Annotated in this window: 48 protein-coding genes (1 of these 48 cut by a window edge); 28 read left to right on the top strand and 20 right to left on the bottom strand. The window is 69.6% G+C overall.

Going from position 1 to position 57,671, the window contains the following annotated elements; translation table 11 throughout:
• Positions 1–54 precede the first annotated feature (54 nt).
• Positions 55–1,443, bottom strand: coding sequence for a serine hydrolase domain-containing protein (locus ACK1X7_RS26315; protein WP_413115711.1), 1,389 nt, complete (start codon positions 1,441–1,443; stop codon positions 55–57).
• A 156-nt stretch (positions 1,444–1,599) separates the two neighbouring features.
• Between ACK1X7_RS26315 and ACK1X7_RS26310 the strand changes: the two genes are divergently transcribed.
• The 3 genes from ACK1X7_RS26310 (at position 1,600) to def (ending at position 3,184) form a co-directional block, all read left to right on the top strand.
• Entirely contained in the window at positions 1,600–2,031 is a 432-nt protein-coding gene (locus ACK1X7_RS26310) for a MerR family transcriptional regulator (protein ID WP_385140190.1), read from the top strand.
• Positions 2,032–2,107: 76 nt separating this feature from the next.
• The gene (gene trxA / locus ACK1X7_RS26305; protein ID WP_014061943.1) at positions 2,108–2,446 is read left to right on the top strand and encodes a thioredoxin; all 339 of its coding nucleotides are present in this window, start codon (positions 2,108–2,110) and stop codon (positions 2,444–2,446) included.
• A 99-nt stretch (positions 2,447–2,545) separates the two neighbouring features.
• Positions 2,546–3,184, top strand: a complete 639-nt coding sequence (gene def / locus ACK1X7_RS26300) for a peptide deformylase (protein ID WP_385140193.1) — start codon at positions 2,546–2,548, stop codon at positions 3,182–3,184.
• Positions 3,185–3,268: 84 nt separating this feature from the next.
• Here the strand turns inward: def and ACK1X7_RS26295 are convergent, their stop codons facing one another.
• Positions 3,269–3,871, bottom strand: a complete 603-nt coding sequence (locus ACK1X7_RS26295; protein WP_385140228.1) for a class I SAM-dependent methyltransferase — start codon at positions 3,869–3,871, stop codon at positions 3,269–3,271.
• Between the two features lie 112 nt (positions 3,872–3,983).
• Positions 3,984–4,964, bottom strand: coding sequence for an alpha/beta fold hydrolase (locus tag ACK1X7_RS26290; RefSeq protein ID WP_390794034.1), 981 nt, complete (start codon positions 4,962–4,964; stop codon positions 3,984–3,986).
• Positions 4,965–5,026: 62 nt separating this feature from the next.
• Between ACK1X7_RS26290 and ACK1X7_RS26285 the strand changes: the two genes are divergently transcribed.
• The 3 genes from ACK1X7_RS26285 to ACK1X7_RS26275 all read left to right on the top strand — a co-directional run bounded on the left by ACK1X7_RS26285 (position 5,027) and on the right by ACK1X7_RS26275 (position 11,010).
• Positions 5,027–5,791, top strand: coding sequence for an IclR family transcriptional regulator (locus ACK1X7_RS26285; RefSeq protein ID WP_385140197.1), 765 nt, complete (start codon positions 5,027–5,029; stop codon positions 5,789–5,791).
• Between the two features lie 183 nt (positions 5,792–5,974).
• Positions 5,975–6,424 carry an effector-associated constant component EACC1 gene (locus ACK1X7_RS26280; protein ID WP_390794035.1) on the top strand — a complete coding sequence of 150 codons (450 nt, stop codon included), beginning with the start codon at positions 5,975–5,977 and terminating at the stop codon, positions 6,422–6,424.
• Positions 6,421–11,010 (top strand): caspase, EACC1-associated type, encoded by a 4,590-nt coding sequence (locus ACK1X7_RS26275; protein ID WP_413115710.1) that lies wholly within the window; start codon positions 6,421–6,423, stop codon positions 11,008–11,010. The genes ACK1X7_RS26280 and ACK1X7_RS26275 overlap by 4 nt, the downstream gene beginning before the upstream one ends.
• A 35-nt stretch (positions 11,011–11,045) precedes the next feature.
• Here the strand turns inward: ACK1X7_RS26275 and dnaB are convergent, their stop codons facing one another.
• Complete coding sequence (gene dnaB, locus ACK1X7_RS26270) at positions 11,046–12,527, bottom strand: replicative DNA helicase (protein WP_361504329.1); 1,482 nt, start codon at positions 12,525–12,527, stop codon at positions 11,046–11,048.
• Positions 12,528–12,987: 460 nt separating this feature from the next.
• Here dnaB and ACK1X7_RS26265 point away from each other — a divergent pair, with 460 nt between their 5' ends.
• Positions 12,988–14,328: an MATE family efflux transporter gene (locus tag ACK1X7_RS26265; RefSeq protein WP_385140215.1), complete on the top strand. Its 1,341-nt coding sequence runs from the start codon at positions 12,988–12,990 to the stop codon at positions 14,326–14,328.
• 132 nt (positions 14,329–14,460) lie between these two features.
• Here the strand turns inward: ACK1X7_RS26265 and rplI are convergent, their stop codons facing one another.
• The 4 genes from rplI to rpsF all read right to left on the bottom strand — a co-directional run bounded on the left by rplI (position 14,461) and on the right by rpsF (position 16,230).
• Complete coding sequence (gene rplI, locus ACK1X7_RS26260) at positions 14,461–14,907, bottom strand: 50S ribosomal protein L9 (protein ID WP_137966572.1); 447 nt, start codon at positions 14,905–14,907, stop codon at positions 14,461–14,463.
• A gap of 18 nt (positions 14,908–14,925) precedes the next feature.
• Positions 14,926–15,162 carry a 30S ribosomal protein S18 gene (gene rpsR, locus ACK1X7_RS26255; RefSeq protein ID WP_003978893.1) on the bottom strand — a complete coding sequence of 79 codons (237 nt, stop codon included), beginning with the start codon at positions 15,160–15,162 and terminating at the stop codon, positions 14,926–14,928.
• Positions 15,163–15,260: 98 nt separating this feature from the next.
• Positions 15,261–15,857, bottom strand: a complete 597-nt coding sequence (locus tag ACK1X7_RS26250) for a single-stranded DNA-binding protein (protein WP_059143727.1) — start codon at positions 15,855–15,857, stop codon at positions 15,261–15,263.
• A gap of 82 nt (positions 15,858–15,939) precedes the next feature.
• The gene (gene rpsF, locus ACK1X7_RS26245; RefSeq protein WP_014061950.1) at positions 15,940–16,230 is read right to left on the bottom strand and encodes a 30S ribosomal protein S6; all 291 of its coding nucleotides are present in this window, start codon (positions 16,228–16,230) and stop codon (positions 15,940–15,942) included.
• 227 nt (positions 16,231–16,457) lie between these two features.
• Here rpsF and ACK1X7_RS26240 point away from each other — a divergent pair, with 227 nt between their 5' ends.
• The 3 genes from ACK1X7_RS26240 (at position 16,458) to ACK1X7_RS26230 (ending at position 19,109) form a co-directional block, all read left to right on the top strand.
• A complete protein-coding gene (locus ACK1X7_RS26240) occupies positions 16,458–16,775 on the top strand; it encodes a hypothetical protein (protein ID WP_216347244.1) in 318 nt (105 codons plus the stop codon).
• A 117-nt stretch (positions 16,776–16,892) separates the two neighbouring features.
• On the top strand, positions 16,893–18,011 hold the full coding sequence (locus ACK1X7_RS26235; protein ID WP_216347243.1) for a lipid II:glycine glycyltransferase FemX: 1,119 nt from the start codon (positions 16,893–16,895) through the stop codon (positions 18,009–18,011).
• Positions 18,012–18,077: 66 nt separating this feature from the next.
• Entirely contained in the window at positions 18,078–19,109 is a 1,032-nt protein-coding gene (locus ACK1X7_RS26230; protein WP_385140219.1) for an alanine racemase, read from the top strand.
• A gap of 52 nt (positions 19,110–19,161) precedes the next feature.
• On the opposite strand, the gene ACK1X7_RS26225 is transcribed toward ACK1X7_RS26230, so the two are convergent.
• Together ACK1X7_RS26225 and ACK1X7_RS26220 are read right to left on the bottom strand one after the other, a co-directional pair.
• Positions 19,162–20,649: a glycosyltransferase family 87 protein gene (locus ACK1X7_RS26225; RefSeq protein WP_385140222.1), complete on the bottom strand. Its 1,488-nt coding sequence runs from the start codon at positions 20,647–20,649 to the stop codon at positions 19,162–19,164.
• Between the two features lie 217 nt (positions 20,650–20,866).
• A complete protein-coding gene (locus tag ACK1X7_RS26220) occupies positions 20,867–23,551 on the bottom strand; it encodes a transglycosylase domain-containing protein (RefSeq protein ID WP_385138164.1) in 2,685 nt (894 codons plus the stop codon).
• Between the two features lie 357 nt (positions 23,552–23,908).
• Here ACK1X7_RS26220 and ACK1X7_RS26215 point away from each other — a divergent pair, with 357 nt between their 5' ends.
• From ACK1X7_RS26215 to ACK1X7_RS26205, 3 genes are all read left to right on the top strand, one after another.
• Positions 23,909–24,625, top strand: coding sequence for a PadR family transcriptional regulator (locus tag ACK1X7_RS26215; protein ID WP_216344896.1), 717 nt, complete (start codon positions 23,909–23,911; stop codon positions 24,623–24,625).
• 49 nt (positions 24,626–24,674) lie between these two features.
• Positions 24,675–25,757: an inositol-3-phosphate synthase gene (locus ACK1X7_RS26210; protein ID WP_216344897.1), complete on the top strand. Its 1,083-nt coding sequence runs from the start codon at positions 24,675–24,677 to the stop codon at positions 25,755–25,757.
• A gap of 84 nt (positions 25,758–25,841) precedes the next feature.
• Positions 25,842–27,200: an MFS transporter gene (locus ACK1X7_RS26205; protein ID WP_385138162.1), complete on the top strand. Its 1,359-nt coding sequence runs from the start codon at positions 25,842–25,844 to the stop codon at positions 27,198–27,200.
• Here the strand turns inward: ACK1X7_RS26205 and ACK1X7_RS26200 are convergent.
• On the bottom strand, positions 27,185–28,675 hold the full coding sequence (locus ACK1X7_RS26200) for a CCA tRNA nucleotidyltransferase (RefSeq protein WP_383147027.1): 1,491 nt from the start codon (positions 28,673–28,675) through the stop codon (positions 27,185–27,187). The genes ACK1X7_RS26205 and ACK1X7_RS26200 overlap by 16 nt on opposite strands.
• A 181-nt stretch (positions 28,676–28,856) precedes the next feature.
• On the opposite strand from ACK1X7_RS26200, the gene ACK1X7_RS26195 reads away from it, so the two are divergent.
• The 7 genes from ACK1X7_RS26195 to trxA (ACK1X7_RS26165) all read left to right on the top strand — a co-directional run bounded on the left by ACK1X7_RS26195 (position 28,857) and on the right by trxA (ACK1X7_RS26165) (position 38,632).
• The gene (locus ACK1X7_RS26195) at positions 28,857–31,214 is read left to right on the top strand and encodes a DUF6049 family protein (protein WP_413115709.1); all 2,358 of its coding nucleotides are present in this window, start codon (positions 28,857–28,859) and stop codon (positions 31,212–31,214) included.
• 48 nt (positions 31,215–31,262) lie between these two features.
• Entirely contained in the window at positions 31,263–33,641 is a 2,379-nt protein-coding gene (gene murJ, locus ACK1X7_RS26190) for a murein biosynthesis integral membrane protein MurJ (RefSeq protein ID WP_390794039.1), read from the top strand.
• Between the two features lie 110 nt (positions 33,642–33,751).
• Positions 33,752–35,467, top strand: coding sequence for a protein kinase family protein (locus ACK1X7_RS26185; RefSeq protein WP_385138156.1), 1,716 nt, complete (start codon positions 33,752–33,754; stop codon positions 35,465–35,467).
• A gap of 36 nt (positions 35,468–35,503) precedes the next feature.
• Positions 35,504–36,193 (top strand): RNA polymerase sigma factor SigM, encoded by a 690-nt coding sequence (gene sigM / locus ACK1X7_RS26180; RefSeq protein ID WP_014061963.1) that lies wholly within the window; start codon positions 35,504–35,506, stop codon positions 36,191–36,193.
• A complete protein-coding gene (locus tag ACK1X7_RS26175) occupies positions 36,190–37,155 on the top strand; it encodes a hypothetical protein (protein WP_390794040.1) in 966 nt (321 codons plus the stop codon). Before sigM ends, ACK1X7_RS26175 begins: the two co-directional genes overlap by 4 nt.
• Positions 37,156–37,309: 154 nt before the next feature.
• A complete protein-coding gene (trxB, locus tag ACK1X7_RS26170; protein WP_059143740.1) occupies positions 37,310–38,260 on the top strand; it encodes a thioredoxin-disulfide reductase in 951 nt (316 codons plus the stop codon).
• 42 nt (positions 38,261–38,302) lie between these two features.
• Positions 38,303–38,632, top strand: a complete 330-nt coding sequence (gene trxA, locus ACK1X7_RS26165) for a thioredoxin (protein WP_014061966.1) — start codon at positions 38,303–38,305, stop codon at positions 38,630–38,632.
• A 75-nt stretch (positions 38,633–38,707) separates the two neighbouring features.
• On the opposite strand, the gene ACK1X7_RS26160 is transcribed toward trxA (ACK1X7_RS26165), so the two are convergent.
• From ACK1X7_RS26160 to rpmH, 9 genes are all read right to left on the bottom strand, one after another.
• On the bottom strand, positions 38,708–39,325 hold the full coding sequence (locus tag ACK1X7_RS26160) for a GNAT family N-acetyltransferase (protein ID WP_216344905.1): 618 nt from the start codon (positions 39,323–39,325) through the stop codon (positions 38,708–38,710).
• 331 nt (positions 39,326–39,656) lie between these two features.
• Complete coding sequence (locus ACK1X7_RS26155; RefSeq protein ID WP_385138151.1) at positions 39,657–40,799, bottom strand: ParB/RepB/Spo0J family partition protein; 1,143 nt, start codon at positions 40,797–40,799, stop codon at positions 39,657–39,659.
• A complete protein-coding gene (locus ACK1X7_RS26150) occupies positions 40,796–41,881 on the bottom strand; it encodes a ParA family protein (protein WP_078505641.1) in 1,086 nt (361 codons plus the stop codon). The genes ACK1X7_RS26155 and ACK1X7_RS26150 overlap by 4 nt, the downstream gene beginning before the upstream one ends.
• A gap of 226 nt (positions 41,882–42,107) precedes the next feature.
• The gene (gene rsmG, locus ACK1X7_RS26145) at positions 42,108–42,821 is read right to left on the bottom strand and encodes a 16S rRNA (guanine(527)-N(7))-methyltransferase RsmG (protein WP_078642436.1); all 714 of its coding nucleotides are present in this window, start codon (positions 42,819–42,821) and stop codon (positions 42,108–42,110) included.
• Positions 42,822–42,932: 111 nt separating this feature from the next.
• The gene (locus ACK1X7_RS26140) at positions 42,933–43,442 is read right to left on the bottom strand and encodes a protein jag (protein WP_059143744.1); all 510 of its coding nucleotides are present in this window, start codon (positions 43,440–43,442) and stop codon (positions 42,933–42,935) included.
• Positions 43,443–43,457: 15 nt separating this feature from the next.
• Positions 43,458–44,600, bottom strand: a complete 1,143-nt coding sequence (gene yidC / locus ACK1X7_RS26135) for a membrane protein insertase YidC (protein WP_385138149.1) — start codon at positions 44,598–44,600, stop codon at positions 43,458–43,460.
• A 3-nt stretch (positions 44,601–44,603) separates the two neighbouring features.
• Positions 44,604–44,921: a membrane protein insertion efficiency factor YidD gene (gene yidD, locus ACK1X7_RS26130; protein WP_361503103.1), complete on the bottom strand. Its 318-nt coding sequence runs from the start codon at positions 44,919–44,921 to the stop codon at positions 44,604–44,606.
• On the bottom strand, positions 44,918–45,301 hold the full coding sequence (rnpA, locus tag ACK1X7_RS26125) for a ribonuclease P protein component (protein WP_078505643.1): 384 nt from the start codon (positions 45,299–45,301) through the stop codon (positions 44,918–44,920). The genes yidD and rnpA overlap by 4 nt, the downstream gene beginning before the upstream one ends.
• Before the next feature lie 24 nt (positions 45,302–45,325).
• Positions 45,326–45,463 carry a 50S ribosomal protein L34 gene (rpmH, locus tag ACK1X7_RS26120; RefSeq protein WP_009716483.1) on the bottom strand — a complete coding sequence of 46 codons (138 nt, stop codon included), beginning with the start codon at positions 45,461–45,463 and terminating at the stop codon, positions 45,326–45,328.
• A 436-nt stretch (positions 45,464–45,899) separates the two neighbouring features.
• On the opposite strand from rpmH, the gene dnaA reads away from it, so the two are divergent.
• From dnaA to ACK1X7_RS26080, 8 genes are all read left to right on the top strand, one after another.
• The gene (gene dnaA, locus ACK1X7_RS26115; protein WP_385138147.1) at positions 45,900–47,747 is read left to right on the top strand and encodes a chromosomal replication initiator protein DnaA; all 1,848 of its coding nucleotides are present in this window, start codon (positions 45,900–45,902) and stop codon (positions 47,745–47,747) included.
• 828 nt (positions 47,748–48,575) lie between these two features.
• Positions 48,576–49,706 (top strand): DNA polymerase III subunit beta, encoded by a 1,131-nt coding sequence (gene dnaN / locus ACK1X7_RS26110; RefSeq protein ID WP_059143747.1) that lies wholly within the window; start codon positions 48,576–48,578, stop codon positions 49,704–49,706.
• A gap of 104 nt (positions 49,707–49,810) precedes the next feature.
• Positions 49,811–50,692 (top strand): phosphogluconate dehydrogenase (NAD(+)-dependent, decarboxylating), encoded by an 882-nt coding sequence (gene gnd, locus ACK1X7_RS26105; protein WP_361504226.1) that lies wholly within the window; start codon positions 49,811–49,813, stop codon positions 50,690–50,692.
• A gap of 55 nt (positions 50,693–50,747) precedes the next feature.
• Complete coding sequence (gene recF, locus ACK1X7_RS26100; RefSeq protein WP_385138145.1) at positions 50,748–51,890, top strand: DNA replication/repair protein RecF; 1,143 nt, start codon at positions 50,748–50,750, stop codon at positions 51,888–51,890.
• The gene (locus ACK1X7_RS26095) at positions 51,887–52,441 is read left to right on the top strand and encodes a DUF721 domain-containing protein (protein WP_385138143.1); all 555 of its coding nucleotides are present in this window, start codon (positions 51,887–51,889) and stop codon (positions 52,439–52,441) included. The genes recF and ACK1X7_RS26095 overlap by 4 nt, the downstream gene beginning before the upstream one ends.
• Before the next feature lie 310 nt (positions 52,442–52,751).
• Positions 52,752–54,782, top strand: coding sequence for a DNA topoisomerase (ATP-hydrolyzing) subunit B (gyrB, locus tag ACK1X7_RS26090; protein ID WP_385138141.1), 2,031 nt, complete (start codon positions 52,752–52,754; stop codon positions 54,780–54,782).
• Between the two features lie 42 nt (positions 54,783–54,824).
• A complete protein-coding gene (gyrA, locus tag ACK1X7_RS26085; protein WP_390794042.1) occupies positions 54,825–57,449 on the top strand; it encodes a DNA gyrase subunit A in 2,625 nt (874 codons plus the stop codon).
• Between the two features lie 3 nt (positions 57,450–57,452).
• Positions 57,453–57,671: the 5' end (the start) of a DUF3566 domain-containing protein gene (locus tag ACK1X7_RS26080; RefSeq protein ID WP_385138137.1), read on the top strand. It continues 561 nt past the right edge of the window; 219 of the gene's 780 nt are visible here — the first part of the coding sequence; the start codon lies at positions 57,453–57,455; the stop codon falls past the right edge of the window.

The raw sequence follows: 57,671 nt of genomic DNA, 5'->3' as shown, positions 1-57,671 counted from the left end.
GGATCCCGCGCCTCCCGGATCACGACACCCCGGCCCCGCCCCGGCCCCCGTCCCTCAGAGCGCCCGCCAGCCCTCCGGATCCACCCCGCCGGGCACCACGCCGTCCGGGGCGTAGGGCTCCCGGGTGAACACGAAGGTGCCCAGGTCCAGATGGGCGGGGGCGCCGCCCTCGCCCTCGACCACCCGCAGCGTCTCCCCCGCGTAATAGCCGTCGAGCCCCGTCCAGGTGCCGTCCGGCTCGGCCCGGAAGCGCGAGGCCCGGCCTCCCCCGGTGGCCGGGGACAGCTCCAGTCCGCGGTCCGCGCGCAGCCGCAGATGGTAGGCGCGCGGACCCCAGTACCAGGGGCCGGTCAGCGCCAGCAGCGCCGGATCGGCCTCGGTCAGCGGCCGCCAGGGCTCGGGGATACGGGGCTCATGCTCCGCCACGATTTCTATGAGGTCGGCGGCGATGGCGCCGATCGCGGGCCCCGCGGTGGTGTTGGCCAGCGCGATCCCGGCCAGCCGGTCCTCGGCGCTCACCCACAGCGAGGCCAGGAAGCCGGGCATGGAGCCGGTGTGGCCATGGAGGAACCGCCCGCCGTGGCGGACGAGCTGTGTCCCCAGGCCGTAGCCGCCGTCCCAGTCCCCCGCCTCGGGGGCGACGGCGGGCGTCCGCATCTCGGCGAGTGACTCCGCGCCGAGCACCCGCTCGTCCCCGTCCAGCAGGAAGGCGGCGAAGCGGGCCAGATCCCCGGCGGTCGACCAGAGCTGCCCGGCCGGGCCCATCCGCCCGGTGTCCTCGGCCGGTTCGGGCAGCAGCACATCCGCCCAGGGGTGCACGGCCCAGCCCCCGGCGTGCGGGGCGCGCGGCTCGAGCGACGTACGCCCCATCCCCAGCGGCGCCAGCACCTCATCGGCCAGCACCTCGCCCCAGGGCGCTCCGCGCAGCCGCTCGACCAGCGCGCCGAGCAGCGCGAAGCCGGGGTTGGAGTAGTGGTGACGGCGGCCCGCGGGGTGGACCAGCGGGCGCTCGCCGAAGATATCGGCCGTCTCGGGCCGCAGCGCCCCGGGTGTGCGCTCCCACCACGGGCCGCAGGCCTCGGCGGCGAGCCCCGAGGTGTGGGAGAGAAGCTGGGCCACGGTCGCGCCCTCGGCCTGCGGCACGTCCAGATGCCTGGCCAGCGGATCGCCGAGGTCCAGCAGCCCCTCGTCACGCAGCCGCAGCACCAGCACCGCCACAAAGGTCTTGGTCAGGGAGCCGATGCGGTACTGGGTGTCGGTGTCCGGTGCGGCTCCGTCCACACGGCCGCGCGAACCCGTCCACACCAGCCGCCCCTCCCGCACCACGGCCCCCACCAGGGACGGGGCACGGCCCTCGGTCTGGCCGAGGGCGACGCGCCGCAGCAGGGCACGGCGGGTGGCGGGCAGCGGCTCCATGAACTCATCCGCGTCGCATGTGGTCATGTCGGCACTGTACGGCGGAGGTCCGACAGCGGGGCAGCCATCGGTCGGCCGATCATCACCGGCCGGTGGCCCGGCCGATCGTCACCCGCCACGCCACCGCCCGGGACCGCATCGCGGTCTGGCCTTGACGTCAGGGTCAAGGTCTACCGTCGGCACATGCGGATCGGAGAGCTGGCCGAGCGGGCGGGTACCACCACCCGCACCCTGCGCTATTACGAGTCGCTCGGGCTGCTGCCCGCGCGCCGCACCGGCAATGGGTACCGGTCGTACGACGAGGACGATCTGCGGCTGCTCCAGCAGATCCGCGTGCTCCAGGACTTCGGATTCGAGCTGGAGGAGACGCGTCCGTTCGTCGAATGCCTGCGCTCCGGCCATCCGGCCGGTGACTCCTGCCCCGCCTCGCTTGAGGTCTACCGGCGCAAGCTGGCCGAGCTGGACGAGTGCATCGACCGGCTGAGCGCCATCCGGGAGCGGGTCGGGACACAGCTCGCCCAGGCGGAGCTGGCCCGCGCGCAACTGGAGGCCGCGGCGACGGCGCCCGAGGGGGCCCCGGAGCCGCGCTGCGAGCTGACGCCGCCCGGGCCGTGAGCCCCGCCGTCCCGTCGTCCCACCGTCACCACAAAAGACTCCGAACAACCCCGAACGACTCCGAAGGAGAGATGAGATGTCGCTGACACACACCGGGGGAGTGGCCACGGTCACGGACGCCACCTTCGGCGAGGAGGTGCTGACGGCCGAGCTGCCGGTGCTGGTGAAGTTCACCGCCTCCTGGTGCCCGCCGTGCCGGATGATCGCGCCGGTGCTGGCGGAGATCGCGCAGGAAGAGGCCCACCGGCTGAAGGTGGTGCAACTGGACGTGGACGAGAACCCGTCCACCACCAACGCGTACGGGGTGCTGTCGATGCCGACGCTCATGCTGTTCCGGGCGGGCGAGCCGGTGCGGTCGCTGGTCGGGGCCCGCAGCAAGCGGCGGCTGCTGGAGGAGCTCGCCGAGGCGATCTGACCGAGCCGGAGCCGCGGCCGAACCGCCCCTGCTACGTTGGCCGGACATGCCCATCAGTGGGGGCGGCCATCAGTGGGGGCGGAAAAGGTGAGGTCAGCGGTGCGCGTCCTGGTGCAGGGGAAACCCGTCGGTTCGTATCCGGCGCCGACCCCCGAGGCCGAGCGCGGTTCACCGCGCCGGATCACCGAGGTCGGTGAGGAGATTCTGCGCCGCTCCTGCCGCGAGGTGACCGAGTTCGGCACGCCCGAGCTGAGCGCCCTCATCGACGACATGTTCCTCACCATGTACATCGCCGACGGCGCCGGGCTGGCCGCCAATCAGGTCGACGTCGACCTGCGGCTGTTCGTCTACGACTGCCCGGACGACAACGGCGTACGGCATGTCGGCCACATCATCAACCCCGTCCTGGACCAGCCCGATCCGGGCGAGCGGCTGCTCATCGAGGACGCCGAGGGCTGTCTGTCCGTACCGGGCGCGCGGATGGACGTTCCGCGCACCGACCGCACCGTGGTCCGCGGCGTCGACAAGGACGGCAACCCACTGGTCATCGAGGGCACCGGCTACTTCGCCCGCTGTCTCCAGCACGAGGCCGACCATCTCTCGGGGCATCTCTACATCGACCGGCTCTCCAAGCGCGACCGTAAGGACGCGCTGCGGCAGATGACGGACCTCCATGAGCAGGTCCTCGCCCGGCGCGTGGAGAAGGCCGCGGCCCTGGGCCACCAGCTTCAGCCCTGAGCCGGGCGGCGGCCGGGACCGGCCGTGCGGCACCGCCATGCCCCCTTGTCACCCGTCACCCGTCACCTGTCACCTTTTTCACCGTCACCGCAGGCGTCGCGCTCGCAGGACGGTGTCCTGGGTGTGGTGCGTACCGGCGGGGGCGGGAGCGGTACGGGGGCGGGTTTCGTTGATCAGGACGGTCCAGTCGTCGTCCAGGAGCGCGGCGATCTCGTCGGGCTGGTAGTAGTCGCCGGGGTCGAAGCCCCGCTCGGGGTCCGGGGACAGATCGGCGAGGGCGTGGGTGGCGAAGAGCAGGGTGCCGCCGGGTGCGACGGCGTCCAGCAGACCGCGCAGCGCGGTGTGGTCCGGCTGGTGCGGGAGCGGGAAGTAGTGGACGGAGACCAGGTCGAACGCGGCGGGCGGGGGCGGCGTGCCGGTCAGGTCGGCGCGTGTCCACGCCACCCGGCCCGCGACGTCCGTGGCGGCCGCTACGGCGCGTTCCAGGGCGGCCCGGGAGATGTCGACCGCGGTGACCTGCCAGCCCCGCCGGGCCAGCCAGATGGCGTCGGCGCCCTCACCGCATCCCACGTCGAGCGCCTGCCCCGGCGGCAGGTCGGTGACCTCGGTGACCAGCACTCCGTTGGGCGCGCCGCTGAAGAGCTGGTCGCGGCTGCGATACATGTCATCCCAGAACTGTGGGTCCATGGCCATGCCTTATCTGGTGGGGTCGCGTCGGCCCCAACCTGCCCCCGCCCATGGCGAACCGACAAAATTTTTTGCCGAAACCACGAAAAGCGGGCCCGGTCACGCCGCCCGATCACGCCGCCAGCGTGGCCGCCCACTGCCTAAAGATCTTGACGTACCGCGCCGGATCGAACTGGTGCATCATGTGCAACGCATCCGGCACCGACTCATAGTCGACCTTCACCCCCGCCGACTCCATCAACTCCCTGGTCCGGGCGGCCTGCTCATCGGAGAGCGCGCCGAGCAGCCCGCCGGTCTCCGGGTCGATGGCCCGCATGTGGTGGGTGAGCAGCACCGGCGTCTTGACCTGGGCCAGCATGCGCTCGTGCGGGCAGTGCAGTCCGACGGTGCCCTCCCAGAAGGCCCGCGCCCACTCCGGGTCGTACTCCTTCAGGTGCTGCGGGATCTCGTCGGCCACGAAGTATCCCGCCGTCGGCCACGGCGAGGCCCCGGCCGCGCGGCAGTAGCCCTCCCAGTCACCGACGCTCCACTGGTCGCCGAGGTACGTCCGCAAGAGCTCGAACACGGGGCCCGCCCCCTGGCGGATCGAGTGGCCGCACGTGGTGACGAGCTCGGACGCGAAGAACGGGGCGTCCTCGCACAGCGCGCCCCGGATCTGCCCGGGCATGGCGTACGCCGACAGCCACGCCGCGAGGACGCCACCGGAGGAGTTGCCCGCGACGATGACGGGGCGCTTCACCACCAGGGCGATGAACCGGACCAGGTCGTTGCCGAAGTTGTCGAGGCTGTACCGCTTCGGGGTCCAACTGCTGCGCCCCTGTCCCCGCAGGTCAACGGCGTAGACATGGAATTCCTCGGCGAGGAGGCCCATCGTCTCCTCGTACCCCCACCATGAGCCGGTCTGCTCGGGGATCAGCAGCACGGCGGGCTTGTCCGGCTCACCGGCCTCGGCGTAGTTCATGGTGATCTCACCGAGGTCGGCCTGCTGCTCGGGATAGGCGTGCGGGACGTAGACGTCGCGCAGCGCGGGGTCGGTCGCCATTGCTGTCTCCTTGGTCTCCGGTGTCCGCGCGTCGTCGTGCGGGTGGGTCACATCGCTAGTATTCGAGCCGTGACCTGCGACGCGCACCGGCGATTTCGATGAGTGGGACGCCGGTGCCGACGCGTCGCTCGGGACGGCCGCCGCACGGTGAGCCGATCCTGGAGCGGGCGTTCCGGGTGCTGGGTGCCTTCGCGGAGGCCGGGGAGGGCCTGCCGCTCCATACGCTCGCGGCCCGGGCGGGCCTTCCCAAGAGCACCACATCGCGGATCGCGGCCCAGTTGATGGATGTGGGTGCCCTCGAACGCCTCGACAACGGCGATTTCGTCATCGGCTTGCGGTTGCTCGAGATCGCCTCGCTGGCGCCCCGCGGCCACGGACTGCGCGCCGCCGCCCTCCCGTTCATGGAGGACCTGCACCGGGTCACCCGCCAGCACATCCTCCTCGCCGTACGCGACGGCCACGAGGCCGTACTCGTCGAGCGCCTGTCGGCCCGGGACGCGGCAGCGGTCAAGTACCGCGTCGGCGGCCGCCTCCCCCTCGCCGAAACCGGCATCGGCGTCGCCCTGCTGGCCCACGCCCCCGAGCCGGTGCGGGATGACGCGCTGGCCGGGGCGCCCGACCCGGGACGGCTCCGTCAGCTCATGGCCACCGTCCGCAGGGAGGGCGTCTGTGCCGCGACGGTGCCCAACCCCCTGCGCACCGGACCCACCACGATGTCGACCGTCGCCGCCCCGATCCTGAACCATCGCGGTGACCCATTGGGCGCGCTGTCACTCGTCGCACCCGACGAGGGCGTCACCCAGGCCACCGCTCGAGTCGCACTGCGCACGGCGAGCCTGGCGATCTCCCGGACGGTGGGACTCCGACCCGCGACCTGAGCCGACGACGCCGACCGTGAGACCTCGCTCGCCTGGTGGCCGTCTGTCCCACGCACCGGTTCGGAAAGGCCGCCCGGTAATCCACGGATCACTCAACCGGTCGCGCTCTCAAGCGCTTTCACTACAATTGACCGTGATCCGGGAGCGCGTACAGCCACGGTTCCCCGGCTCGCTGGGAGGGGCATGAAGGTCGTCATCACCGTGCGCGGCGATCGCCCTGGCGATGCCGGCGCGGACGATCTGCGCGGGTGGCTGGAGAAACAGCCGGCCTTGCGCGGCAGGTTACGGAGAGCCGCCGATCCGGCTCCTCAGGCGGGCACGATGGGCCTCGCGGCCGATGCGGTGCTGGCGTTGCTCGCCCCGGGTGGTGTCGCGACGGTCCTGGCGGGAGCATTGATCGCCTGGGTGCAGACCAGGAAGGGCAGCCGCACCGTCACGATCACCCGTCCCGACGGTACCGAGATCAGCGTGACCTCCACCCAGGTCGGGGCCCTGGACGCGCGGCAGACGGCGGACCTGGCCCAGCGCATCGCGGCCGGTCTCGGCGTGACGGAGCGCGACGATGCCCTGCCCGAGCCGTCTCCGGGCTCACCCGGCGGCCCGGGTCCGACGGCCGGCCCGCCCGCGCCGTGAACGCCCGGGAGCGGCCGGGGCAAGGGGCACCCCCGGCCCCGGCCGCCACCGGCCTGGCATCGCCCGGTGCGCGCGCCGTACTCGTGGGCGCCGACAGCCACGCGGCCGGGTCCGACCTGCCCGGCCTGCCCAGTGTCGCGACCACCCTGGACGATCTGGCCCGCGTGCTGCACGACGTCTGCGGCATGGCCACCGATCGCATCCACCGGGTGCCCCCAGACGCCGGAGTGCCCGATGTCGTCGCGGCGGTGGAGGACGCGGTCGAACAGGCCACCGGCGTGGTGCTGTTCTGCTACGTCGGCCACGGCCTGCTGGGGCCCGCGGACGAGCTGTATCTCGCGACGCGCGACTGCCTGGCGGCGGACCGGGTGTCCCAGGCCGTTCCCTACCGCACGGTCAGGGACCTGCTCGGCAGGGCACCGGGCGGCAGCGTCGTGCTGCTCGACTGCTGCTTCTCCGGGCGCGCCATGGCCCCGGACAACGGCGCGCGCCGTGAGCCGTTCGTGTCCGCCCACCCCGACGGCAGCTTTCTGCTCGCTTCGGCCTCGTACTTCGCGGTGTCCTTCGCACCGGACGGGGAACGGCACACGCTCTTCGGCGGTCGTCTGCTGCGCCTACTCGAGCAGGGCGACCCCGGCGGCCCCCCATGGCTGACCCTGGACAGGCTGCACGGCTGCCTCGACCAAGCGTCGAGCGACGACTCCACCCGCCCGCACCGGCAGAGCGCGGGCACCCTCGGCGGGCTGGTCGTCGCCCCCAACAACGCCTACCGTCCCGGGGCTGTCCCCGAGGCGGAGCCACCGGCCGACGTGCCCTGTCCGTATCCAGGGATGGAGCCGTTCCGGCCGCGGGACAGCGGCTGGTTCTTCGGCCGCGAGGCGCAGACCGCGCGGCTGCTGACCGCGGTGCGCGACCCGATGGCCCGGACTCATCCGGTCATCCTGGTCGGGGCGTCCGGAGCGGGGAAGTCGTCGCTGCTGCGGGCCGGTCTGCTCGCCGCGACGGAGCGCGCCCACGAGAGCGGGGACGACAGTGCGTGGCCCGCGCTGCTGCTCGCCGCGCCCGGGCCCCGTCCGCTGCGTGCGCTGGCCGGGCTGTGGTCGCGGGCCTCCGGCCGGGAGGTGGAGGAGGTGGAACGGGAGCTGGCCGAGGGCCGTTTCCCGGCGCCGCCGGCGGGCCGTTCCACCTGCCGCCTCCTGGTGATCGACCAGTTCGAGGAGGTGTTCACCCGCTGTCCTGACCCCGCCGAGCGCGCCCGCTTCATCCGCGCCCTGTGGGGCGGCACCACGCACCGCCACGGCGATGCCCGCCCACGGATCGTCCTGGCCGTACGGGCCGACCACTACGGCAACTGTCTGGCGTACCCCGAGCTTCGTGACGCGCTGGACGCCGTGGGCCCGCTGAACCTCCCGCCGCTGGACCAGCGGGCGCTGCGCGCCGTGATCGAGCGCCCGGCCGCGGACGCCGGGCTTCTCCTCCAGGACGGCCTGTCCGACCGCATCCTGGAGGACCTGAACCGGTCGGCCGGCCACGCCGATCCGGACGGGACCCGCGGCCCGGCCGCGGCGCTGCCATTCCTCGCCCACGCCCTGCGCGAAACCTGGCTGCGGAGATCCGGTGCCGTCCTCACCCTGGCCGGTTATCAGGCCACCGGCGGGATCTGGCAGTCGGTGACCACCTCCTCCGAGCGGCTCCACGAGACCCTCGACGAGGCCGAGCGGCGCACACTGCGCGACCTGCTGCTGCGCATGGTCCATCTGACCCCGGGCGCGGACCCCGTGCCACGCCGCATGGTCCTGGCGGACGTGGCGGCGGGGCGCGGCGACGCGGACCGCGAACGCCTCGCACAGGTCTGCGACCGGCTCACCACGGCCCGGCTGATCACCGTGGACCACGACGGAGTACGGATCGCCCACGAGGCGTTGCTGCGAGCCTGGCCCCGGCTGCGCTCATGGATCCTCGACGCCCGCGCCGAGCTGATCGCGTATCAGCGACTGGCCGAGGCGGCCACCGCCTGGGCCGAGCACGACCGCGGCCGCGACTATCTCTTCACCGGCAGCCGCCTCGCCGCGATCCGCCCCTGGCTGCGCGAGGACTCCGGCCCGAGTGACGGACCCGGTGTGGTACTCACCGCCGCCGAGCGGGACTTCGCCCGCGCCTGCGTACGCGCGGCCAGGCACGGCCGGATCAGACGAGCCGCGGTCACCGCGGGCGTGCTGGCTCTGGCGCTGATGCTCACGGCGGTCGGCACGTTCGCCCTCACCGAACGCGAACGGTCCCGCGAACGGGCGGCGGAGCTGGCGTCGAAGCGCATCGCGGCCCAAGCCGACGCACTGCGGTCGGAAGACCCGGTGGCGGCCCTGGACATGAGCCTGGTCGCATACCGCAGGTCGCCGACGATCGAGGCCCGAACGAGCCTGCTGCGGGCGGCGACGACACCGGTGCATAGGACGCTGACCGGTCATCGCGGCCGGGTCAACGACGTCGCGTACCGCGAGGACGGTGCGATGCTGGCCAGTTCCTCCCGAGACGGCACCATCCGCCTCTGGCACACCCGCGACCCCTACCACCCCACCCCCGGCCCGGTCCTGCGCACCGGAAGCGCCACCGCCCTCGGCTGGAGCCCCGACGGCCGCCACCTCACCGCGCTCACCGCGTCGGCACTGTACGTCTGGGACATGACCGACCCGGACCACCCGCGGCAGATCGCCCGGAAGCCCGCGGACGTGGGCTCTTTGGGCCAGACCGACTGGAGTCCGGACGGCCGCACCCTGGCCGTGCCGACCGACCGGGGCCGAGTGCTGCTGTGGGATCTCAGCGATCCGACCGAGCCGACCGTCACCACCCTCCGCGTCGCCGACGAGCGACGCCGTGCGACCACCTCCGCGTTTCACCCCGACGGTCACACCCTGGCCGTCTCCACGGACGACGGCATACTGCGGCTGTGGGACCTGTCCGACCGCGCTCGGCCACAGCGCCGCGGGGCACTCGCGCTCGCGGTGGGGCTGTACGCGTCCGCGTTCCACCCCGCCGGCCATTCCCTGGCCCTCAGCGGCGACGCGGTCAGCGGTGCCGGAGGACGCCTGTCCGTCATCGATGTGACCGACCTCGATCACCCGAAGGCGCTGAAGCAGGTTTCCGCCGAGCAACCCGTGTACCCCGAGATCGCATACGCCCCGGACGGCTCGCACCTCGCGGCCGCCTCCACCGACGGTCGTGCTCGCGTCATCCGCGACAACGGCGCGTCCGCGTCCGTGCCCGGCAACCTCTACGCAGGCACGGCGCTGCCCGGCACCGCCCAGCTCCGCGCGGTCGGCTACCGGCCGGACGGGCGCGGCATCGTCACCGGTGACCTCAAGGGCGGAATCCACCTGTGGAACCCACCTCCGCGGACCGTCGACGGAGCCTTCGCGGGCGGCGGTCCCGCCCCGGGTGACGCCTTCGACGAGGACCAACGCCATCTGGGAACCGTCGACGGCGCACTGGACACGGCCACGATCTGGCGACTGGGCGACGGACCGGCACCTCCGGCGCCGGCCACCCTGCCCGAGCCGTGGACCTCACCCCGCTTCCTGCCCGGCCGCAACGTGCTGATCGCGCGGGACAGCGAGGGCCGCCGGACGAAGCTGTGGACCCTGACGGACGGACGGCCGCGCCCGGGGTTCACGTTCAACCCCACCTCCGGGAACCTCGCCATCAGCCTCGACGGGCGCCTGCTGGCGGTCCAGGAACGCGACAAGGGCCCGCTCGCGCTGTGGGACATCCGCGATGTGCAACGTCCGCGACGGCTGGGCCAGGTGCCCGTCGCCGACAGCGCATCGATGACCCCCGCCTTCGCGCGCCCCGGTGTCCTGGCCGTCATGACGGAGGAGGGAACCCAGATCTGGGACGTCCGGGACCCACGGCGCCCGCACCGCGGAGAGCGGGTGAAGGGCAAGCCATCGGCGGTCCAGGCGGCTTCGGACGGACGGCCGGTGCTGCTCGCCGCGCCGAGCCAGGACGGCAACGACCTCCTGACCCCGGAACGTACCGCCGTATGGGCCCTGTCCCACAACGGCACGGCACACAGACTCACCGACGCCATCACGGGTGGCCGCGGGCTCACCGCGATGGCCTCCGAACGTCTTCTGGCCGGCCTGTCCGACTCCGGCCGTCCGGCCCTATGGGATCTGGACGACGCGGGACGCGAGATCGCGCTCCAGGGCTCCCTCAGCGGCCTGGACGGCATCGAGGCGCACCGGGAAGCCGGTCTGCTGGCCGCCTGGCAGGACCAGACCGGCGCCCGCGACCTGGCCGTATGGCGCCTGACCGACGCGGACGGCGACACCGAACTCGTCTACCACGTACCGGGCCTCACAGAAGGGATCGGCGGCTTCCGCGTGAGCCGGTTCAGCCCGCGTGGGGACATCCTCGTCCTGTCCACGGGCACGGAGCTCCTGGAGGGCCTCGGGGCCGGGATCCTGCTTCTGGCCACGGACCCCGCACGGCTCGCCGAGACGCTCTGCTCGGTCCGCACAGGACCGGTCCCCGACAGGGTGTGGCGCAAGACCTTCCCGGACCTGGACTACGCCGCCCCCTGCGCCTGACCACCGGCAACTCACGCCGTGGCCCGCGGCCTGGATCAGGTCTGCGCCATGTCCACGAAGCGCGAGTAGTGGCCCTGGAAGGCGACCGTGATCGTGGCCGTCGGGCCGTTACGGTGCTTGGCCACGATCAGGTCCGCCTCACCCGCGCGCGGGGACTCCTTCTCATAGGCGTCCTCGCGGTGGAGCAGGATGACCATGTCCGCGTCCTGCTCGATGGATCCACTCTCTCGGAGGTCGGAGACCATCGGTTTCTTGTCGGTGCGCTGCTCGGGGCCTCGGTTGAGCTGGGAGAGCGCGATGACCGGTACTTCCAGCTCCTTGGCCAGCAGCTTCAGGTTTCGCGACATGTCCGAGACCTCCTGCTGACGGCTCTCGGGGCGCCGGGCGCCGCCGGACTGCATGAGCTGGAGATAGTCGATGACGACGAGCTGGAGATCGCTGCGCTGCTTGAGCCGGCGGCACTTGGCGCGGATCTCCATCATCGACAGGTTCGGGGAGTCGTCGATGAAGAGCGGGGCCTGGGAGACATCCGGCATCCGCCGGGCCAGCCGCGTCCAGTCCTCGTCGGTCATGCTGCCGGAGCGCATATGGTGCAGCGCGACGCGGGCCTCGGCGGAGAGCAGACGCATCGCGATCTCGTTGCGGCCCATCTCCAGCGAGAAGATCACGCTCGGCATGTTGTGCTTGATCGAGCAGGCCCGCGCGAAGTCCAGGGCCAGGGTGGACTTACCCATCGCGGGGCGGGCGGCGATGACGATCATCTGGCCCGGATGCAGACCGTTCGTCAGGGAGTCCAGGTCGGTGAAGCCGGTGGGCACTCCGGACATCTGCCCGCTGCGTGAGCCGATCGCCTCGATCTCGTCGAGCGCGCCCTCCATGATGTCGCCGAGCGGCAGATAGTCCTCGCTGGTGCGCTGCTCGGTGACGGCGTAGATCTCCGCCTGGGCGTTGTTGACGATCTCGTCGACGTCGCCGTCCGCCGCGTATCCCATCTGAGTGATGCGGGTGCCCGCCTCGACGAGGCGGCGCAGCACGGCGCGCTCGTGGACGATCTCCGCGTAGTACTCGGCGTTGGCGGCGGTGGGGACCGACTGGACGAGGGTGTGGAGATACGAGGCGCCGCCGACCCGGGCGATCTCACCGCGCTTGGTCAGCTCCGCGGCGACCGTGATCGGGTCGGCCGGCTCGCCCTTGGCGTAGAGATCCAGGATGGCCTGGTAGACGGTCTCATGGGCGGGCCGGTAGAAGTCATTGCCCTTGAGGACCTCCACCACATCGGCGATGGCGTCCTTGGAGAGCAGCATGCCGCCGAGCACGGACTGCTCGGCGTCGAGGTCCTGGGGCGGAACCCGCTCGAAGCCGGAGCCCTCCCAGGCGGAGCCGCCCCCTCCGTCGCGGTCCTGCTGGCCGTCGCGGCCCCGGCCGCCGCCCTCACCTCGGCGGAAGCGGGGGGACGGGAACCGGTCGGACGGGCCGGAGTCCGCCCAGGGGTCGTCCATGGGCTCGGGAACGCTCACCCCGTCACCTCCTCCCGTCCGCGATGCGAACCTCGCCGTGCCCGTCCTTCTTACGGCACGGCTATGACACAACTGAGCGGCCGGCTTTCCGGACACGGCGCATCGGAAGCTGGGGGTCCCAGGGCCGAATCGGGTGGCGGGCGCCGGACCACGTTAGGCCCGTCGGGACCGCCAGCCAACTTGGTTATCCACAGGGCATGTGGATGATGGGATCCATCCTGTGGGTAAGTCGCGCGAACCTGTGCACGGGTCGGGGGACAGTGCTGTGGACAAACACACAATCACCCCGAGAGCCCAATCCTGACCTGCGGTTTCTCTATCCAGGGGCTGTGCAGAAGAAAAACTTCGGCCCCCGGGGCAAGATCACGACAAAGGGCGCAGAGAAGATCGTCCCGCACGCCGCCTTGTAAGGACCGGCGATGGCTTGTGTCTCTTACCTGTGGACGATTACATTGCCCTCATGACACAGGCCCCCACGAGCGCCCGGAGCACCCTGCGCCACCACGACCGCGAGATCGTCGCACTCGCGCTTCCCGCCTTCGGCGCACTCGTGGCGGAACCCCTCTTCGTCATGGTCGACAGCGCCGTCGTCGGCCATCTGGGCACCACCCAACTGGCCGGTCTGGGCATCGCCGCGGCCCTGCTCGCCGCCGCCGTCAACATCTTCGTCTTCCTCGCCTACGCCACCACCGGGGCGGTCGCCCGCCGCGTCGGCGCCGGCGACCTCGCCGGAGCGATCCGGCAGGGCATGGACGGCATCTGGCTGGCCCTGCTGCTCGGCGCCGCCGTCATCGCCGTGGCCCTGCCCACCGCCCCCGCCATCGCCGACCTCTTCGGCGCCTCGGACACCGCCGCGCCCTACGCCATCACCTATCTGCGGATCAGCACCCTCGGCATCCCCGCGATGCTGGTGGTGCTCGCCGCCACCGGTGTCCTCCGTGGCCTCCAGGACACCCGCACCCCGCTGTATGTCGCCATCGGCGGCTTCGGGGCCAACGCCGCGCTGAACGTCACCCTGGTCTACGCGGCCGGGCTGGGCATCGCGGGCTCGGCCTGGGGCACGGTGATCGCCCAGAACGCCATGGCCGCCGTCTACCTCGCCGTGGTCATCCGGGGCGCACGGCGCCATGGCACCTCGCTGAGGCCCGATGCCGCCGGGATCAGGGCCTGTGCCCACGCCGGGGCACCGCTGCTGATCCGTACGCTCTCGCTGCGTGCCGTGATGCTGATCGCGACGGCCGTGGCGGCCCGCCTCGGCGACACCGACATCGCCGCCCATCAGATCGTGCTCACCCTGTGGAATCTGCTGGCCTTCGCCCTGGACGCCATCGCCATCGCGGGCCAGGCGATCATCGGGCGCTATCTGGGGGCGGGCGATGAGGAGGGGGCCCGGGCCGCCTGCCGCCGCATGGTGCACTGGGGCATCGCCTCGGGCGTGGTGCTGGGTCTGCTGGTGGTCACCTCCCGGCCGCTGCTCATCCCCCTGTTCACCACCGATACCGCGGTACGTGACGCCCTGCTGCCCGCCCTGCTGGTGACGGCTCTCATCCAGCCGGTCTCGGGAGTGGTCTTCGTCCTCGACGGGGTGCTGATGGGCGCGGGCGACGGGCCGTATCTGGCCTGGGCGATGATCGCCACCCTCGCCGCCTTCGCCCCGGTGGCGCTGCTGGTCCCCTCGTTCGGCGGTGGGCTGACCGCGCTGTGGTGCACGATGGCGCTGATGATGTCGGTCCGGTTGGCGACCCTGTGGCTGCGCACCCGCTCCGGCCGCTGGATCGTCACCGGCGCGGTACGAGGCTGAGCCCCGCCGAACCCCACCACGCGCGTCCCTGCTGTTCGAAGCCAGAGCCACCGGCCCCCGGCACGGCGGAGGGCCGCACCCCACAGGGTGCGGCCCTCCGGTGCACGGTGCCAAAGGCGACCGTCACGGTCGTCAGGCGGCGACGACCTCGACGCCGACCTTGGCGGCAACCTCGGCGTGCAGCCGGACCGAGACCTGGTGCGCGCCCAGGGTCTTGATCGGCGACTGCACCTCGATGCGGCGCTTGTCCACGTCCGGACCACCCGCGTCCTTGATCGCCGAAGCGATGTCGGCCGGGGTGACGGAGCCGAACAGCCGGCCGGCGTCGCCGGCACGGGTCTTCAGCCGCACCTTGACGCCCTCGAGCCGAGCCTTGACCTCGTTGGCCTGCTCGATCGTGGCGATCTCGCGGATGCGACGACCGCGGCGGATCTGCTCGACGTCCTTCTCGCCGCCCTTGGTCCAGCGGATCGCCAGACCACGCGGAACGAGGTAGTTACGGGCGTAACCGTCCTTGACGTCCACGACGTCACCGGCGGTACCGAGGCCGGAGACCTCGTGGGTGAGGATGATCTTCATGACTGGGTCACCCTTCCCTTATCGCGCGGTGGAGGTGTAGGGCAGCAGCGCCATCTCACGGCTGTTCTTCACAGCCGTGGCGACGTCGCGCTGGTGCTGGGTGCAGTTGCCGGTGACCCGGCGGGCACGGATCTTGCCGCGGTCGGAAATGAACTTCCGCAGCAGGTTCGTGTCCTTGTAGTCGACGTAGGAGATCTTCTCCTTGCAGAACACGCAAACCTTCTTCTTAGGCTTGCGAGCAGGCGGCTTCGCCATTGTCTCTCTCCAGTGTGATCAAGAAGTATGTGCTGGTCGCCCTGACCAGACCCAGCGCTGTTGTTTCACGTGGTTTCACGTGAAACAGCGCCCCGGGCCTAGAAGGGCGGCTCGTCCGAGTAGCCGCCGCCGGAGTTGCCGGAGCCGCCGCCCCAGCCACCACCGCCGCCGCCCTGGCCGCCGGCCGGAGCACCGGTCGCCCACGGGTCGTCGGCCGGAGCGCCGCCGCCCTGCTGACCGCCGCCGGAGTTGCCGGGGCCGCCGCCCCAACCGCCTCCGCCGCCCTGGCCGCCGCCACCGCCGCCGCCGTAACCACCCTGACCACCGCGACCGGTGGTCTTGGTGACCTTGGCTGTGGCGTTGCGCAGACTGGCGCCGACCTCATCGACATCCAGCTCATAGACCGTGCGCTTGATCCCCTCACGGTCCTCGTAGGACCGCTGCTTCAGACGACCCTGCACGATGACGCGCATGCCGCGCTGAAGGGACTCGGCCACGTTCTCCGCGGCCTGCCGCCACACCGAGCACGTGAGGAAGAGGCTCTCGCCGTCCTTCCACTCGTTGGTCTGCCGGTCGAAGGTACGGGGAGTGGACGCGACGCGGAACTTCGCGACCGCCGCACCGGACGGGGTGAAACGCAGCTCGGGGTCGTCGACGAGATTGCCGACGACCGTGATGACGGTCTCGCCTGCCATTGGGGGAACCTCTCGGCGGGTACTGCTGGGCTGCTTGCTACTCGTTGCGATACGGCCCCGATGACCGCTGAACGCTTACGCGTCAGTGGGTCTCGGGACGGAGGACCTTGGTCCGGAGGACCGACTCGTTCAGGTTGAGCTGACGGTCGAGCTCCTTGACGACCGCGGGCTCAGCCTGTAGGTCGATGACCGAGTAGATGCCCTCGGGCTTCTTCTTGATCTCGTACGAGAGACGACGACGGCCCCAGGTGTCGACCTTCTCGACCTTGCCTTCGCCCTCACGGACGACGGAAAGGAAGTTCTCGATCAGCGGGGAGACAGCGCGCTCCTCGAGATCGGGGTCGAGGATGACCATCACCTCGTAGTGACGCATGTGGAACCCACCTCCTTTGGACTCAGCGGCCACGGTCGTTCCGTGGCAGGAGGGTCGTGATGCGTATCCGCTTCGGCGCCTGTGCAGACACCACCGCGGACGGTACACAGTACCCGGCTACGGCCTCCCGCTTGAAATCCGGGCGTCTTAGCCCGCAATCTGTACACATCGGGTGTGAGCGGCATTACAGTTCGCCGCTTTGCGCTATGCCTACCTGGAGGTGCCCTATGGCACAGGCAGCACGACCCCATCACGGCTTGCTCTCCTTCCTGGACACCGATGGCAAGTCGCATCCCGTTGAGAACGCTTTCGCCGTGACCACGCTGGTGATCGGGGCGATCGCCTTCGTCACGGCTCATTTCGCGCAGCTCCACCTGGTCAGCTCATGGACCGGGCTGGTCGGAATGATCACTGGCGCCTGGGGCCAGTTGATCTCCGCGACCACCGGTGAGCGGTTCGTGCTGATCATCGGACTCGGTGCCGCGGGGGTCGGCTTCTACCTCGGCATGGCACATGGCGGGCTCTTCGGCGGCGTGCTGGGCTGAGCCCGCCCGGAGCCTGGTTGCCCCAGGCCCGAACGGGGCGCGTCCCGGTCGCAGTAGGCTTCGGCGCGAGAGCCGGAGCCCCGACCCTGGGGACAAACCTGCCGAGGAGCGCCCCGCATGAGCCTGACCCTGAGGACGATCAGCCGAGAGCAGCATCTGGCGTATATCCAGAGCCTGCCCGCGGCAAGCCACATGCAGGTCCCGGCATGGGCTGACGTCAAGTCGGAGTGGCGCTCGGAGAACCTCGGCTGGTTCGACGCCACGGGCCAGCTCGTCGGCGCCGGCCTCGTCCTCTACCGGCAGCTTCCCAAGATCAAGCGCTATCTCGCCTATCTCCCCGAGGGCCCGGTCATCAACTGGTACGCGCCCAACCTCGAGGACTGGCTGCGGCCGATGCTCGCGCATCTGAAGCAGCAGGGCGCGTTCTCCGTGAAGATGGGCCCGCCGGTCATCATCCGCCGCTGGGACGCCACCGCGATCAAGTCGGGCATCCAGAACCCCGACGTCAAGCGGCTGCGCGATGTCGAGGCCACCTTCATCGAGCCGCGCGCCTTCGAGGTCGCCGACCGGCTGCGGCGCATGGGCTGGCAGCAGGGCGAGGACGGCGGGGCCGGCTTCGGTGACGTCCAGCCGCGGTACGTCTTCCAGGTGCCGCTGGAGAACCGCTCCCTGGAGGATGTCCACAAGAGCTTCAACCAGCTCTGGCGCCGCAACATCAAGAAGGCCGAGAAGGCCGGTGTCGAGGTCGTCCAGGGCGGCTACGAGCATCTGCCCGAGTGGCAGCGGCTCTACGAGATCACCGCGGAGCGCGACCACTTCCGGCCGCGCCCGCTCGGCTACTTCCAGCGCATGTGGACGGCCCTCAACACCGAGGACCCCAACCGGATGCGGCTGTACTTCGCGATGCACGAGAACGAGGTCGTGGCCGCGGCCACGATGCTGATCGTCGGAGGCCATGTCTGGTACTCCTACGGCGCCTCGGCCAACCACAAGCGCGAGGTCCGGCCCTCGAACGCGATGCAGTGGCGGATGCTCCGCGACGCATACGCGCTGGGCGCGACCGTCTACGACCTGCGCGGCATCAGCGACTCCCTCGACGAGACAGATCATCTCTTCGGTCTGATCCAGTTCAAGGTGGGCACCGGTGGGCAGGCTGCCGAGTACCTCGGCGAGTGGGACTTCCCGCTCAACAAGCTCCTGCACAAGGCACTCGACATCTACATGTCGCGACGCTGACCACGATTCGCTGTTTCCCATACTTCCAATACACCGCGGCAACGAGAAAGGTTCCGGGACCGGTCAATGGCGCTCACCCTCTACGTCGACACCGCGCGCTGGCGGGCGCACCAGCAGACGGTGATCCAGCAGTTCCCAGGGATAGTCCCGGTCTGCAAAGGCAACGGCTACGGCTTCGGCCATGAGCGCCTGGCCGAGGAGGCGGCCCGCATGGGCAGCGACATCCTCGCGGTCGGGACCACCTACGAGGCCGCCCGGATGAAGGACTTCTTCAGCGGTGACCTGCTCGTGCTCACCCCCTTCCGGCGGGGTGAGGAGCCGGTGCCGCTGCCGGACCGGGTGATCCGCTCGGTCTCCTCGGTCGACGGCGTCTACGGCCTGGTGAACGCGCGTGTGGTCATCGAGGTCATGAGCAGCATGAAGCGGCACGGCATCACCGAGCAGGACCTGCCCAAGCTGCACGCCGCGATAGAGAACGTCCGGCTGGAGGGGTTCGCCATCCACCTCCCGCTCGACCGCACCGACGGCCTGGACGCGGTCGAGGAGGTCATCGCCTGGATGGACCGGCTGCGGGCGGCACGGCTGCCGCTGCACACCATGTTCGTCAGCCACCTCAAGGCCGAGGAACTGGCCCGGCTTCAGCAGCAGTTCCCGCAGACCCGCTTCCGGGCGCGCATCGGCACCCGGCTGTGGCTGGGCGACCACGATTCGACGGAGTACCGGGGCTCGGTACTCGACGTCACCCGGGTGGCGAAGGGCGACCGCTTCGGCTACCGCCAGCAGAAGTCCGCCTCCGACGGCCATCTGGTCGTCGTCGCGGGCGGCACCTCGCACGGCGTCGGTCTGGAGGCGCCCAAGGCGCTGCACGGGGTGATGCCCCGCGCCAAGGGGGTAGCCCGCGCCGGCCTGGCGACCGTCAACCGCAACCTCTCGCCGTTCGTATGGGCGGGCAAGCAGCGGTGGTTCGCCGAGCCGCCGCATATGCAGGTGTCCATCCTGTTCGTGCCCGGCGATGTCCAGGCACCCCAGGTGGGGGATGAGCTGGTGGCGCATCTGCGGCACACCACGACCCAGTTCGACCGGCTCTTCGACCGCTGAGGCCGCTGAGGCCGCTGAGGCCGCGCCGCCGGGAGAGGTCCCCGTCCGGGACTCACTCCCGGTGGACACCCCAGTCCACCAGCGCCGCGCCCTCATACCGGGAAGCGCTCCGCGCCCGTCCCAGCACGAACACGTCCGGGGCGCGGTCCAGCACGCCTCCTCCGGGGTCGTCCGCCCCGTCCTTGCGCACCGGGTCCCGCTCCGGCACCAGCGCGTCCCGGATGATCAGGGCGCACAGATAGAGCGTCCCCAGCAGATGCACGGCGATCGCCAACTGATAGCCCTCGGCGGGCAGCCCGCGGTGCTGGTCGCCGCTGCCCGTGTACGCGAGGTACATCCAGATCCCGAGGAAGTACATGACCTCGCACGCCTGCCAGACCAGGAAGTCCCGCCAGCGTGGCCGGGCCAGTGCGGCCAGCGGGATCAGCCACAGCACGTACTGCGGTGAGTAGACCTTGTTGGTGAGCACGAACGCCGCGACGATCAGGAAGGAGAGCTGGGCCAGGCGCGGACGGCGCGGGGCGCACAGGGCGAGCGCCGCCACCCCGATGCAGGCCAGGACCATCAGCAGGGTCCCGTAGGTGTTGACGTCCTCCAGGGGGTTCCCGGTGCGCTGCGAGATGATCAGCCACAGGGAGCCGAAGTCGACGGGGCGCTCCTGGCTGAAGGTGTAGAACGTCTTCCAGCCCTCGCGGATGTGCAGGCCACCGCCCTGCGTGGTGATCATCACGGGGAGGTTCACCACGAGCCAGGCGGCCACGGCTCCGCCCGTCGCCGTCCAGAAGGCCCGCAGCCGCCCCGCCCGCAGGCAGAGCACCAACACCGCGCCGAGCAGCAGCCCGGGGTAGAGCTTCGCGGCCGTCGCGAGCCCCAGCAGCACACCGGCGGCCAGCGGGCGGCTGCGGGACCACATCAGCAGGGCGGCGGCCGTAAGGGCGACGGCGAACAGGTCCCAGTTGATGGTGGCCGTGAGCGCGAAGGCGGGAGCCAGGGCGACCAGCAGCGCGTCCCAGGGGCGGCGGCGGTGCGTACGGGCCACACAGACCGCGATGACCGCGGTGCAGACCATGAGCATGCCCGCGTTGACCAGCCAGTAGATCTGCTCTCGGTCCTGGATGGAGCCTCCGTGCGGGGTCAGCCAGGAGGCGACCTCCATGAAGAGTCCGGTGAGGACCGGGTACTCCAGGTACTGCATCCCGCCCGAGACGCTGTCCGGTATGCGGTCGAAGTACGGGACGAGGTCGTTGGCGAAGCCGCGCCCGTTGTAGAGGTGCGGTATGTCGGAGTAGCAGGCGTGGGTGTATTGGGCGGTGGCGCCGTAGAACCAGCCACCGTCGTAGCACGGCATCTTCTGCACCATCCCCAGGGCGAACATGCCGATGGCGGCGATCGCCACGATCCGCACCGGGGTCCACCAGCTCGTGCCGAGCAGCGCCCGGCGCCCGGCCGGGCCGCCGATCAGCTCGCTGCCGGCCGCGGCCAGCGGGTCCTCGGCGGTCGGCCTGACGGGCTCGGCCTGTGGGTCCTCGCGCACGCTCATGGCCCCATCCTGCCGTACGAGCCTGGCGGCAGGAGTCAGGACCGCCCCAGCGGCCGCTGAGCGCGCCGCGGACGGCCCGGCGGGTCCCCCGGGCGGGAAGCGGGGTGCGAGGGGCGCAGAGGGCCGTCCAGGGCCCGGAACGGCGCCGGCCGCGCCGGAGCGGGATTCGCTCCGGCGCGGCCGGCGATGTGGTGCACGGGTCGTACGGGGTTCCGGGCTAGTCCTTCCGTCGGGCCCCGGTCGGGCCGCCGAATATGCCTCCGGGCCCGCCCGGCGGATCCGAGGTCGGCGATGTGGTCGGACCGCCCGGACCGCCGTTCTGGCCGCCGTTCTGGTTGCCGCCGTTCTGGTTGCCGCCGTTGTCGTTGCAGTTGAAGTCGAGCGGGTCGCAGGTGTCCGTCGGGCTCGGACTGTCGGACGGCGACTCCGAGGGCGACTCCGACGGGGATTCCGAAGGCTTCTCCGAGGGGGACTCGGAAGGCTTGTCCGTCGTCGGGGGCGGGCTCGGGCTCGCGTCCTCGCCGAAGACCTTCTGGCCGATCGGGGTGGCCGCGGGGAAGTCCTTGACCGGCTTGCCCTCCAGGGCGCCGCGCATGTAGTCGGCCCAGATCTCCGCCGGGAAGGACGCGCCGTGGATCGTCTTCTGACCGCCCACACCGCGCATGGACAGGAACTTCTGGCTCTTGGCCTGGTCGTTCACCCGCCACATGCCGATCGCGGTGGAAAGCTGCGGGGTGTAGCCGGAGAACCAGGCCGACTTGTTCTCGTCGGTGGTTCCGGTCTTGCCCGCCACCGGCCGGCCGATCTTCGCCGAGGTGCCGGTGCCGTGCTGGACCACGTTCTCCAGGACGTCGGTGACGTTGTTCGCCACGTTCGAGTCGAACGCCCGCTTGAGCTGGGCGTCCTGCTTGTGGTCGTAGACGGGGCCGTTCTTGTCCTCGACCCGCTCCACCGAGTACGGGTCGGCCTGCTCGCCGCTGGCCGCGAAGGTGGCGTACGCACCGGCGAGCCGGATGGCGCTGGGTGCGGAGGTGCCGAGCGAGAACGTCGGGGTGATCGAGGCCAGTTGCTCCTTGGTGAGCCCCGCGGCCAGGGCCGAGTCCCGCACCTTGTCGGTGCCGACGTCCATGCCCAACTGGATGAACGGGGTGTTCACCGAGTACTGCATCGCGGTGCGCAGGCTGACCGGGCCCTTGTCCTCGTCACCGTCGTTCCGCTGGTGCCACTCCTTGCCGTCCTTGTCGTGCCAGACGGATCCGTCGTAGTCCTTCAGCGTCACCTTGTTGTCGCCGTTGTAGACACTGCTCGGCGAGACCAGGGTGCGCTCGGAATCGGGTTGCTCCCGGGTGCCCTTCGGATCGCGGACGCCATTGGTCATCGCGGCGGCCAGCACGAAGGGCTTGAAGGTCGAGCCCACCTGGACACCGGTGTAGTCGGCGTTGTTGCGGTAGTGCTCCAGCGCGTTCTTGCCGCCGTAGATGGCCAGGATCTTGCCCGTCTTGGGCTCCACCGACGCGCCGCCGAACTGGACGTACTTGTCCGGCTCGCGCAGTTTCGGCTTGATGTTCTCCTTGGAGACCTTCTCGACCGCCCGGGTCAGCTCACTGATCTTTTTCCGGTCGAAGGTGGTATGGATCTGATAGCCACCCTTGTCCAGTTTCGACTTGCTGATTCCGGTGTTGGCGATGATGTAGTTGTCGGCGAGGTCGGTGAGGTAGCCGATCTGGCCCTGCTTGTTCGTGGCCACCTTCGGGTCCTGCGGCATCGGGAAACCCTTGCCGATCCACTCCTGGGCCTCGGTCTTGCTCAGCCTGTGCACGGCGACCTCACGCCGCAGGATCCACTCCCAGCGCTGCTTGGCCCGCTTGGTGTTGGCCTCCTTGGTGGCCGCGGCGCCGTAGCCGCCGTTCGGGTCGTAGAGGTTGGGGCCGTTCAGCGTCGACGCCAGGAAGGCGCTCTGGCTGGGCGTCAGGGCCGAGCAGTCCCGGTCGTAGTACGCGCGGGCCGCCGCCTGGCAGCCGTAGGCACCACGTCCGTAGTAGGCGGTGTTCAGGTAGCTCCCGAGGATGTAGTCCTTGTCCTTGGTCGCGCCCACCTTTATGGAGATGAACAGCTCCTTGACCTTGCGCGTGAGCGTCTGCGACTGGTCCAGGTAGGTGTTCTTCACGAACTGCTGGGTGATGGTCGACCCACTCTGGGTCGCGCCGCCTCGCGCCATGTTGACGACCGCGCGCGCGATACCCATCGGGTCGACGCCGGAGTCCTGGTAGAAGCTGGCGTTCTCCGCGGAGATCACCGCGTTCTGCATGGACTTGGGGATCTTGCTGAGGGGGACGATCTGACGGTTGAGGTCACCACCGCCGGAGACCACCATCTGCTTGCCGTCCGCCCAGTAGTAGACGTTCTTCTGGGTCTGGGACGCGGCCTGGGCGGTCGGCACCTGCACCAGCCACAGCCCTATGCCGACGGCGCCGAGCAGCACCGCGAAGAAGAAGAGGAAGGTTCCCGTCACCAGCTTCCAGGACGGAACCCAGCGCCGGAAACCCGACCTTCCGCCACGCGGATAGTCGATGAAGCGCTTCTTGCCGGGGTGCCCATCGCCCCCCGAGCCATGTCCGCGGCCGCCGCCGGCCCCCCGCCGGCCGCCACCGCGACCGCCATGGCCCGCGCCGCCCGCGGCCGGATCGGCTCCTCGTCTACGGCCGCCGCCGCGTTGTGCGGCGCGGCGGGCCGCCGCGCGGCCGCCGTAAGGACGCTCTTCCCCCTGGGGGGCGGCGTCCGACCCGGCTGCGGCGTTGTGCGTCGGTGCTGCGCGGCGGCCGGACGACTGCTGTCCGGCTCGCCGGGCCGCTGCTCGTCCGCCGCCTTGGGGCTGCGGCGGTTTGCGACGGTGCTCGCTCATGGAACGACTTCTCCTCGGGCAGGCGCTATCGCCTGAAAGCGGCAGATGGCTTCCGGTCCCCCCAATGTGCGATCCGGTCGCACCAGGCAACCGGACGCACTGCATCCGGGACGAGGACGCATCGCGGCGTCACTTGGTTCCCATAGGTCTGCATGGCGAACAGAGTACGCACGGTCAAAACCCGCCCAGCCGCCACCTTCACTCCATAACCGTCAGATTGAATGCCACGAATTGATGATGTGACGGCGTTCACCGTGGGCCCTCTTGTCCCGCCGCAGGCACGGATCTATCGTCTTGATGTATCGAGTCGATACATCAGCTCGGCATAGCGGGCTCGAAGGAGAGTGGAGGCGGGGAATGAGCAGACGCTCCGGCGTCCTGGAGTTCGCCGTCCTCGGCCTGCTGCGCGAGTCCCCGATGCACGGATACGAGCTGCGCAAGCGGCTCAACACGTCACTCGGGGTGTTCCGCGCGTTCAGCTACGGCAGCCTCTATCCCTGCCTCAAGACGCTGGTCTCCAACGGCTGGTTGATCGAGGAATCCGGCAGCGCCTCCCAGGACGCCCTCGCGGCGCCCCTCTCCGGCCGCCGGGCCAAGATCGTCTACCGGCTCACGGCGGCGGGGAAGGAGCGGTTCGAGGAGCTGCTCGCCCACACCGGGCCGGACGCCTGGGAGGACGAGCACTTCGGCGTCCGTTTCGCCTTCTTCGGCCAGACGTCACGAGACGTTCGGATGCGGGTGCTCGAAGGGCGGCGCAGCCGCCTGGAGGAGCGCCTGGACAAGATGCGCGCCGCCATGGCCCGCACCCGCGAGCGGCTGGACGACTACACCCTTGAGCTACAGCGGCACGGGATGGAGTCGGTGGAGCGCGAGGTCCGCTGGCTGAACGAGCTGATCGAGAGCGAGCGGGCCGGGCGCGACCAGCGCGATGGCACCGCCGGGCAGGACCGGGCGATCGAGCGGGATGAGGACCGGCCGCCACAGCAGGAGCAGGACCAGTCAGGAGATGCGGACGGCCCGCCCCGGCACCGGGGTGGATCCCGGCCGGATCCGTCCGATGACACCACCAAGTGAGGCCCGGCAGCCGCGGGGCCTCATCCAGTACACACAGGGAGCAACCGGAATGGGTTCGGTTCGTGTAGCCATCGTCGGCGTGGGCAACTGCGCCGCCTCGCTGGTACAGGGCGTCGAGTACTACAAGGACGCCGACCCGGACACCCGCGTGCCGGGTCTGATGCACGTGCAGTTCGGCGACTACCACGTGAACGACGTGGAGTTCGTGGCCGCCTTCGACGTGGACGCGAAGAAGGTCGGCCTGGACCTCGCGGACGCCATCGGCGCCAGCGAGAACAACACCATCAAGATCTGCGACGTGCCGACGACCGGTGTCACGGTCCAGCGCGGCCACACGCTCGACGGACTCGGCAAGTACTACCGCCTGACCATCGACGAGTCCGACGAGGCCCCGGTCGACGTCGTCCAGGTCCTCAAGGACAAGCAGGTCGACGTTCTGGTCTGCTACCTCCCGGTCGGCTCCGAGGACGCCGCCAAGTACTACGCCCAGTGCGCCATCGACGCCAAGGTCGCCTTCGTCAACGCCCTTCCGGTCTTCATCGCCGGCACCAAGGAGTGGGCGGACAAGTTCACCGAGGCCGGGGTGCCGATCGTCGGTGACGACATCAAGTCGCAGGTCGGCGCGACCATCACGCACCGCGTGATGGCCAAGCTGTTCGAGGACCGGGGCGTCATCCTGGACCGCACCATGCAGCTCAACGTGGGCGGCAACATGGACTTCAAGAACATGCTCGAGCGGGAGCGCCTGGAGTCCAAGAAGATCTCCAAGACCCAGGCCGTCACCTCCCAGATCCCCGACCGCGATCTGGGCGCCGACAACGTCCACATCGGCCCCTCGGACTTCGTGGCCTGGCTGGACGACCGCAAGTGGGCGTATGTCCGCCTGGAGGGCCGCGCGTTCGGCGATGTCCCGCTGAACCTGGAGTACAAGCTCGAGGTGTGGGACTCCCCGAACTCCGCTGGTGTCATCATCGACGCGCTGCGCGCCGCGAAGATCGCCAAGGACCGCGGCATCGGCGGCCCGATCCTCTCCGCCTCCTCGTACTTCATGAAGTCGCCGCCGGTGCAGTACTTCGACAACGAGGCGCGGGAGAACGTGGAGAAGTTCATCAAGGGCGAGGTCGAGCGCTGACGCGCATGCGCTGATTCCCGCCGCGTGATCACGGGCCTTCGGGTAATACACCCGGAGGCCCGTGTGGTGTGTGAGGCTGATGTCATGCCTGTTGTGCGTGATCTCCGCGTACTGCTGCAACTGCGTGACTTCCGGCGCCTTCTGGCCATCCGCCTGCTGTCCCAGGCGGCCGACGGCGTCTACCAGGTCGCCCTCGCCACGTATGTGGTCTTCTCCCCGGAGAAGCAGACCTCCGCCGCGGCCATCGCCTCCGCCATGGCCGTCCTGCTGCTCCCCTACTCCCTGCTCGGCCCCTTCGCCGGTGTGCTGCTGGACCGCTGGCGCCGGCGGCAGGTGCTGCTCTACGGCAATCTGCTGCGCTCGGGACTGGCCACCGGAACCGCCGTGCTGGTCCTCGGCCAGGTGCCGGAGTGGCTCTTCTACGCCTCGGCCCTGTCGGTGACGGCCGTCAACCGCTTTGTGCTGGCCGGTCTTTCGGCGGCCCTGCCGCGGGTCGTCGACAGCCAGGAACGTCTGGTCATGGCCAACTCCCTCTCGCCCACCGCCGGAACGCTCGCCGCCACGGCCGGAGGCAGCCTCGCCTTCATCGTCCGGCTCTCGGGCCCTGGAGGCACCTCGTCGGACGCGCTGGTCGTCCTGGTGGGCGCCGCGCTCTACCTCATCGCCGGGCTCACGGCCCTGTCGATGGCACCGGGCCTGCTGGGGCCGGATCCCGCGGCCCTTCAGCCCCGCCTCCCCGCGGCCCTGATGAGCACCGCGCGGGGCCTGGTCGCGGGCGTACGCCATCTACTGGAACGCCGGGACCCCACGGTGGCGCTGACCGCGATGACTCTGATGCGCTTCTGCTACGGGGCCCTCACGGTGACGGTGCTGATGCTCTGCCGCTACGCATGGGCCGACACCGAGTCCGAGGGGCTCGCGCTTCTGGGGCTGGCCGTCGGGGTCTCGGGCGCGGGCTTCTTCGCGGCGGCGGTGATCACCCCATGGGCGGTGGCCCGGCTCAGGAAGCCCGCGTCCTCCCGGCCGGACGGCCGGCTCTCCTGGGTGATGGTGTGCGCGGGAAGCGCGGCCCTTCTGGAGCCGGGTCTCGGGCTGCCCTTCGAGCCCGCCCCCATGCTGATCGCCGCGTTCGTCCTCGGGCTTGTCACCCAGGGCGCGAAGATCGCGACCGACACCGTGGTGCAGTCCGCCATCGCCGATGACTTCCGCGGCCGGATCTTCTCCCTCTATGACGTGCTGTTCAACGTCGCCTTCGTGGGAGCCGCGGCGGTCGCCGCGGTGATACTGCCACCGGACGGCAGATCGGCCCCGCTGCTGATCGGTGTGGCGCTGATCTACGCGGCCACCGCACTGCTGGTCAGGTTTCACGTGAAACATGACCGGGAGGACGCCAAGCGGGTCGATGTTTCACGTGAAACCGGAGGGGCTCAGCCCTCCGACTGAGCGTCCCACCACTCCTGGAGCGCGGCGATCGCGGTGTCCCGCTCCATCGGGCCGTGCTCCAGCCGCATCTCCAGCAGATGCTTGTACGCCTTGCCGACCTGCGGCCCCGGGGGGATGCCGAGGATCTTCATGATCTCGTTGCCGTCCAGATCCGGGCGGATCGAGTCCAGCTCCTCCTGCTCCTCCAGCCGGGCGATGCGCTCCTCGAGGCCGTCGTACGCACGCGAGAGCGCCATCGCCTTCCGCTTGTTGCGGGTGGTGCAGTCCGAGCGGGTCAGCTTGTGCAGCCGGTCCAGCAGCGGCCCGGCGTCACGGACATAGCGGCGGACGGCGGAGTCGGTCCATTCCCCCGTGCCATAGCCGTGGAAGCGCAGATGCAGCTCGACAAGGCGCGAGACATCCTTGATCAGCTCATTGGAGTACTTGAGCTTCGTCATCCGGTACTTGGTCATCTTGGCCCCCACCACCTCGTGGTGATGGAAGGAGACCCGGCCGTCCTTCTCGAAGCGGCGCGTCTTGGGCTTACCGATGTCATGCAGCAGCGCGGCCAGCCGCAGCACCAGATCGGGCCCCTCGGTCTCCAGGTCGATGGCCTGGTCCAGCACCGTCAGCGAATGCTCGTACACATCCTTGTGGCGGTGGTGCTCATCACGCTCCAGGCGCAGCGCCGGAAGCTCCGGCAGGACGCGGTCGGCGAGGCCGGTCTCCACCAGCAGCCGCAGCCCCTCGCGGGGGTGGTCGGCCAGGATGAGCTTGTTGAGCTCATCACGTACCCGCTCGGCCGAGACGATGTCGATACGGTCGGCCATCGACGTCATCGCGGCGACCACCTCGGGGGCCACCTCGAAGTCGAGCTGTGCGGCGAAGCGCGCGGCACGCATCATCCGCAGCGGATCGTCGGAGAAGGACTCCTCGGGCGTGCCGGGGGTGCGCAGCACTCGGGCGGCGAGATCCTCCAGACCGTGGTGCGGGTCGATGAACTCCTTCTGCGGAAGCGCCACCGCCATCGCGTTGACCGTGAAGTCCCGACGGACCAGGTCCTCCTCGATGGAGTCGCCGTACGACACCTCGGGCTTCCGGGAGGTCCGGTCATAGGCCTCTGACCGATAAGTCGTGATTTCAATCTGGAAGCTCTGATCCGAACCGCTTCCTGCGGCCATGTCCTTACGGCAGCCGACGGTGCCGAAGGCGATGCCGACATCCCATACCGCGTCCGCCCACGGCCGTACGATCTTCAGCACCTCGTCCGGCCGGGCGTCCGTCGTGAAGTCCAGATCGTTACCGAGCCGGCCGAGCAGCGCGTCCCGTACCGAGCCGCCGACCAGGGCCAGGCGGAAACCGGCCTGCTGGAAGCGACGGGCAAGATCGTCGGCGACGGGAGAGACCCGCAGAAGCTCGCCCACGGCGCGGCGCTGCACCTGGCTGAGCTCATTGGTCGGCTGCGGGGGTCGGCTGTCATTGTTGGCGTTCGGCACAACAGAACAGGGTACGTGGCCGTGCGCCCCGCAGCCTCCACACCCGATGCGGACCACCACTGCGTAACGATCTTGTGGAGCCATCCACAGCACTTCGTCACAGCGGGCATCGTTACCATTTCGTGGACGCACATTGCGACGACCACTGACGACCTACTGACGACAAGGGACGGGCGAGCGCGTGGCCGATGCGGCAGACCTCCGGGGGACAACTTCCGCTCGCGCCCGACGATGGTTGCGGCGCACAGCGGCCCTGCTCGCCGCGGCGCCGATGCTCGCGGGCCTGACACAGATTCCGGCGGCACCCGCCGCCCACGCGGAGAGCAAGGCCACCGGCTCACGGTCGGTGGACGTCTCCATCACCTCGCTGACCCCCACCGCGCCGGAGAAGAGCGACACCCTCACCGTCAGCGGCACCGTCACCAACGAGACCAGGAGCACGGTGTCGGGGGCCCGGGTGGGCCTCCGCGTCGGTCCGACCATGGACGGCCGCAGCGCGATCGACACCGCCGCCCGCCGCACCGGCTATACGGAGGGCCTCGACGGCACCGAGGTGGACGGCAAATACGCCAAGAAGATCGGCAAGCTGTCGGCCGGCGCCAGCCGTGACTTCTCCCTCTCCATACCGGTGGACCAGTTGCACCTGGGGGAGAACGGCGTCTATCAACTCGGTGTCTCGCTCACCGGTGGCACCTCCAGTCAGCCCTGGCCGCAGGTGCTGGGCATCGAGCGGACCTTCCTGCCCTGGCAGTCCGGCTCGGCCACGCACAAGTCCCAGCTCACCTATCTGTGGCCGCTGATCTCCGCCACCCATGTGACCGCGCGCACGGACAACGACGAGGACCGCACCCCGATCTTCCGGGACGACCGCCTCGCCAAGGAGCTGGCCCCCGGCGGCCGTCTCCAGCAGATGGTCGCCCTGGGGAAAAACCTCCCCATCACCTGGGTGATCGACCCCGATCTGCTCGCCACGGTCGACGCGATGACCAAGAAGTACGAGGTCCAGAACCCCTCGGGCAAGGGGACCACGGCGGGCCACGGCCAGACGGTCGCCAAGCAGTGGCTGGACGCCCTACAGAAGGCCGTGGAAGGCAAGCAGGTGGTCGCCCTGCCGTTCGCCGACCCCGACCTCGCCTCGCTCGCCCACCGCGGTAAGAACGTCACCGGCACCCTCAGCCACCTCCAGGGCGCCACCGAGCTCGCCTCCACGACCGTGGAGACCATCCTCGGAGTGAAGCCGCGCACGGACTTCGCCTGGCCCGTGGACGGGGCGGTCGACTCCTCGATCGTGGACGTCGCCACCTCCGCGGGCGCCCACAACGTCATCGCCCGCAGCGACAGCCTGCGCGAGACCGGCGGGCTCCCCTACACCCCCACCGCGGCCCGCCAGATCGGCGGCGGCAATACGGCGGTGGTCGCCGACGCACGGCTGTCGACGGCCTTCACCGGCGACATGACCAAGGCGGAGAACTCCACCCTCGCCATCCAGACCTTCCTGGCCCAGAGCCAGATGTTCAACCTTCAGGCGCCGGACAAGCAGCGCAGCATCGTGGTCGCCCCCCAGCGGACGCCCACCACCAGCCAGGCGCAGGCGATGGCGGCGGCCCTGGAGGGCCTCTCCGGGCAGTGGACGCAGCCGCTGAGCCTGGGACAGGCGGCGAAGGCGAAGCCCGACCCGAGCGCCACCCAGCGGGTGCCGAGCTCCCGCTCCTACCCCCGGTCGCTGCGCGCGCGGGAACTGCCCACCGAGGCGTTCGACAGGATCCAGGAGACCCAGAAGACCCTGGACAATTTCGAGCCGATTCTGACCGCCAAGTACCGGGTGGTCACTCCCTTCGGGAACGCGATCAGGCGCGAGATGTCGACCTCATGGCGCAGCGAGGCGCGGAACGCGGCCGGCTTCCGGCACGACGTGCAGACTTATCTGTCCGGGCTCACCAAGAAGGTGCGCCTGGTCCCCAAGACGGACATGACCCTCTCCGGGCGGAGCGCGACCGTCCCGGTGACCCTTCAGAACAACCTGGTGCAGGGTGTCGACCTACGGCTCGTCCTCCGCTCCCAGCAGGGCAACCGGCTGGCGATCAGCGACCCTCAGCTCGTCAATGTGGAGGGCGGCCACAGCCAGTCCGTGAAGTTCGGGACCACGGCCAACGCGAACGGCCCGGTGTGGGTCTCGGCCCAGCTCTACACCCCGGACGGACAGCCTTACGGCCGCGAGATGCTGTTCGAGGTGAATGTCACCGAAATCACGTCGACCGTGATTCTCGTGATCGCCGGCGGTGTGCTGCTGCTGGTCCTCGCCGGTGTCCGGATCTACGTCCAGCGCAAGCGCGCGGCCGCCAGGAGCGGTGAGGACGGCGGAGACGGGGAAGACGCCGAGACGGCGCACGGGCAGGATGAGGACGACAGCGAGGCCCCGGAGACCGACCGGCGTGACCCCGCGCACGCCCTCGTGCCCGAGCAGCCGAGTGACCCGGCGGCGGACACCGGATCGCAAAGCGCTGGCCCGTCCGGCTCGGGTGAGAAAGTGGAGCGTTGAGCAATGCCGGGGCCGGTCGGCCGCAGCGGACGATGAGGTGGGGTAGCGATGAACGCGCCGTATGACGGTGATGGCCGAGTGCCACCACCGCCGCAGCCTTCTCCCCACGGCTCCCACGACCCTTACGGACAGGAACCGCACCAGCGCGATCCGTATCTGGGCGACGCCCACCAGGCCCCCCAGGCCGATCCGCGCCAGTCGTACGGCCAGCAGTACTACGCACCGGATCCGTATCTCGACGATGCGTACGCGACGGGCAGCTTCACGCCCTACCCGTATCCGACGCAGGATCGCTACGCCCACGACCCGCTGACGGATCCGCTGTACGACCGGCACGCCCCTCAGACACCGCAGCAGGGGGGCTACCAGCAGCAGCAATACCAGCAGCCCCCCACCCCGCAGGGCCCCGACCCGCGCGCTTGGCACTCCGACGCCGCCCCCGGCCACCAGGCCGGCCACCAGGGCGCGGCACAGCAGCCGTACACCGGCGGTCAGCCGGGCCCCGGCTATCCGGGCGCCGGCGACGGCTACGGCGCGCCACAGCAGCCGCAGCGGGACGCCTTCGCGCATCTCTACCGCGATCAGCAGCCCTATGACCCCCGGGCCGCCCAGAGCCAGGGCTACCAGCAGGGCCCGGAGAACCACCCGCACGGGCAGGGGCAGGCACCGGTCCCCGGACCGTCGAGGTCCGAGTCCGCCCATGCCGCGGCCGCCGCTCCCACGGTGGCCGCTCCCATCGTGACCGCCCCCGCGGCCGAGCCCGAGCCGAAGAACCCCTCAGCGGGCAAGGGCCGCGCGTCCAGCGTGCTCCAGTCCAGCGCGCTGATGGCCGCGGGCACCCTGGTCTCCCGGCTCACCGGCTTCGTCCGGCAGATGGTGGTCCTCGCGGGGCTGGGCGCGGCCACCCTCGGCTCCACCTATGCCCTCGCGTACACGCTGCCGACGATGGTGTACATCCTCACCATCGGCGGCGGTCTGAACTCGGTCTTCGTCCCGCAGCTCGTGCGCGCGATGAAGGAGGACGACGACGGCGGCGAGGCGTTCGCCAACCGGCTGCTCACCCTGGTGATGGTGGTGCTCGGCCTCCTGGTCGCGGTGACCGTGTTCGCCGCGCCGTTGCTGATCCGCGTGATGTCGCCGACCATCGCGGACAACCCCGCCGACAACGAGGTCGCGGTCACCTTCGCCCGCTACTGCCTGCCCACCATCTTCTTCATGGGCATTCACGTGGTGGTCGGCCAAATCCTCAATGCCCGGGGCCGGTTCGGGGCGATGATGTGGACGCCCGTCCTGAACAACATCGTCATAATCTTCACCTTCGGCCTGTTCATCTGGGTGTTCGGCTCCGCCGGCGGCTCCAAGATGGACACCACCACCATCACCGCCGAAGGCATTCGGCTGCTGGGCATGGGCACCCTGCTGGGACTCGTCGTGCAGTCCCTGGCGATGTTCCCGTACCTGCGGGCCACCGGCTTCCGCTTCCGGCCACGCTTCGACTGGCGCGGCCACGGCCTCGGCAAGGCCGCCAAACTGGCCAAGTGGACGGTGCTGTTCGTCCTCGCCAACCAGGCGGGCGTGCTGGTCGTGACCCAGCTCTCCACCGCGGCCGGTGCCGAGGCCGAGAACCAGAACGCGCCGGGCATGAGCTTCGTCGGCTACTCCAGCGCCCAGCTCATCTGGGGCATGCCGCAGGCGATCATCACCGTCTCCGTCATGGCCTCGCTGCTGCCCCGGATCTCCCGGGCGGCCCACGACGGGGACGCCGGAGCGGTCCGCGACGACATCTCGCAGGGGCTGCGCACCTCCGCCGTCGCCATCGTCCCGCTCGCCTTCGGCTTCATCGCCCTGGGCATCCCCATGTGCACGCTGCTGTTCGGCGCCTCCGGCACCGACGCGGCCGTCTCCATGGGCTACATCCTCATGGCGTTCAGCCTCGGCCTGATCCCCTTCTCCGTGCAGTACGTCGTCCTCCGCGGCTTCTACGCCTACGAGGACACCCGCACCCCCTTCTACAACACGGTGATCATCGCCGCTGTCAACGCCGCCGGCTCCGCGCTCGCCTATGTCGTACTCCCCGCCCGCTGGGCCGTCGCCGGTATGGCGGCCGCCTACGGCCTGGCCTACGCCACCGGCGTGGGCGTGGCCTGGAAGCGGCTGCGCAAGCGGCTGGGCGGCGATCTGGACGGCCCCCGAGTCATCCGCACCTACACCCGCCTCACGGGCGCCAGCATCCCCGCCGCCATCCTGGGCGGCGGTTCGGCGTACACCATCATGCAGACCCTCGGAATGGGCATCGCCGGCTCTGTAGCGGGTTTGCTGGGCGGCGGTCTCGTTCTTATCGCGGTCTTCTACATTGCTGCGAAACGGATGCGCGTTGAGGAACTGACGGCCATGGTCGGTATGGTGCGCGGACGACTCGGACGCTGATCATTGAGCACAACCATCGTCCGCCACCGTGTGTCGTGCATAGCGGCGGACTGTGGGCACAATTGTCTTGGCTCGGAGTAGGCGCAACGGATGGGGAGGCAGGAACGACGGTGGCGGAACGGAGCACGGCTGCCGTCGACGTGGCCGACAGCGGTGGAGAGGAGCCGCTGACCGCCGAGGCGGGCAAGGCCACGGCCGACGGGGCGGGGACGAAAGAGAAGGTCGGTAAGGGGACGGAGGCCGCGGTCACCGATGAGGTGGGCGCCGCGGCCGAAGCGGGCCCCCTCGAGCTGCACAGCGGTCATAAGTTGGCCAGACGCTACCGTCTGGAGGAGTGCGTCACCCGTCTGGACGGATTCAGCAGTTGGCGTGCCGTGGACGAGAAACTGCGGCGTGCCGTCGGCGTGCATGTCCTGCCCGCCGACCATCCGCGCGCCAGGCCGGTGCTCGCCGCCGCCCGTTCGGCGGCCTTGCTGGGCGACCCCCGCTTCGTCCAGGTCCTCGACGCCGTCGAGGAGAACGATCTCGTCTATGTCGTCCATGAGTGGCTTCCCGACGCCACCGAACTCACCGCCGTGCTGGCCGCCGGGCCGCTCGAGCCGCACGACGCGTACCAGTTGGTCAGCCAGGTCTCCCAGGCCATGGCCGCCGCTCACCGCGAGGGCCTGGCCCATCTGCGGCTGAACCCCGGCTCCGTGCTGCGCACCGAGTCCGGCCAGTACCGCATCCGGGGACTCGCCGTGATGGCCGCCCTGCGCGGCATCAGCGCCGACCACCCGCAGCGCACGGACACCGAGGCGATCGGCGCGCTGCTGTACGCGGCGCTCACTCAGCGCTGGCCGTATGACACCGATGCCTATGGCCTCTCCGGGCTGCCCAAGGGCGTGGGCCTGATCGCCCCCGACCAGGTCCGCGCGGGAGTGCACCGCGGTCTGTCCGAGCTCGCGATGCGCGCGCTGGTCAACGACGGGGCCACCGCCTCTCGTCAGGACCAGCCCTGCACCACCCCCGAGGAGCTGGCCAAGGCCGTCGCGGCCATGCCGCGCATCCGCCCGCCGGAGCCCGCCTACACCCCTTCGCCGGCGTATTCGCGCACGACGTACCAACAGGGCGTGTACGGCCAGCCGCCGAACCGTGGCGGCGCCGCGCACACGGCCCGCCCGGCCGCTCCCATGCCGCCTCCGCCGCCGTTGCAGAGCCGCACGGGCAAGGCCCTCAAGTGGACCGTCTCCGCCCTTCTGATCGCCGCTCTCGGCCTCGGTAGCTGGCAGCTCGCGGACACGCTCCTCAAGGAGGAGAACAAGTCCGACCCGGGCAAGTCCTCCAGCGAGAAGGACGACGGCAAGGGCAAGCGGCCCGTGGGCAAGCCACTCGACATCGCGAGCGCCACGGAGTTCTCCCCGTTGGGTCCGCCCTTCGCCGCTGGCAAGGTCAATGGCGCCGTGGACGGCGACGCGGACACCGCCTGGGTGACCAAGGAGTTCTGGAACTACCCGAACTTCGGTAACCTGCCCAACCGCAAGCAGGGCAGCGGCATCGTCGTCGACCTCGGCAGCGCCAAAAGCGTCACGAGTATCGACATCGACTTCTACCGCGCCGGCCATAAGGCGGAAGTTCTCGCCGCGGACCCCTCCGCCTCCAACCCCACCTCACTCAGCGCCTTCTCCCAGCACCTCACCGATCTGAAGAGCACCGGGAAGAAGCTGACCACCGTTCTCGACAAGCCAGTACGGACGCGTTACGTCCTGGTTCACATCACCGAGCTTCCGGCCAGCACCGCTGATCGCTACCGTGGCGGCATCTCGGAGATCAAGGTCAAGGGCTGACCCTCTACGGTCGGCCGAGAGGGGAGGGGCTCAACGTTGGACGACGCCACCATCGGCGGGGCGAGCGACGGCGAGCTCCTTGCCCGGCACGTCGACGGCGACCCGGACGCCTTCAGTGAAATAGTGCGGCGCCACCGCGACAGACTCTGGGCGGTGGCGCTGCGTACCCTCGGCGACCGTGAGGAAGCGGCCGACGCGGTCCAGGACGCGCTCGTCTCCGCCTACCGCGCCGCACACACCTTCCGGGGCCAGTCCGCCGTGACGACGTGGCTGCACCGGATCACGGTCAACGCCTGTCTGGACCGGGCCCGCAAGGCCGCCTCCCGTCGCACCTCCCCCGTGGACGACACCGAGCGGCTCGAGCAACTTCTGGAACCCCATGAATCAGCCGCCGCTCCCGCCGAGCGCGGTGATCTCCACCGCGAACTGCTCCGGGCGCTGCGCACCCTCCCTCCCGAGCAGCGCGCGGCCCTGGTGCTGGTCGACATGCAGGGCTATCCCGTCGCGGAGGCGGCGAAGGTCCTGGACGTTCCGACCGGCACCGTGAAGAGCCGCTGTGCCCGCGGCCGTGCACGACTGCTGCCACTGCTCTCACATCTCCACCCCAGCGGGAGGGGTAGCTCACCCTCGGGCGTGGGAAGGAACCGGACGCAGGGGACGTCCGTCCCACCGACGGCAGGACCGAACGACACAGATGCCGTGAAGGGCGGAGGTGGGCGAGCGTGACATCCTCGACGGACACGGACGAGCACCCTGAAGTCGCGGAGATCTCCGCACTCACCGAGGGTCTGCTCTCTCCGTCGCGCGCCGTCGATGTGCGCACTCACCTCGCGAGCTGCGTGCTGTGCGCGGACGTATCGACGTCCCTGGAAGAAATCCGCTCCCTGCTCGGGACGCTGCCAGGGCCGGTGCGGATGCCCGCCGATATCGCGGGCCGTATCGACGCGGCGCTGGCCGCCGAAGCGCTTCTCGACGCGACCGCTCCCGAGGCGGTGGCCGATGTTTCACGTGAAACTTCGCAGCCGGACCCGGCACCCACGCCGGTTTCACGTGAAACCGGCGACGGCGCCCCCTCCTCCGACACCGTGAAGCCCGCGTCCAAGTCCTCCACCGCGGCGGACCGGCCCGCCGGGCGCCCGCGTGGGGCCACCGGGCCGGGACGAGGGTCCACCGGACCCGGCGCCCGACCGGGCCGCGCCCGCCGCTGGCCCAAGGTCGTCCTCGGCGGCGCCTGCGCCGCGGCGGTGATCGGCATCGGCTCCTTCTTCATCCAGGGCGGCTCCTCGGGTGAGCACGGCGACGGCGGCACCCAGGCCCATGCCAGCCAGAGCTCCGGGAAGTCCACCCTCTCCTCGGGCACGCTCAAGGACCGTGTGCACGAGCTGCTCGCCGACCGGAAGTCCACCGCGTCGAAGGGGGTCACCGGGCAGGGCAACTCACCCGATGTGCCGCTGCGCGCCGACGACCCGAATGTGCCCTCCTGTGTACAGAGCGGCACCGGTCGCAAGGAACCGGCTCTCGCGGCGCAGCAGGACACCTACGACGGCCAGACCGCCTATATCGTCGTCCTCCCGCACCCCTCCGACAGCTCGCTCGTCGATGCCTTTGTGATCGACGCGTCCTGCGTCTCGGCGTCTCCGACATCTCCCGGGGAGCTTCTGGTGACCCGGACCTATCCGCGCCCCTGAGGCGCACCGCGCGTCTCGGGGCCCTGTCTGACAGCGCTCGGGAATGCCTGACCCGTAGGATCCGTTGGGTGGGGTGGCAGCGGAATTCCGGGGGGACCCGGAGCCGCCCGCCCAGTCAGCAGTCCGGCAGTCGGCAGAGACAAGGAAGACATCCGTGAGCGACGTCCGCAACGTGATCATCATCGGTTCCGGGCCCGCGGGCTATACGGCCGCGCTCTACACCGCCCGCGCTTCCTTGAAGCCGCTGGTCTTCGAAGGCTCCGTGACCGCGGGTGGTGCCCTGATGAACACCACCGATGTGGAGAACTTCCCCGGCTTCCGGGACGGGATCATGGGCCCCGACCTGATGGACAACATGCGGGCCCAGGCCGAGCGCTTCGGCGCGGAGCTCATTCCGGACGATGTGGTCGCGGTCGACCTCACCGAGCAGATCAAGACCGTCACCGACTCCGCCGGTACGGTCCACCGCGCCAAGACCGTCATCGTGACCACCGGCTCCCAGCACCGCAAGCTGGGGCTGGCGCGCGAGGACGAGCTCTCCGGCCGCGGTGTCTCCTGGTGTGCCACCTGTGACGGGTTCTTCTTCAAGGACCAGGACATCGCCGTCATCGGCGGCGGGGACACTGCCATGGAGGAGGCGACCTTCCTGTCGCGGTTCGCCAAGTCGGTCACGGTGGTCCACCGCCGGGACACCCTGCGCGCCAGCAAGGCGATGCAGGAGCGGGCCTTCGGCGACCCGAAGATCTCGTTCGTCTGGGACAGCGCGGTCGAGGAGATCCACGGCGACGGCAAGCTCTCCGGTCTCACCCTTCGCGATGTCAAGAAGGACGAGACCTCGGAGCTGCCGGTCACCGGGCTGTTCATCGCGATCGGCCATGACCCGCGCACCGAGCTGTTCAAGGGCCAGCTCGCCCTGGACGACGAGGGCTACCTCAAGGTGGACGCGCCCACCACCCGGACGAACCTGCCCGGTGTCTTCGCCGCGGGCGATGTCGTGGACCACACCTACCGTCAGGCGATCACCGCGGCCGGCACCGGTTGCTCGGCGGCGCTGGACGCCGAGCGGTACCTCGCCTCGCTGGGCCAGGGCGACGCCACCGTCTGACTTCGCTTCCCACCCCTGCACCAACTCACTAAGGAGATTGCCATGGCCGGTGCCACGGTCACCGTGACGGACGCCGACTTCGAGGAGAAGGTCCTCAAGAGCGACAAGCCGGTACTCGTCGACTTCTGGGCCGCCTGGTGCGGTCCGTGCCGCCAGATCGCCCCCTCGCTGGAGGCCATCGCGGCCGAGCACCCCGACAAGATCGTCATCGCCAAGCTCAACATTGACGAGAACCCGGCGACGGCCGCCAAGTACGGCGTGATGTCCATCCCGACGCTCAATGTCTACCAGGGCGGCGAGGTCGCCAAGACCATCGTCGGCGCCAAGCCCAAGGCCGCCATCGAGCGCGACCTGGCCGACTTCATCGGCTGAGCGAACCACACGTCGCGCTGATGCGCGAAGGGGCTGCCCATGGGGCAGCCCCTTTCGTGTTTCACGTGGAACTCGCTACAGCGGCCGAAGCGCGGGCTCCTTCTGGACGGCGCCGAGCAGCCGGTCCAGCGCCAGCTCGACATCCTCCTTCCAGGAGATCGTCGTCCTCAGCTCGAGCCTCAGCCGGGGATAGCGCGGATGCGGCCGGACGGTCTTGAAGCCCACGGCCAGCAGATGATCGGCGGGCAGCACACACGCCGGTTCCTTCCAGGAGGCGTCCCCGAACGCCTCCACCGCCTTGAAGCCCCGGCGGATCAGATCCTTGGCGACGGTCTGCACCATCACCCGGCCCAGCCCCTGCCCCTGATATCCGGGCATCAGCCACGCCGTCATCAACTGAACGGCATCCGCCGCGACGGGACTGGTCGGGAAGGCCGTGGAGCGCGGCACATACGCCGGAGGCGCGTACAGCACAAAGCCCACCGGAACCTCATCGACATAGACCACCCGGCCGCAGGATCCCCACTCCAGCAGCACGGCCGAGATCCATGCCTCCTTCTCCAGCTCCGGCCGGCCGGCCCTTACGGCTGCCTCGCCGCTGACCGGATCGAGCTCCCAGAAGACACAGGCGCGACAGCGCTTGGGGATGTCCGGGAGGTTGTCCAACGTGAGCGGTACGAGCCGACGCCCCATGAAGCCAGTCCTTCACTTCCGTGGCCAGCCGCGCCACGGGCGGCTGACAGCGCACTACGCTCCCTGAGCAGACTGCCGACGAAGCCGCCGACAGCTCCCAGGCCCAATCCTGTGGCCACCAGTCCGGTGCGGCTCACCGATCGCATGGCCCTGCCCTCCACATGTGGCGCCTCCACCTGGATCCGCCCTGCCTGATCGCATCGTATCCGTGCCGAGAATGCACCGATACCGCCCTTGAGCAAACAGCGGGTCGTGTTCCGACCATGTCGGAACACGACCCGCCCCGCACTGCCCTTCCGTACGGCATCGCCACGGCCGCACGGACAGCGCCTCACTCGTCCTCGTCCTCCGCTCCGCCCTCCGCGGAGAGCGGCTGCTCCAGCACCGGCCCCTCACCGGGAGCCAGCGAGCCGAGGATCCGCTCGAGATCCTCTATCGAGGCGAACTCGACGACGATCTTCCCCTTCTTCTGACCGAGGTCGACCTTCACCCGCGTCTCGAACCGATCGGAGAGACGCGACGCCAGATCCGTGAGCGCGGGGGACACCCTCGTCCCCGCCCTCGGGCTCTTGGTCTTCGTCGTACCGCCCGATCGCGATCCCATCAGGGTGACGATCTCCTCCACCGCACGCACCGAAAGCCCCTCGGCGACAATGCGATGGGCCAGCCGGTCCTGCTCCTCCGCGTCGTCCACGGAGAGCAGCGCCCGCGCATGGCCCGCGGAGAGAACCCCCGCCGCCACCCTGCGCTGAACGGACGGGGAGAGCCTCAGCAGCCGCAGCGTATTGGAGACCTGCGGACGTGAGCGCCCGATGCGGTCAGCCAGTTCGTCATGCGTGCAGTTGAAGTCCTTCAGCAACTGGTCGTACGCCGCCGCCTCTTCCAGCGGGTTCAACTGGGCCCGGTGCAGGTTCTCCAGCAGCGCGTCGAGCAGAAGCTTCTCGTCGTCGGTGGCCCGGACGATCGCGGGGATCTTCTCCAGCCCGGCCTCACGACAGGCCCGCCAGCGGCGCTCGCCCATGATGAGCTCATAGCGCTCCGGTGCCAACTGCCGTACGACGACGGGCTGGAGGAGACCGACCTCCTGGATAGAGGTGACCAGCTCCGCGAGCGCGTCCTCGTCGAAGACCTCACGGGGCTGCCGCGGATTGGGGGTGATGAAGTCCAGCGGCAGCTCGGCGAAGTGCGCCCCGGCCACCTCCTCCGGCATCGCCGCCGGTGCGGCCTCGGGCTCCGCCTCCCGCGGTGCGGGCTCGGGCTCCTGTGGAACGGTGTGCGTCGACAGTGCCGTCACCTTGGCCGCCGCCACTCCGCGCTCCTGGGTGAGCACCGGGACCGCGGTCGGTGAGGTGGTGGCCCCGGTCGTCGTGACCGTTCCCGCCCCCGCCGAGGATGCGGCGTTGTCCGCCCCCTTCGGCGCGGGAGGGATCAGGGCACCGAGCCCACGGCCCAGTCCTCTGCGTCGCTCACTCACTGAATCCCCTCCTGCATACTGTGCTGATCGTGCTGGCTGAGCTCGGGCAAGGCATGGACGTGCTGGGCCTCGTAGTGCACGCCGACGCCTCTGAGGGCGATCTCGCGGGCCGCCTCGAGATAGGAGAGCGCCCCACTGGACCCCGGGTCATAGGTGAGGACGGTCTGCCCATAGCTGGGGGCCTCGGAGATACGCACCGATCGGGGAATGCTCGTCCGAAGCACCTCACCGCCGAAGTGGCTGCGCACCTCGTCCGCGACCTGGGAGGCCAGCCGGGTGCGGCCGTCGTACATCGTGAGAAGGATCGTCGAGACATGGAGCTTGGGGTTGAGATGGCCCCGCACCAGGTCCACATTCCGCAGCAGTTGCCCCAGCCCCTCCAGCGCGTAGTACTCGCACTGGATCGGGATCAGCACTTCGGCACCGGCCACCAGCGCATTGACCGTCAGCAGCCCCAGCGAGGGCGGGCAGTCGATCAGGATGTAGTCCAGCGGCTGCTCATATGCCTGGATGGCCCGCTCCAGCCGGCTTTCCCTGGCCACCAGAGAGACCAACTCGATCTCGGCACCGGCGAGATCAATCGTGGCCGGGGCGCAGAAGAGTCCCTCCACATCCGGGACCGGCTGCACCACATCGGACAGCGGCTTGCTGTCGACCAGCACGTCATAGATCGATGGGACCTCGGCGTGGTGGTCGATCCCCAGCGCCGTCGAAGCATTGCCCTGTGGGTCGAGGTCGATCACCAGCACCCGCCCACCATGCAGGGCGAGCGAGGCGGCCAGGTTGACCGTGGTCGTGGTCTTTCCGACCCCGCCCTTCTGGTTGGCGACCACCATCACCCGGGTCTGCTCCGGCCGGGGCAGACCCTCACCGGCGCGGCCGAGAGCTTCTACCGCCAGTTGAGCGGCACGGCCAATAGGGGTGTCGTCCATCGGGGGTGGCGTTTCACGTGAAACATCCTCCCCCGGCGATTCGGTACGGGGGCCGGGGACCGGATCGGTCATCGGCCCCGCGATGTTGGCGTCGGACCGCAAGGATTCACTCTCCTCGACATCAGGCTCGCAATAAGCAGAGCCTGCCATGCTTTTGGGGTCGTGAACCAGCGAGGCCCGTTCTCCTGTGGATGAATCCACGTTCATACGGGGTCGGCGGTCGCGGGGCGAGGCCGCCGCACGACCGCGACTGATGATTCCATGCAGCAGGGAGCGACGTTTCACGTGAAACACGATGCACGGGAGCCCTCGCCGATTGGTCGCGACACTCCGGTATGCGTAGTTTTGCCAGCTTGTATGGAGCAATGCCCTCGGTTCAGGGCCGACGGCGCGGCGTCCGGCGAGCGGCCTTGGCCCGCTTCGCGGCGAAGCGCACACCCCCGGGGCTCTCCCCGACCTCGACCCGCACCACCGTCGAGGGCGGGTCCACCACTCCCTCTCCAACATGCAGCACCGAGGTCTCCACCACCCCCAGCTTGCCGAGCGCGGCCCGGGCCTGCTTCAGCTCCTCCTCGGCGGTGTCGCCCTTCAGAAGCAGCATCTCGCCATACGGGCGCAGCAGCGGAACCCCCCAGCCGGCCAACCGGTCCAGCGGGGCCACCGCCCGAGCCGTCACCACATGCATCGGGGTCAGCTTCCCGAGGACCTCCTCGGCACGGCCGCGCACCACCGTCACATGCTCCAGCCCCAGCAGCTCGACCACTTCCCGCAGAAAGTTCGTCCGCCGCAGCAAGGGCTCCAGAAGCGTGATCTGGAGATCCGGCCGGGTCAGGGCGAGCGGGATACCGGGAAGCCCGGCCCCCGACCCCACATCGCAGACGGTGACCTCCTCGGGCACCACTTCGGAGAGCACCGCGCAGTTCAGCAGATGCCGCTCCCACAGCCGCGGCACCTCGCGCGGGCCGATCAGCCCGCGCGTCACTCCCACATCGGCCAGCAGCTCGCCGTAGCGCACGGCCTCCGGGAAGCGGTCACCGAATACGTCCCTTGCCTCGGGGGGCGCCGGGGGGAGCTCCGCTGCTTCCGTCACGGGGACCGTCCTTCCGTACCGAACACTGTGCTGAACGATGATGTAAGGCTGACAAGATTCGGCCCCGTCTGCGTACAGACGGGGCCGTGTGGATCACGATGCGGAACCGCTTCAGACCGGAAGCACGACCACGCAGCGCTGGGGCTCCTCGCCCTCGGACTCGCTGCGCAGCCCGGCGGCGGCCACAGCGTCGTGCACCACCTTCCGCTCGAAGGGCGTCATCGCCTTCAGCTTCACCGGCTGAGCGGTGCCCTTCGCCTCCTCCGCGGCCTTGGTCCCCAGCTCGGTCAGCTCGGCACGCTTACGGGCCCGGTATCCGGCGATGTCGAGCATCAGCCGGCTGCGGTCGCCGGTCTCCCGGTGCACCGCGAGGCGGGTCAGCTCCTGAAGGGCCTCCAGCACCTCGCCGTCGCGGCCGACCAGCTTCTGAAGATCGCGGCTGGTCGAGTCGCTGATGATCGACACCGCTGCGCGGTCGGCCTCGACGTCCATGTCGATGTCGCCGTCGAGGTCCGCGATGTCCAGCAGCCCCTCGAGGTAGTCGGCCGCGATCTCCCCTTCCTGCTCAAGGCGGGACAGGGTGTCGACACCCTCGGCGGCCGGGGTGGTGCCTTCCGTCACGGATGGACTCCTTCGTTACTTCTTGGACGGGTGCTTGGGGCGCTGCTGGCCCTTGCGCTGGCCGGACTTCGCGCCACGGGAGGAGCCGGAGGCCGAGCCGCCGGCCGGCTTGCCGCCCTGCGCGCCCTTCTTCTGCCCCGCGCCCTGCTTCTGGTCGGGCCTGTCCTCGGCGGACTTTTCCGTGGTGGCCGAGGAGCCCGACTGTGCGCCGGCCCTGCTGTGACCGGTGGTGGAGCGCTGCGCCTTGGTCTGGCGCTTGGGCTGCTGACGGTTGGCACGCGCCGTCTCGGCAGCCTCCTTCGCGGCGACCTCGGCCGGCTCCTCCTTCAGCTTGCCGCTGGCCCGCAGCCGCTCCTGGCGGGCCTGGTAGGCGACACTGCCCGGGGTCGGGTTACGGCGGATGACGAACATCTGCTGGCCCATGGTCCAGACGTTGGTGGTCAGCCAGTAGACGAGGACACCGACGGGGAAGTTGATACCGAAGACGGCGAACATGATCGGGAAGACGTACATCAGCATCTTCTGCTGCTGCATGAACGGCGTCTTCACCGTGAGGTCGACGTTCTTGGTCATGAGCTGGCGCTGGGTGAAGAACTGCGACGCCGACATCAGGACGATCATGGTGATCGTCACGATGCGCACATCGGTCAGCGAGGCGCCGAGGGATTCGACCTTCGAGGCCGAGTCCATGAACTTCACCGACAGCGGAGCACCGAAAATATGGGCGTTCCGGGCGCTGTCCAGCATCGACTGGTCGGTGATGACACCGACCGGCCGGTTGTTCGCGATGTGGTTGAGCACCTGGTACAGCGAAATGAAGAACGGCGACTGGGCGAGGATCGGCAAGCAGCTAGAGAGCGGGTTGGTCCCCGTCTCCTTGTACAGCTTCATCATCTCTTCGGACTGACGCTGCTTGTCGCTCTTGTAGCGCTCCTGGATCGCCTTCATCTTGGGCTGGAGCGCCTGCATGTTCCGCGTCGACTTGATCTGCTTCACAAAGAGCGGGATGAGGCAGATACGGATCAGTACCACCAGCGAAACGATGGACAGACCCCACGCCCAGCCACTGTCTCGATCAAAAATAAGGCTGTAGAACGAGTGGAACTGGACGATGATCCAGGAAACTACGTCATAAAGAGGACCGAGGATCGTGTCCACGAATCAGGCTCCTTGGGCGTTGGGCTGGGTCTCGGGCTGTGCGGCAGGCTCCGCAGTCGGATGCCCGCCGAGGCGGTTCCGCAGCCGCTGGTGCCACACCGGACGCTTCCGGGGCGGTACGTGGTCGACGCCACCGAGCGACCATGGGTTGCAGCGCAAGATGCGCCAGGCCGTCAGCGCCGTTCCTTTTACCGCGCCGTGCCGGTCGATGGCCGTGTAGCCATAGTGCGAGCACGACGGGTAGTACTTGCAGACCGGTCCCAACATCGGGCTGATGGTCCACTGGTACAGCTTGATCAACCACAGCAGCGGGTACTTCATCGCGGCACCCCTCCCAGTAGCCGCTGCACTGCCGTGTCGAGATCGCGGGCAAGCTGGTCGTGACCCGCCTCACCCGCGCCGGGCAGCGCCCGTACGACCACAAGGCTACCTGCGCCAAAACGATCGATGCGGTCCCGCATCAGATGACGCAGTCGCCGCTTCACCAGATTGCGGACGACCGCGCCGCCGACCGCCTTGCTTACGACGAAACCCGCACGCGCCGGAGGAGCACTCTCCCCGGGTGCGTGCGGGTCCGTATCACCGCTGGTGAGGCCGGTACGAAGATGCACGACAAGGAGCGGGCGACCGGCCCTGCGTCCTCGGCGTACCGCGGCCGCGAAGTCCTCGCGCCGCCTCAGCCGATGCTCGGTAGGCAGCACGTCATGGACCTTGGATCAGGCTGCTCAGGCCGACAGGCGTCCGCGACCCTTGCTACGGCGGGACGCGAGGATCGCGCGGCCGGCACGGGTGCGCATCCGCAGCCGGAAGCCGTGGGTCTTCGCGCGGCGACGGTTGTTCGGCTGGAAAGTGCGCTTGCTCACTCGGGGGCTCCAGAAATGAATCGGATGGTGGCGGTCTATCGCCTGGCTGTCACCGTGCGCCCACGAGTAGCTCGCAATACGCCCGAGTGCACCGCTTCACGATCACAGGTCATCTCGCCCGTGATCCTTGCCCATCGGAGGCAGGCGGCAGCAGCCATCGACAACTCGACCTGGTTACGGTACGCGCGGTTACGCCATCCGGTCAAACCGGTGGCGACACCAAGACAGCGCGGTTGCCCTCCCAGCCTAGGGGCAAGGGAACGCCCGGCGACATCGCATGGCACATTTGTACACACCCTGTGGACAACGACTTGAACCGCGTACCCCGGCCTGACTACCGTGGCTGGGCTCCGATTCCTTCACGCCCGTCCCGAGAACCACGCATTCGTGGGACCTGTCGGCGTCCCCCACCCAGCGAGCTGAGAGAGCGTGCCCTGTGGCTGACGTACCTGCCGATCTTGCCGCAGTGTGGCCACGCGTGCTCGAGCGGCTGCTGGGAGAGGGCTCGGGACAGGGCGGACAAGGCGTCGAGGCCAAGGACGAGCACTGGATCAAGCGGTGCCAGCCCCTCGCGCTGGTCGCCGACACCGCGCTGCTCGCCGTCCCCAATGAATTCGCCAAGGGCGTACTGGAGGGCCGGCTGGCCCCCGTCGTCAGCGAAACGCTGAGCCGGGAGTGCGGCCGCCCGATCCGCATCGCGATCACCGTCGACGAGTCCGCCGGCGAACCGGTCGTCCCCCCGCAGGTCCAGCGCGAGCAGCGCGAGTCCTATGAGAACCGCGAGCAGCGCGAGTCCTACGACAGCTACGACGGCCGGGACGGCTATGGCCGCCAGGCGCCGGACGATCTGCCGTCGGCCCGCCCCGCCTACCCCGGCTATCAGCAGTCGCGCCCCGAACCGGGCGCCTGGCCGCGGCCCCGTGACGACTACGGCTGGCAGCAGCCCCGGCTCGGCGGTTTCCCCGAAGGCGATCCTTACGCCTCCCAGCACGCACCGTCCGGCTATGACCAGCAGCCGTATGACCAGCAGCGGCGCGGCGACTACCGCGGTCCCGGCGCCGAGCGCCCCGGGCCGGGCGGTCCCGGCGGCGGTCCGGGCCCCGGCCCCGAGCGCCCGCCGTACGAGCAGCGCCACGACCTGCCCGACCCGCTCGAGCGCGCCCGCGGCGGACCGCCCGTCCTGCCCTCGCAGACCGGCGCCCCCGGCCCGCTCGCCGCTCAGCCCGCGCCCGCGTCCGGCCCCGGTGAGCCGACCGCGCGGCTGAACCCCAAGTACCTCTTCGACACCTTCGTCATCGGCGCGTCCAACCGCTTCGCGCACGCCGCGGCGGTCGCCGTGGCCGAGGCGCCGGCCAAGGCGTACAACCCGTTGTTCATCTACGGGGAGTCCGGGCTGGGCAAGACCCACCTGCTGCACGCCATCGGTCACTACGCGCGCAGCCTGTATCCCGGCACCCGGGTGCGCTATGTGAGCTCGGAGGAGTTCACCAACGAGTTCATCAACTCCATCCGCGACGGCAAGGCGGACGCGTTCCGCAAGCGCTACCGCGACATGGACATCCTGCTGGTCGACGACATCCAGTTCCTGGCGAGCAAGGAGTCGACGCAGGAGGAGTTCTTCCACACCTTCAATACGCTCCACAACGCCAACAAGCAGATCGTGCTCTCCTCCGACCGGCCGCCCAAGCAGTTGGTCACCCTGGAGGACCGGCTCCGCAACCGCTTCGAGTGGGGCCTGATCACCGATGTGCAGCCGCCGGAGCTGGAGACGCGTATCGCGATCCTCCGTAAGAAGGCGGTCCAGGAGCAGCTCAACGCGCCGCCGGAGGTGCTGGAGTTCATCGCCTCGCGGATCTCCCGCAACATCCGTGAGCTGGAGGGCGCGCTCATCCGCGTCACCGCCTTCGCGAGCCTGAACCGGCAGCCGGTGGATCTCGGCCTCACCGAGATCGTGCTGAAGGATCTGATCCCCGGCGGCGAGGACGCGGCCCCGGAGATCACCGCCACCGCGATCATGGCCGCGACCGCCGACTACTTCGGGCATACGGTCGATGATCTGTGCGGCGCCTCCCGCAGCCGGGTGCTGGTCACCGCGCGGCAGATCGCGATGTATCTCTGCCGGGAGCTGACCGATCTGTCGCTGCCCAAGATCGGCGCGCAGTTCGGCGGCCGCGACCATACGACGGTCATGCACGCCGACCGCAAGATCAGGGCGCTGATGGCCGAGCGGCGCTCCATCTACAACCAGGTGACCGAGCTGACCAACCGCATCAAGAACGGCTGAGAGGGGCCCACAGGGCCACCGCGAACCGCTGAAGGGCGCTCCGGGAGGGACAACTCCCGGGGCGCCCTTCGTCGTTCATCCCTACGAGCTGTTCGATTCCCGGCCCGGCCGGCCCGGTTCTCCACAGATACGCGGCCCATCCACCGTCCACACCCTGGGGACGTGGAAGTTGTCCCGATCGCGTCCACAGGGTGCCCGGTGGGGAGGGCATCCGCCGAGGTCAGGTGGTTGTGGAATTGTGGCTATCGGGAGTCCACAGACTGTGGACGACCGAGATACCCACAGGCCGTGCGTCAGCTTGTCCACCGGCAACCCACAGCCGAAGGCCCGTTGCCCACAGCTTCTCCACACCGCTGTCCACTGTTCGGCAACGAAATGGCCACGGTCACCGGCGCGAGTGAAAGGCGTCACACCAAGGAGGCGGGTTGGGCTGTGGGGAAGGTGGGTAAAACTGGGGACGGCGCTGGGGAGAACCGGGCGATGTCTGTGCATCGCATGTGCAGAACTCTTCGGCATCCACAGACAACCCTGGTTGTCCACCGCCGTCGCCCACAGGCCCGGTGGACAAAAAACCGCCGCTGACCAGGGAAAAGTCAGTTTTCCACGGTTTCCACAGGCCCTACTACTACGACCACAGAGTTATAGCGAGGAAACCGCTTCGAAGCGGGGCCTGTGCACAACCTCGGGCCGAGCAGCCCGACACCCCGCGCACCGACTTGACCCCGAGCCGCACCGACTGTCGGCGGCGTGCGTCAGACTGGTCTCCGGCTACTCAGCCGACGACGAAGGCCAGCAGGGCGAGCCAGCAACAGCAGGAGGCGGCTTACGGTGAAGATCCGGGTGGAGCGCGATGTACTCGCGGAGGCGGTGGCCTGGACGGCCCGCAGCCTCCCGGCCCGACCGCCGGTGCCCGTCCTCGCGGGCATCCTCATGAAGGCGGAGGAAGGCGCACTCAGCCTCTCCGGCTTCGACTACGAGGTCTCGGCCCGCGTCTCCGTGGAGGCCGACATCGAGGACGACGGCACGGTCCTCGTCTCCGGCCGGCTCCTCGCCGACATCTGCCGTGCCCTCCCCAACCGCCCTGTGGAGATCTCCAGCGACGGGGTGCGGGTGACCGTCGTCTGCGGCTCCTCGCGATTCACACTCCACACCCTGCCTGTGGAGGAATACCCGGCGCTGCCGCAGATGCCGACCGCGACCGGCACCGTCCCCGGTGAGGTCTTCGCCGCCGCCGCTGCCCAGGTCGCCATCGCCGCCGGCCGTGACGACACCCTGCCGGTGCTCACGGGTGTGCGGATCGAGATCGAGGGCGACACCGTCACGCTGGCCTCCACCGACCGCTACCGCTTCGCGGTCCGCGAGTTCCTGTGGAAGCCCGAGACCCCCGACATCTCCGCCGTCGCGCTGGTGCCCGCCAAGACGCTCCTCGACACCGCCAAGTCGCTGACCAGCGGTGACACCGTCGCGCTCGCGCTCTCCGGCTCGGGTGCTGGCGAGGGCCTGATCGGCTTCGAGGGCGCCGGGCGCCGTACGACCACCCGGCTGCTCGAGGGCGATCTGCCGAAGTACCGCACGCTCTTCCCCACCGAGTTCAACTCGGTCGCGGTGATCGAGACGCCCCCGTTCGTCGAGGCCGTCAAGCGTGTGGCCCTGGTCGCCGAGCGGAACACCCCGGTGCGGCTCACCTTCGAGCAGGGCGTGTTGATCCTGGAGGCGGGATCCAGCGACGATGCACAGGCTGTGGAGAGGGTGGACGCGCAGCTCGACGGCGACGACATCTCGATCGCCTTCAACCCGACGTTCCTGCTGGACGGCCTCAGCGCGATCGACTCGCCGGTCGCCCAGTTGTCCTTCACCACCTCGACCAAGCCCGCGCTGCTCAGTGGCAAGCCCGCCATGGACGCCGAGGCGGACGAGGCGTACAAGTACCTGATCATGCCGGTGCGGCTCAGCGGCTGAGAGCGAGCGAATGAGCAGGTGTAGCCCACATCTGTGCGGCTACCCGCGGGCGTAGGCTCGGACTCACCGCGAAACGCAACGCACTACGGCATGAAGGATCACTGATGGAGCTCGGTCTCATCGGCCTCGGCAAGATGGGCGGCAATATGCGCGAGCGCATTCGCCGCGCAGGCCACACCGTCATCGGCTACGACCGGAACCCGGACGTCGCCGATGTCCACAGCATCGATGAGCTCGTCAGCAAGCTCAAGGGCCCGCGCGTGGTGTGGGTCATGGTCCCGGCGGGCGTCCCGACCCAGATCACCATCGACGAGCTGGCCGAGCTGCTGTCGCCCGGCGACATCGTGGTGGACGGCGGGAACTCCCGCTGGACCGACGACGAGAAGCATGCCGAGCAGCTCAACGCCAAGGGCATCGGCTTCGTCGACTGCGGTGTCTCCGGCGGCGTCTGGGGCCTGGAGAACGGCTACGCGCTGATGTACGGCGGCGCCGCCGAGCATGTGGCCAAGGTCCAGCCGGTCTTCGACGCGCTCAAGCCCGAGGGCGAGGGCGGCGCCGTGCACGCGGGCAAGGTCGGTGCGGGCCACTTCGCCAAGATGGTCCACAACGGCATCGAGTACGCGATGATGCAGGCGTACGCCGAGGGCTGGGAGCTGCTGGAGAAGGTGGACTCGGTCACCGACGTCCGCGAGGTCTTCCGCTCCTGGCAGGAGGGCACGGTCATCCGCTCCTGGCTGCTGGACCTGGCCGTGCGCGCCCTGGACGAGGACGAGCACCTGGCGAAGCTGCGCGGCTACGCGGAGGACTCCGGTGAGGGCCGCTGGACCGTGGAGGCGGCGATCGACAACGCCGTGCCGCTGCCCGCGATCACCGCGTCGCTCTTCGCCCGGTTCGCCTCCCGTCAGGAGGACTCGCCGCAGATCAAGATGATCGCCGCGCTGCGCAATCAGTTCGGCGGTCACGCGGTCGAGAGCAGCGACAAGTAACCACCCCACGGGGTGGCGCAAGCAGTTCAGCCGGGGGAGGTCGGCGCAGCCCACTATGCACGTCACGCATCTCTCGCTCGCCGACTTCCGCTCGTACACCCGGGCCGAGGTGGCGCTCGACCCGGGCGTCACGGCCTTCGTCGGGCCCAACGGCCAGGGCAAGACCAATCTCGTCGAGGCCGTCGGCTATCTCGCCACCCTCGGCAGCCACCGGGTCTCCTCGGACGCCCCGCTGGTGCGCATGGGCGCGGAGCGGGCGGTGGTCCGGGCCTCGGTCGTCCAGGGCGACCGGCAGCAGTTGATCGAGCTCGAGCTCAACCCGGGCAAGGCCAATCGCGCCCGTATCAATCGGTCCTCGCAGGTCAGACCGCGTGATGTGCTGGGGATCCTGCGGTCCGTGCTGTTCGCGCCCGAGGATCTGGCCCTGGTCAAGGGCGATCCGGGCGAGCGCCGGCGCTTTCTCGACGAGCTGATCACCGCGCGGGCGCCCCGGATGGCCGGGGTCCGCTCCGACTACGACCGGGTGCTCAAGCAGCGCAACACCCTGCTGAAGACCGCGGCCCTGGCCCGGCGGCACGGTTCGCGCAGCGGTGGCGGCGACGCGGCCCTGTCCACGCTCGACGTCTGGGACCAGCATCTGGCCCGGGCCGGTGCCGAGTTGCTCGCCCAGCGGCTCGATCTGATCGCCGTGCTCCAGCCGCTCGCCGACAAGGCGTACGAGCAGCTCGCCCCGGGCGGCGGCCCCGTGCTGCTGGAGTACCGCGGCTCGGCCGGTGAGGGGCTGACCGAGGCGGGCAGCCGCGAGGAGCTGTGCGAGCTGCTGATGGCCGCCCTCACCGAGGCCCGTAAGCAGGAGATCGAGCGCGGGGTCACTCTGGTGGGCCCGCACCGCGACGACCTGGTCCTCAAGCTGGGCCGGCTCCCGGCGAAGGGCTACGCCAGCCATGGCGAGTCCTGGTCGTACGCCCTCGCCCTGCGGCTGGCCTCCTACGATCTGCTGCGCACCGAGGCGGGCGAGCCGGTGCTGGTGCTCGACGACGTCTTCGCGGAGCTGGACGAGCGGCGCCGGGAGCGGCTGGCCGAGCTGGTCGCCCCCGGGGAGCAGGTGCTGGTGACCGCGGCGGTGGAGGATGACGTTCCGCAGGTGCTGTCCGGCACGCGCTATGCGGTGTCCGAGGGCGAGGTGCGGCGCGTATGACCGACGGAATGGCCGACGGAACGGACCGGTCGGCGGGGCCCTCGCCGGTGCCCGAGCCCTCGGGGGTCGATCTCGCGCGGGTGGCGCTGCGCGCCGCCAAGGAGCAGGCGCGCGCCCGGGGAGCGGCGGCCCAGCAGAAGAAGCAGGCGCGCAGAGGAGGCTTGCGCTCCGGCGCGCGCGCCGATGGCCGCGATCCGCTTCCGCTCGGTGCGGCGATCAACCGGCTGATCACCGAGCGCGGCTGGGAGGCCCCGGCCGCGGTCGGCGGGGTGATGGGCCGCTGGCCCCAGATGGTGGGGCCCGAGGTGGCGCAGCACTGCGAGCCCCAGCGGTACGACGAGGACGCCCGGGTGCTCACGGTGCGCTGTGATTCCACGGCGTGGGCGACCCAGTTGCGATTGCTCGCCCCGCAGCTCGTGGCCCGGCTGAACGCGGATCTGGGTCATGGCACCGTCAAGATGATCAAGGTTCTGGGCCCCGGCGGCCCGGCCCGCCGCTACGGTCCGCTGCGCTCTCCCGGCTCCACCGGTCCGGGCGATACCTACGGCTGACCGGGGGCTTGTGCGCCCCCGTGTTAACCGGGGGTAACAGGGTGACTGCTGAGACTCCGGTCACGGTTGCCGGTGGTTGACAGCTCGAAGCGCTGAGTGGCGGCGTGAGCCTCTTGGAGCCCGTCCCCGCATATGGGGAGTCGCTGGCAGCCGGTTCAGGGCGGCACATGCGGACTCAGGCGGCAGCAAGCCCCCATTCTTGTCGGCGCTACCGGTAGACTGGGGCCGTACACCGTCGCCGCCGGCGCACCGAGCGCTTGCGGACACATGTTGAACGACGCAGCCGCTCCTGCCTGCCCGGAGACGGCTTGTGCTGTGCCAGAAAGGGCGCTTCGTGGCCGATTCCGGCAACCCCATCGAAAACATCCCGTCCACGCCCGACAGCGAGGCCCTGGCTTCGCCGTCGTACGACGCCAGTGCGATCACCGTCCTGGAGGGGCTGGAGGCGGTCCGCAAGCGACCCGGTATGTACATCGGTTCCACCGGTGAGCGCGGCCTGCACCATCTCGTCCAAGAGGTCGTCGACAACTCCGTCGACGAGGCCATGGCCGGTCACGCGGACAGCATCGAGGTCACGATCCTCGCCGACGGCGGCGTCCGCGTCGTGGACAACGGCCGCGGGATCCCGGTGGGCATCGTCCCCTCGGAGGGGAAGCCGGCCGTGGAGGTCGTGCTGACCGTGCTGCACGCGGGCGGCAAGTTCGGCGGCGGCGGATACGCCGTCTCCGGCGGTCTGCACGGCGTCGGCGTCTCCGTCGTCAACGCCCTGTCCTCGAAGGTGTCGGTCGAGGTCAAGACGGACGGATACCGCTGGACCCAGGACTACAAGACGGGAGCGCCGACCGCGCCCCTGGCCCGGAACGAGGCCACGGAGGAGACCGGCACCACGGTCACCTTCTGGGCGGACCCGGACGTCTTCGAGACCACCGAGTACTCCTTCGAGACGCTGGCCCGGCGCTTCCAGGAGATGGCGTTCCTCAACAAGGGCCTGTCGATCTCGCTCAAGGACGAGCGCGAGGCCCATGTGGACGAGGAGGGCAAGCCGCTCTCCGTGAAGTACCACTACGAGGGCGGCATCGTCGACTTCGTCACCTACCTCAACTCCCGCAAGGGCGAGCTGGTCCACCCCACGGTGATCGGGTTCGAGGCCGAGGACAAGGAGCGGATGCTCTCCCTCGAGATCGCGATGCAGTGGAACACCCAGTACACCGAGGGTGTCTACAGCTTCGCGAACACCATCCACACCCATGAGGGCGGCACCCACGAAGAGGGCTTCCGCGCCGCGCTGACGTACCTGATCAACAAGTACGCGCGCGACAAGAAGCTGCTCCGGGAGCGCGACGACAACCTCACCGGCGAGGACATCCGCGAGGGCCTGACCGCGATCATCTCGGTCAAGCTGGGCGAGCCGCAGTTCGAGGGCCAGACCAAGACCAAGCTGGGCAACACGGAGGCCAAGACCTTCGTCCAGAAGATCGTCAATGAGCATCTCGCCGACTGGCTGGACCGCTACCCCAATGAGGCGGCGGACATCGTCCGCAAGGGGATCCAGGCGGCGACGGCCCGGGTCGCGGCCCGTAAGGCGCGGGATCTGACCCGCCGCAAGGGGCTGCTGGAGACCGCGTCGCTGCCGGGCAAGCTGAGCGACTGCCAGTCCAATGACCCGTCGAAGTGCGAGATCTTCATCGTCGAGGGTGACTCCGCCGGCGGCTCGGCCAAGTCCGGCCGTAACCCGCAGTATCAGGCGATCCTCCCGATCCGCGGCAAGATCCTCAACGTCGAGAAGGCCCGGGTCGACAAGATCCTCCAGAACAACGAGGTCCAGGCGCTGATCTCCGCCTTCGGCACCGGGGTGCACGAGGACTTCGACATCGCCAAGCTCCGCTATCACAAGATCATTCTGATGGCGGACGCCGATGTCGACGGCCAGCACATCAACACCCTGCTGCTGACCTTCCTCTTCCGCTTCATGCGCCCGCTGGTCGAGGCGGGGCATGTGTTCCTCTCGCGTCCGCCGCTCTACAAGATCAAGTGGGGCCGGGACGACTTCGAGTACGCGTACTCGGACCGGGAGCGGGACGCGCTGATCCAGGTCGGCCGGGAACAGGGCAAGCGCATCAGGGACGACTCGGTCCAGCGCTTCAAGGGTCTGGGCGAGATGAACGCCGAAGAGCTGCGGGTCACCACGATGGACCCCGACCACCGCGTCCTGGGCCAGGTCACCCTGGACGACGCGGCGCAGGCCGATGACCTGTTCTCGGTTCTGATGGGTGAGGACGTCGAGGCACGGCGCTCGTTCATCCAGCGCAACGCCAAGGATGTCCGCTTCCTCGACATCTGAGTCGGCCCCCAGCCGCAGACGACAGAAGGACTTTGACCAGCAATGGCCGACGAGAACACCCCGAACACGCCCGATGATCTGACCCCCGACGAGCTCGCCGAAGGCGCCGCGCTCCGCGTCGAGCCGGTCGGCCTCGAGACGGAGATGCAGCGCTCGTACCTCGATTACGCGATGAGCGTGATCGTCAGCCGTGCGCTGCCCGACGTCCGGGACGGCCTCAAGCCGGTGCACCGCCGGGTGCTGTACGCGATGTACGACGGCGGGTACCGCCCCGAGAAGGGCTTCTACAAGTGCGCCCGCGTCGTCGGCGACGTCATGGGCACCTACCATCCGCACGGCGACTCGTCGATCTACGACGCCCTGGTGCGGCTGGCTCAGTCGTGGTCCATGCGGATGCCGCTGGTCGACTCCAACGGCAACTTCGGCTCCCCGGGCAACGACCCCGCGGCGGCCATGCGGTACACCGAGTGCAAGATGGACCCGCTGGCCATGGAGATGCTCCGGGACATCGACGAGGAGACCGTCGATTTCCAGGACAACTACGACGGCCGTAACCAGGAGCCGACGGTCCTCCCGGCCCGCATCCCGAACCTGCTGGTCAACGGCTCGGCGGGGATCGCGGTCGGCATGGCCACCAATATCCCGCCGCACAATCTGCGCGAGGTCGCCGAGGGCGCCCAGTGGTTCCTGGCCAATCCGCAGGCCACCCAGGAGGAGCTGCTCGAGGCCCTGATCGACCGGATCAAGGGCCCGGACTTCCCGACCGGCGCGCTGGTCGTCGGCCGTAAGGGCATCGAGGAGGCGTACCGCACCGGGCGCGGCTCGATCACGATGCGCGCGGTCGTGGAGGTCGAGGAGATCCAGGGCCGGCAGTGCCTGGTGGTCACCGAGCTGCCGTACCAGGTGAACCCGGACAACCTCGCGCAGAAGATCGCCGACCTGGTGAAGGACGGCAAGGTCGGCGGCATCGCCGACGTCCGCGACGAGACCTCCTCGCGCACCGGCCAGCGCCTGGTCATCGTGCTCAAGCGGGACGCGGTCGCCAAGGTCGTCCTCAACAACCTCTACAAGCACACCGATCTCCAGACCAACTTCGGCGCCAATATGCTGGCGCTGGTCGACGGTGTGCCGCGCACCCTCTCGCTGGACGCGTTCATCCGCAACTGGGTGACCCACCAGATCGAGGTCATCGTCCGCCGGACCCGCTTCCGGCTGCGCAAGGCCGAGGAGCGGGCGCATATCCTGCGCGGTCTGCTCAAGGCCCTGGACGCGATCGACGAGGTCATCGCGCTGATCCGGCGCAGCGACACGGTGGACACCGCGCGCGGCGGCCTGATGGGCCTGCTGGAGATCGACGAGATCCAGGCGAACGCGATCCTGGAGATGCAGCTTCGGCGGCTGGCCGCCCTGGAGCGACAGAAGATCATCCAGGAGCATGACGAGCTACAGGCCAAGATCGACGAGTACAACGCGATCCTGGCCTCGCCCGAGCGGCAGCGGCAGATCATCAGCGAGGAGCTGACCGCGATCGTCGAGAAGTTCGGCGACGACCGGCGCACCAAGCTGGTGCCCTTCGACGGTGACATGTCCATCGAGGACCTGATCGCCGAGGAGGACATCGTCGTCACGATCACGCGTGGCGGCTATGTGAAGCGCACCAAGACCGAGGACTACCGCTCGCAGAAGCGCGGCGGCAAGGGCGTGCGCGGGACGAAGCTGAAGCAGGACGACATCGTCTCCCACTTCTTCGTCTCGACCACCCACCACTGGCTGCTGTTCTTCACCAACAAGGGCCGGGTCTACCGGGCGAAGGCATACGAGCTGCCGGACGCCGGGCGGGAGGCGCGCGGTCAGCATGTCGCGAATCTGCTGGCGTTCCAGCCCGATGAGAAGATCGCGCGGATCCTGGCCATCCGGGACTACGAGGCGGTGCCGTATCTGGTGCTCGCCACCAAGTCCGGCCTGGTGAAGAAGACCCCGCTGAAGGACTACGACTCGCCCCGCTCGGGCGGCGTGATCGCGATCAACCTCCGGGAGATGGAGGACGGCCGCGAGGACGAGCTGATCGGTGCCGAGCTGGTGTCCTCCGCGGACGATCTGCTGCTGATCAGCAGGAAGGCCCAGTCGATCCGGTTCACGGCGACGGATGAGTCGCTGCGGCCGATGGGGCGCGCGACCTCCGGTGTGAAGGGCATGAGTTTCCGCGAGGACGACGAACTCCTCTCGATGAATGTCGTCCGGCCCGGTACGTTCGTGTTCACCGCCACCGACGGCGGGTACGCGAAGCGGACCAATGTCGACGAGTACCGCGTCCAGGGGCGCGGCGGCCTCGGGATCAAGGCAGCGAAGATCGTCGAGGACCGTGGTTCCCTGGTCGGGGCGCTGGTGGTCGAGGAGACCGATGAGATCCTCGCCATCACGCTCAGCGGTGGCGTGATCCGTACCCGGGTCAATGAGGTCAGGGAGACGGGCCGTGACACCATGGGCGTCCAACTGATCAACCTGGGCAAGCGCGATGCCGTCGTCGGCATCGCCCGGAACGCCGAGGCCGGTCGTGAGGCCGAAGAGGTCGAGGAAGTTTCCGCGACCGGGAGCGCACCGGCCGAGGAGGCCGCGTCCGAGGCGGTCGAGGGCACACCGCCCCCGGCCGATGAGACCGAGGAGTAAGTCGTGAGTGGAGCCACGGGTGCCGCGGGCGGCGGTGCGGACGCCGGACGGCGTCCGGGATCGGGAGCCCCGACTTCGGCGGGCGGCACCACCGCTGGGGAAGGCGCCCGTGGCCCGGCCGGGGACTCCGCCCCGGCGTCGGTGACGGAGACCCGGAAGCTGCGGCCGCAGCGCGATCCGCATCCCAAGCCCCAGTACTCCAGCCCGCTCCCCAACGAGCGT

It is taken from the genome of Streptomyces sp. CY-1 (assembly GCF_047218265.1).
GTDB lineage: Bacteria > Actinomycetota > Actinomycetes > Streptomycetales > Streptomycetaceae > Streptomyces > Streptomyces niphimycinicus.
This window is presented reverse-complemented; position numbering and strand designations above follow the sequence as displayed.

Coding starts and splice junctions, on each gene's coding strand:
- ACK1X7_RS26250 (WP_059143727.1), bottom strand. CDS start 15,857: ATGGCAGGCGAGACCGTCATCACGGTCGTCGGCAATCTCGTCGACGAC.
- ACK1X7_RS26210 (WP_216344897.1), top strand. CDS start 24,675: ATGGGTTCGGTTCGTGTAGCCATCGTCGGCGTGGGCAACTGCGCCGCC.
- ACK1X7_RS26280 (WP_390794035.1), top strand. CDS start 5,975: ATGAAGGTCGTCATCACCGTGCGCGGCGATCGCCCTGGCGATGCCGGC.
- ACK1X7_RS26205 (WP_385138162.1), top strand. CDS start 25,842: ATGCCTGTTGTGCGTGATCTCCGCGTACTGCTGCAACTGCGTGACTTC.
- ACK1X7_RS26315 (WP_413115711.1), bottom strand. CDS start 1,443: ATGACCACATGCGACGCGGATGAGTTCATGGAGCCGCTGCCCGCCACC.
- ACK1X7_RS26230 (WP_385140219.1), top strand. CDS start 18,078: ATGGCGCTCACCCTCTACGTCGACACCGCGCGCTGGCGGGCGCACCAG.
- ACK1X7_RS26150 (WP_078505641.1), bottom strand. CDS start 41,881: ATGGCAGGCTCTGCTTATTGCGAGCCTGATGTCGAGGAGAGTGAATCC.
- ACK1X7_RS26225 (WP_385140222.1), bottom strand. CDS start 20,649: ATGAGCGTGCGCGAGGACCCACAGGCCGAGCCCGTCAGGCCGACCGCC.
- ACK1X7_RS26095 (WP_385138143.1), top strand. CDS start 51,887: ATGACCGACGGAATGGCCGACGGAACGGACCGGTCGGCGGGGCCCTCG.
- ACK1X7_RS26220 (WP_385138164.1), bottom strand. CDS start 23,551: ATGAGCGAGCACCGTCGCAAACCGCCGCAGCCCCAAGGCGGCGGACGA.
- ACK1X7_RS26240 (WP_216347244.1), top strand. CDS start 16,458: ATGGCACAGGCAGCACGACCCCATCACGGCTTGCTCTCCTTCCTGGAC.
- ACK1X7_RS26215 (WP_216344896.1), top strand. CDS start 23,909: ATGAGCAGACGCTCCGGCGTCCTGGAGTTCGCCGTCCTCGGCCTGCTG.
- rpsF (WP_014061950.1), bottom strand. CDS start 16,230: ATGCGTCACTACGAGGTGATGGTCATCCTCGACCCCGATCTCGAGGAG.
- gnd (WP_361504226.1), top strand. CDS start 49,811: ATGGAGCTCGGTCTCATCGGCCTCGGCAAGATGGGCGGCAATATGCGC.
- ACK1X7_RS26265 (WP_385140215.1), top strand. CDS start 12,988: ATGACACAGGCCCCCACGAGCGCCCGGAGCACCCTGCGCCACCACGAC.
- ACK1X7_RS26160 (WP_216344905.1), bottom strand. CDS start 39,325: ATGGGGCGTCGGCTCGTACCGCTCACGTTGGACAACCTCCCGGACATC.
- gyrA (WP_390794042.1), top strand. CDS start 54,825: ATGGCCGACGAGAACACCCCGAACACGCCCGATGATCTGACCCCCGAC.
- yidD (WP_361503103.1), bottom strand. CDS start 44,921: ATGAAGTACCCGCTGCTGTGGTTGATCAAGCTGTACCAGTGGACCATC.
- murJ (WP_390794039.1), top strand. CDS start 31,263: ATGAACGCGCCGTATGACGGTGATGGCCGAGTGCCACCACCGCCGCAG.
- rplI (WP_137966572.1), bottom strand. CDS start 14,907: ATGAAGATCATCCTCACCCACGAGGTCTCCGGCCTCGGTACCGCCGGT.
- trxA (WP_014061966.1), top strand. CDS start 38,303: ATGGCCGGTGCCACGGTCACCGTGACGGACGCCGACTTCGAGGAGAAG.
- recF (WP_385138145.1), top strand. CDS start 50,748: ATGCACGTCACGCATCTCTCGCTCGCCGACTTCCGCTCGTACACCCGG.
- ACK1X7_RS26295 (WP_385140228.1), bottom strand. CDS start 3,871: ATGGACCCACAGTTCTGGGATGACATGTATCGCAGCCGCGACCAGCTC.
- trxA (WP_014061943.1), top strand. CDS start 2,108: ATGTCGCTGACACACACCGGGGGAGTGGCCACGGTCACGGACGCCACC.
- ACK1X7_RS26310 (WP_385140190.1), top strand. CDS start 1,600: ATGCGGATCGGAGAGCTGGCCGAGCGGGCGGGTACCACCACCCGCACC.
- ACK1X7_RS26235 (WP_216347243.1), top strand. CDS start 16,893: ATGAGCCTGACCCTGAGGACGATCAGCCGAGAGCAGCATCTGGCGTAT.
- rpsR (WP_003978893.1), bottom strand. CDS start 15,162: ATGGCGAAGCCGCCTGCTCGCAAGCCTAAGAAGAAGGTTTGCGTGTTC.